Source organism: Actinophytocola sp. NPDC049390 (genome assembly GCF_044466355.1).
In the GTDB taxonomy this organism is placed as follows: Bacteria; Actinomycetota; Actinomycetes; order Mycobacteriales; family Pseudonocardiaceae; genus Actinophytocola.
The window spans coordinates 85744-143414 of record NZ_JBITMQ010000001.1; the positions used below are offsets into that span (position 1 = coordinate 85744).

Annotated in this window: 50 protein-coding genes (1 of these 50 running past the window's edge); 28 read left to right on the top strand and 22 right to left on the bottom strand. The window is 70.8% G+C overall.

Annotated elements, in window-relative coordinates; all coding sequences use genetic code 11:
* A partial coding sequence (locus ACIBVP_RS00385) for a hypothetical protein (protein ID WP_396103757.1) occupies positions 1–787 on the top strand: 787 nt, incomplete at its 5' end.
* A 162-nt stretch (positions 788–949) separates the two neighbouring features.
* Positions 950–2026: a hypothetical protein gene (locus ACIBVP_RS00390; RefSeq protein ID WP_396103758.1), complete on the top strand. Its 1077-nt coding sequence runs from the start codon at positions 950–952 to the stop codon at positions 2024–2026.
* 387 nt (positions 2027–2413) lie between these two features.
* Here ACIBVP_RS00390 and ACIBVP_RS00395 read toward each other — a convergent pair whose 3' ends face one another.
* Positions 2414–3043, bottom strand: a complete 630-nt coding sequence (locus tag ACIBVP_RS00395; RefSeq protein ID WP_396103759.1) for an NAD(P)-dependent oxidoreductase — start codon at positions 3041–3043, stop codon at positions 2414–2416.
* The gene (locus tag ACIBVP_RS00400; protein ID WP_396103760.1) at positions 3040–3492 is read right to left on the bottom strand and encodes a DUF6640 family protein; all 453 of its coding nucleotides are present in this window, start codon (positions 3490–3492) and stop codon (positions 3040–3042) included. The genes ACIBVP_RS00395 and ACIBVP_RS00400 overlap by 4 nt, the downstream gene beginning before the upstream one ends.
* Before the next feature lie 93 nt (positions 3493–3585).
* Here ACIBVP_RS00400 and ACIBVP_RS00405 point away from each other — a divergent pair, with 93 nt between their 5' ends.
* From ACIBVP_RS00405 to ACIBVP_RS00425, 5 genes are all read left to right on the top strand, one after another.
* Complete coding sequence (locus ACIBVP_RS00405) at positions 3586–4221, top strand: TetR/AcrR family transcriptional regulator (protein ID WP_396103761.1); 636 nt, start codon at positions 3586–3588, stop codon at positions 4219–4221.
* Positions 4222–4677: 456 nt separating this feature from the next.
* Complete coding sequence (locus ACIBVP_RS00410) at positions 4678–5049, top strand: hypothetical protein (protein WP_396103762.1); 372 nt, start codon at positions 4678–4680, stop codon at positions 5047–5049.
* The gene (locus ACIBVP_RS00415; protein WP_396103763.1) at positions 5046–5753 is read left to right on the top strand and encodes a hypothetical protein; all 708 of its coding nucleotides are present in this window, start codon (positions 5046–5048) and stop codon (positions 5751–5753) included. Before ACIBVP_RS00410 ends, ACIBVP_RS00415 begins: the two co-directional genes overlap by 4 nt.
* 7 nt (positions 5754–5760) lie before the next feature.
* A complete protein-coding gene (locus ACIBVP_RS00420; protein ID WP_396103764.1) occupies positions 5761–6114 on the top strand; it encodes a YbaB/EbfC family nucleoid-associated protein in 354 nt (117 codons plus the stop codon).
* A 306-nt stretch (positions 6115–6420) separates the two neighbouring features.
* Positions 6421–6639, top strand: a complete 219-nt coding sequence (locus ACIBVP_RS00425) for a DUF397 domain-containing protein (protein WP_396103765.1) — start codon at positions 6421–6423, stop codon at positions 6637–6639.
* A 103-nt stretch (positions 6640–6742) separates the two neighbouring features.
* Here the strand turns inward: ACIBVP_RS00425 and ACIBVP_RS00430 are convergent, their stop codons facing one another.
* Positions 6743–6961, bottom strand: coding sequence for a hypothetical protein (locus ACIBVP_RS00430; protein WP_396103766.1), 219 nt, complete (start codon positions 6959–6961; stop codon positions 6743–6745).
* A gap of 155 nt (positions 6962–7116) precedes the next feature.
* Between ACIBVP_RS00430 and ACIBVP_RS00435 the strand changes: the two genes are divergently transcribed.
* A complete protein-coding gene (locus ACIBVP_RS00435) occupies positions 7117–8022 on the top strand; it encodes a helix-turn-helix domain-containing protein (RefSeq protein ID WP_396103767.1) in 906 nt (301 codons plus the stop codon).
* A 189-nt stretch (positions 8023–8211) separates the two neighbouring features.
* Positions 8212–9537, top strand: coding sequence for a hypothetical protein (locus ACIBVP_RS00440; protein ID WP_396103768.1), 1326 nt, complete (start codon positions 8212–8214; stop codon positions 9535–9537).
* On the opposite strand, the gene ACIBVP_RS00445 is transcribed toward ACIBVP_RS00440, so the two are convergent.
* A complete protein-coding gene (locus tag ACIBVP_RS00445; protein WP_396103769.1) occupies positions 9523–12144 on the bottom strand; it encodes an ATP-binding protein in 2622 nt (873 codons plus the stop codon). The genes ACIBVP_RS00440 and ACIBVP_RS00445 overlap by 15 nt on opposite strands.
* A gap of 122 nt (positions 12145–12266) precedes the next feature.
* Positions 12267–13250 carry a hypothetical protein gene (locus tag ACIBVP_RS00450; protein ID WP_396103770.1) on the bottom strand — a complete coding sequence of 328 codons (984 nt, stop codon included), beginning with the start codon at positions 13248–13250 and terminating at the stop codon, positions 12267–12269.
* 364 nt (positions 13251–13614) lie between these two features.
* Between ACIBVP_RS00450 and ACIBVP_RS00455 the strand changes: the two genes are divergently transcribed.
* Complete coding sequence (locus tag ACIBVP_RS00455; RefSeq protein WP_396103771.1) at positions 13615–15570, top strand: S8 family peptidase; 1956 nt, start codon at positions 13615–13617, stop codon at positions 15568–15570.
* 77 nt (positions 15571–15647) lie between these two features.
* On the opposite strand, the gene ACIBVP_RS00460 is transcribed toward ACIBVP_RS00455, so the two are convergent.
* The 7 genes from ACIBVP_RS00460 to ACIBVP_RS00490 are packed head-to-tail and all read right to left on the bottom strand — an operon-like array spanning position 15648 to position 21919.
* The gene (locus ACIBVP_RS00460; RefSeq protein ID WP_396104897.1) at positions 15648–16292 is read right to left on the bottom strand and encodes a 3-oxoacid CoA-transferase subunit B; all 645 of its coding nucleotides are present in this window, start codon (positions 16290–16292) and stop codon (positions 15648–15650) included.
* On the bottom strand, positions 16292–16951 hold the full coding sequence (locus tag ACIBVP_RS00465) for a 3-oxoacid CoA-transferase subunit A (RefSeq protein WP_396103772.1): 660 nt from the start codon (positions 16949–16951) through the stop codon (positions 16292–16294). The genes ACIBVP_RS00460 and ACIBVP_RS00465 overlap by 1 nt, the downstream gene beginning before the upstream one ends.
* Positions 16951–18144 carry a thiolase family protein gene (locus tag ACIBVP_RS00470; protein ID WP_396103773.1) on the bottom strand — a complete coding sequence of 398 codons (1194 nt, stop codon included), beginning with the start codon at positions 18142–18144 and terminating at the stop codon, positions 16951–16953. Before ACIBVP_RS00470 ends, ACIBVP_RS00465 begins: the two co-directional genes overlap by 1 nt.
* A gap of 6 nt (positions 18145–18150) precedes the next feature.
* Positions 18151–19023: an LLM class flavin-dependent oxidoreductase gene (locus tag ACIBVP_RS00475; RefSeq protein WP_396103774.1), complete on the bottom strand. Its 873-nt coding sequence runs from the start codon at positions 19021–19023 to the stop codon at positions 18151–18153.
* Entirely contained in the window at positions 19020–20096 is a 1077-nt protein-coding gene (locus ACIBVP_RS00480) for an ABC transporter substrate-binding protein (protein WP_396103775.1), read from the bottom strand. The genes ACIBVP_RS00475 and ACIBVP_RS00480 overlap by 4 nt, the downstream gene beginning before the upstream one ends.
* Before the next feature lie 26 nt (positions 20097–20122).
* Positions 20123–21025, bottom strand: a complete 903-nt coding sequence (locus ACIBVP_RS00485) for a hypothetical protein (RefSeq protein ID WP_396103776.1) — start codon at positions 21023–21025, stop codon at positions 20123–20125.
* A gap of 12 nt (positions 21026–21037) precedes the next feature.
* Positions 21038–21919: a DUF6282 family protein gene (locus tag ACIBVP_RS00490; RefSeq protein WP_396103777.1), complete on the bottom strand. Its 882-nt coding sequence runs from the start codon at positions 21917–21919 to the stop codon at positions 21038–21040.
* Between the two features lie 158 nt (positions 21920–22077).
* Between ACIBVP_RS00490 and ACIBVP_RS00495 the strand changes: the two genes are divergently transcribed.
* From ACIBVP_RS00495 to ACIBVP_RS00520, 6 genes are all read left to right on the top strand, one after another.
* The gene (locus ACIBVP_RS00495; RefSeq protein ID WP_396103778.1) at positions 22078–22875 is read left to right on the top strand and encodes an IclR family transcriptional regulator; all 798 of its coding nucleotides are present in this window, start codon (positions 22078–22080) and stop codon (positions 22873–22875) included.
* Positions 22868–23665: an ABC transporter ATP-binding protein gene (locus ACIBVP_RS00500; protein ID WP_396103779.1), complete on the top strand. Its 798-nt coding sequence runs from the start codon at positions 22868–22870 to the stop codon at positions 23663–23665. The genes ACIBVP_RS00495 and ACIBVP_RS00500 overlap by 8 nt, the downstream gene beginning before the upstream one ends.
* Before the next feature lie 22 nt (positions 23666–23687).
* Positions 23688–24530, top strand: coding sequence for an ABC transporter permease (locus tag ACIBVP_RS00505; protein ID WP_396103780.1), 843 nt, complete (start codon positions 23688–23690; stop codon positions 24528–24530).
* A complete protein-coding gene (locus ACIBVP_RS00510; protein WP_396103781.1) occupies positions 24527–25288 on the top strand; it encodes an HpcH/HpaI aldolase/citrate lyase family protein in 762 nt (253 codons plus the stop codon). The genes ACIBVP_RS00505 and ACIBVP_RS00510 overlap by 4 nt, the downstream gene beginning before the upstream one ends.
* A gap of 106 nt (positions 25289–25394) precedes the next feature.
* Positions 25395–28760 (top strand): CHAT domain-containing protein, encoded by a 3366-nt coding sequence (locus tag ACIBVP_RS00515; protein WP_396103782.1) that lies wholly within the window; start codon positions 25395–25397, stop codon positions 28758–28760.
* Positions 28757–29251, top strand: a complete 495-nt coding sequence (locus tag ACIBVP_RS00520) for a hypothetical protein (RefSeq protein ID WP_396103783.1) — start codon at positions 28757–28759, stop codon at positions 29249–29251. The genes ACIBVP_RS00515 and ACIBVP_RS00520 overlap by 4 nt, the downstream gene beginning before the upstream one ends.
* A 27-nt stretch (positions 29252–29278) precedes the next feature.
* Here the strand turns inward: ACIBVP_RS00520 and ACIBVP_RS00525 are convergent, their stop codons facing one another.
* From ACIBVP_RS00525 to ACIBVP_RS00535, 3 genes are all read right to left on the bottom strand, one after another.
* Entirely contained in the window at positions 29279–29800 is a 522-nt protein-coding gene (locus ACIBVP_RS00525; RefSeq protein ID WP_396103784.1) for a hypothetical protein, read from the bottom strand.
* Between the two features lie 68 nt (positions 29801–29868).
* Positions 29869–32295, bottom strand: coding sequence for a hypothetical protein (locus tag ACIBVP_RS00530; protein ID WP_396103785.1), 2427 nt, complete (start codon positions 32293–32295; stop codon positions 29869–29871).
* Between the two features lie 274 nt (positions 32296–32569).
* Positions 32570–32902, bottom strand: coding sequence for a hypothetical protein (locus ACIBVP_RS00535; protein WP_396103786.1), 333 nt, complete (start codon positions 32900–32902; stop codon positions 32570–32572).
* 763 nt (positions 32903–33665) lie between these two features.
* On the opposite strand from ACIBVP_RS00535, the gene ACIBVP_RS00540 reads away from it, so the two are divergent.
* The gene (locus tag ACIBVP_RS00540; protein ID WP_396103787.1) at positions 33666–36110 is read left to right on the top strand and encodes a PEP/pyruvate-binding domain-containing protein; all 2445 of its coding nucleotides are present in this window, start codon (positions 33666–33668) and stop codon (positions 36108–36110) included.
* Positions 36111–36135: 25 nt separating this feature from the next.
* Entirely contained in the window at positions 36136–37572 is a 1437-nt protein-coding gene (locus tag ACIBVP_RS00545) for an MFS transporter (protein ID WP_396103788.1), read from the top strand.
* A gap of 9 nt (positions 37573–37581) precedes the next feature.
* Here the strand turns inward: ACIBVP_RS00545 and ACIBVP_RS00550 are convergent, their stop codons facing one another.
* Positions 37582–39162, bottom strand: a complete 1581-nt coding sequence (locus ACIBVP_RS00550; protein ID WP_396103790.1) for a class I adenylate-forming enzyme family protein — start codon at positions 39160–39162, stop codon at positions 37582–37584.
* Between the two features lie 359 nt (positions 39163–39521).
* Between ACIBVP_RS00550 and ACIBVP_RS00555 the strand changes: the two genes are divergently transcribed.
* Together ACIBVP_RS00555 and ACIBVP_RS00560 are read left to right on the top strand one after the other, a co-directional pair.
* On the top strand, positions 39522–42230 hold the full coding sequence (locus tag ACIBVP_RS00555; protein WP_396103791.1) for a BTAD domain-containing putative transcriptional regulator: 2709 nt from the start codon (positions 39522–39524) through the stop codon (positions 42228–42230).
* Between the two features lie 37 nt (positions 42231–42267).
* Positions 42268–42807 carry a YceI family protein gene (locus ACIBVP_RS00560; protein ID WP_396103792.1) on the top strand — a complete coding sequence of 180 codons (540 nt, stop codon included), beginning with the start codon at positions 42268–42270 and terminating at the stop codon, positions 42805–42807.
* A 65-nt stretch (positions 42808–42872) separates the two neighbouring features.
* On the opposite strand, the gene idi is transcribed toward ACIBVP_RS00560, so the two are convergent.
* The 6 genes from idi to ACIBVP_RS00590 are packed head-to-tail and all read right to left on the bottom strand — an operon-like array spanning position 42873 to position 48231.
* The gene (gene idi / locus ACIBVP_RS00565; protein WP_396103793.1) at positions 42873–43421 is read right to left on the bottom strand and encodes an isopentenyl-diphosphate Delta-isomerase; all 549 of its coding nucleotides are present in this window, start codon (positions 43419–43421) and stop codon (positions 42873–42875) included.
* A 38-nt stretch (positions 43422–43459) separates the two neighbouring features.
* Positions 43460–44386, bottom strand: a complete 927-nt coding sequence (locus ACIBVP_RS00570; protein ID WP_396103794.1) for an aromatic prenyltransferase — start codon at positions 44384–44386, stop codon at positions 43460–43462.
* A 14-nt stretch (positions 44387–44400) separates the two neighbouring features.
* Positions 44401–45399: a methyltransferase gene (locus ACIBVP_RS00575; protein ID WP_396103795.1), complete on the bottom strand. Its 999-nt coding sequence runs from the start codon at positions 45397–45399 to the stop codon at positions 44401–44403.
* Positions 45396–46544 (bottom strand): DegT/DnrJ/EryC1/StrS family aminotransferase, encoded by a 1149-nt coding sequence (locus ACIBVP_RS00580; protein WP_396104898.1) that lies wholly within the window; start codon positions 46542–46544, stop codon positions 45396–45398. Before ACIBVP_RS00580 ends, ACIBVP_RS00575 begins: the two co-directional genes overlap by 4 nt.
* Positions 46545–46579: 35 nt before the next feature.
* A complete protein-coding gene (locus ACIBVP_RS00585) occupies positions 46580–47119 on the bottom strand; it encodes a cupin domain-containing protein (protein ID WP_396103796.1) in 540 nt (179 codons plus the stop codon).
* The gene (locus ACIBVP_RS00590) at positions 47107–48231 is read right to left on the bottom strand and encodes a type III polyketide synthase (RefSeq protein ID WP_396103797.1); all 1125 of its coding nucleotides are present in this window, start codon (positions 48229–48231) and stop codon (positions 47107–47109) included. Before ACIBVP_RS00590 ends, ACIBVP_RS00585 begins: the two co-directional genes overlap by 13 nt.
* Positions 48232–48659: 428 nt before the next feature.
* Here ACIBVP_RS00590 and ACIBVP_RS00595 point away from each other — a divergent pair, with 428 nt between their 5' ends.
* From ACIBVP_RS00595 to ACIBVP_RS00630, 8 genes are all read left to right on the top strand, one after another.
* A complete protein-coding gene (locus ACIBVP_RS00595) occupies positions 48660–49766 on the top strand; it encodes a polyprenyl synthetase family protein (RefSeq protein ID WP_396103798.1) in 1107 nt (368 codons plus the stop codon).
* Between the two features lie 77 nt (positions 49767–49843).
* Positions 49844–50878: a mevalonate kinase gene (gene mvk / locus ACIBVP_RS00600; protein WP_396103799.1), complete on the top strand. Its 1035-nt coding sequence runs from the start codon at positions 49844–49846 to the stop codon at positions 50876–50878.
* Complete coding sequence (mvaD, locus tag ACIBVP_RS00605) at positions 50868–51914, top strand: diphosphomevalonate decarboxylase (RefSeq protein WP_396103800.1); 1047 nt, start codon at positions 50868–50870, stop codon at positions 51912–51914. The genes mvk and mvaD overlap by 11 nt, the downstream gene beginning before the upstream one ends.
* Entirely contained in the window at positions 51911–53062 is a 1152-nt protein-coding gene (locus ACIBVP_RS00610; protein ID WP_396103802.1) for a phosphomevalonate kinase, read from the top strand. The genes mvaD and ACIBVP_RS00610 overlap by 4 nt, the downstream gene beginning before the upstream one ends.
* The gene (locus ACIBVP_RS00615; protein ID WP_396103803.1) at positions 53052–54152 is read left to right on the top strand and encodes a 3-hydroxy-3-methylglutaryl-CoA reductase; all 1101 of its coding nucleotides are present in this window, start codon (positions 53052–53054) and stop codon (positions 54150–54152) included. The genes ACIBVP_RS00610 and ACIBVP_RS00615 overlap by 11 nt, the downstream gene beginning before the upstream one ends.
* Positions 54153–54154: 2 nt before the next feature.
* Positions 54155–55333 carry a hydroxymethylglutaryl-CoA synthase gene (locus tag ACIBVP_RS00620; protein ID WP_396103804.1) on the top strand — a complete coding sequence of 393 codons (1179 nt, stop codon included), beginning with the start codon at positions 54155–54157 and terminating at the stop codon, positions 55331–55333.
* A 61-nt stretch (positions 55334–55394) separates the two neighbouring features.
* Complete coding sequence (locus tag ACIBVP_RS00625) at positions 55395–56054, top strand: DUF7019 family protein (RefSeq protein WP_396103805.1); 660 nt, start codon at positions 55395–55397, stop codon at positions 56052–56054.
* On the top strand, positions 56055–57671 hold the 5' portion of the coding sequence (locus tag ACIBVP_RS00630) for a protein kinase (RefSeq protein WP_396103806.1). The gene runs 1590 nt beyond the window's last position; only the first 1617 of its 3207 coding nucleotides appear in the window; the start codon lies at positions 56055–56057; its stop codon lies beyond the right edge, outside the window.

Consider the following 57671-nt stretch of genomic DNA (forward strand, 5'->3'; position numbering starts at 1 on the left):
CGGTTCGGATTCGGGGTGGGTCGAGTTCAGGGACTGGTTCTATTCGGCGACTGATTCGCAGGCTCCGGAGATGTACGCGCTGGCCTACGAGCGCCTCGATCCGCTAAACGGCCTCGGCGTTGGCGAGCGGATTGTTCAGCTGCGTGAACTTGGTTTCGACGTGAGTGGTGCCGGGGAGGACGGTGCCGGTTCGGACGGTGAGCCGGGGGATGTGTTGTGGGCGGCGGCGGTTGAGCGGTTTGGTTCGGCCTGGGTGTCGTGGGACGGTTCGGATTCGGGGTGGGTCGAGTTCAGGGACTGGTTCTATTCGGCGACTGATTCGCAGGCTCCGGAGATGTACGCGCTGGCCTACGAGCGCCTGGACCCGCTCAACGGCCTCGGCGTTGGCGAGCGGATCGTTCAGCTGCGTGAGCTCGGCTTCGACGTTTCGGGTGCCGAGGTTCCCGAACCCTCCATCGACCCGTTCGACGAAGAGGCGGCGGCCGAACTGAGTCAGGACCTCGAGCAGGCGATGGCGGCTCTCACCGAAGAAGAGTTGGCGACGCTGGAGGAACTCCGGCCGGCGGCCACGCAGAAGCTGATCGACATTCTCGGTGAGAAGCTGCCGAAGGAACTCGCGGACCAGATTGACGTCGAGGAATACGCCAACCAGGTTTTCGAGGACGTTCCAGGCCTTGCCGTCGCCACCGAGGAAGAGCTCGCGGAATTCGTCACCAGTGCCCTGGCCGACGTCGCCCAGGCCGAGGCCGTCGCGGTGGCGGGTGCGGGCGACGGCGAGGCTGTCTGATCGTCGGATGCGACTTCGACGCGACTCTCCCCGGGGCACGTTCACCCGGCCGTTCGGTGCGGAAGGAATGTCATCATGAACCCAAGAAATATGGCCGGTCGAGGACTGAGGTTCGTGCTCGGCCCTTCCATGCGGATGGCTCGCGTCAATTTCGTTAGGCGGGTGAGTAATTTCAACCCCGGCGACGAACACGTCTTCGAGTCCAGGAACCCGCGCACCGCGTTGGGGCATCTCGCCAACGAAGACGTCGATGGGCTTATCAGAAAATTCGACAAGCCTCGGAGTGTGGCCGCGTCTCCGGAGTCGAAGAGGGCCATCGAAGTCAAGATGGCCGGGTCGGGAGACAGCGTGGACAGGCGGACCATGGAAGGCAGGGGAGATCCGGACCTCGTACTGAAACGAGGAGACAACCCTGAATACCCGTTCAGTATCTCGCACTACGTGGCTGAGGCGCAGGATGGGACGCAGCACCTCGTTACCTCCGGGCCCGGGGCGCCCGGTACCAAGGACGGCGCGGACGTCTTGGGGGGCGCCAGTGACAGCGGATCGAACAGCATCAAGAACCTCGTGGAACAGACACCTGGCCTGATCAAGGAGACGGCCGACAAGCTGCGTGACGCTGACAATCCCTTCGTCAACCTCGGTATCGAGAGCCACAGCCGGGGAAGTGTGGCGTCTTCGCAGGTCGCCAATCGCCACAAGACGGATAATCCTGCCGACAAGGTGAACCTCGTGATGTTCGACCCGGTCCCCGGGCCCTTGCACAAAGGTGAGGACGTCAGTGTGAACATTTCCGGGCTGGACGAGTCCACGGTCGTCTACTCCGTCGCGTCCGGGTACATGATGGGGTTCACGCCGCAGATCGTCCGTGGTGCCAAGAGGATCATCATCACCAAGAGGAAACACGAGGCCGGCTTTGTCGACGGATTCGTCTACGAAGGTGCGCGACTTGTCGGTGGCGCTCTGAACCGGCTGCCGGATGGTGTTTACGCCCACGCGGACGGCGACCAGCTCGTGCCGGTCGCCTCCATCGACGAGGTGCACGCGGCGTGGGCCGAAGCCTTCGCGAAAGGCGAGGCGCGGGTCCGTGATGTCGGGCTGTCGGGGCGGGATCGGGAGAAGATCGTCGTTGGCGCGATGGCCACCTGGTTCCGGGACAGAGCGGAAGCCATACTTGGCGAGGTCAAGATCGGCGCGATATCCGACGTGACGCTGTTGGAGATCGACGAGGTGGATTAGCGGCGTCATGCCCTGTCCCACGGCTGCACGTCCGCCCCGTCGAAAGCCGAAACGGCTCACGGGGCGGACGTCGACGGCGGCGCCGTCGTTGTCGACCAGCACTTCGGTGACCACTCGGTCGGCCACGAACACCTGGAGTTCGACCAGCCCGCGCCCGTCGCACGACCACGGTCGGATCGACGGAGAGACCGACCACCTCGCGCATCAAGACCAGCAGAAACCCCGGCAACGCGAGCAGGAACGCCGCCGCGGCCGCCATCCAGGTGGCACGGAGCCGTCACCGCACGGTTTCCTGCCGCTTCCGGGCATCCGCCTCAATGGCTGCCAGCAGGTCCGGTTTGTCCGTCACCGCCGCTTGCGGCAGCGAATACGGGATTTCGCAAGGTATCAGCGGGAGATTTCGATCGTGGTCCGCCAGGTCGCTCGATCATCGAGGTGGTTGAGCAGGAAGTGCGCGAGGTCGGCGCGTGCCAGCGAACGCATGTGGGGCAGGTGCTGGTTGGCGGCGGCGCGGTACGTGCCGGTGAACGCGTCGTTGGTGAGCCGTGGTGGTCGGATTATCGTCCAGTCCAGATCGCTGTCCGCGACGATGCGCTCCATCCTGGTCATGTCGGCATAGACGTGCCGATACAGCGGCCGGACCACGCAGCAGACCAACAGCCGGTGGGACAGTGGCGCGGTCGGCGACAGGGCGAGGCTCGCGGAGGTGACGCAGGCCAGCCGACGCACTCCGCCGCGCCGCATGGCCGTGATGATGCCTGTCATGCCTTGTGAGTAGACGGCCGTGCGACGTCGGTCAGCGCTTCCCAGGCAGGACACGACGGCGTCGTGCGCCGTGAGCGCCTCGTGCCAGTCACCGGGCTCCAGTACGTTGCCCCGCAGGATCGTCAGATGGGCATGCTCCGGGAGCGTTTCGGGCACGCGAGCGAGGGCGGTGACCCGATGACCCGCGTCGAGGGCCTGAGCGACCACGTGGGTGCCGGTGCCACCGGTTGCCCCGAGGACGAACAGTCTCATGACGTGGTCCGTTGGCGGTCGGTGGCCGCGAGGAACGTCGCGATGGCGAGGATCAGCAGTGTGACCACGGACATGAACATCTGACCGTGCAGGCCGAGGGCGAACGTCGTTTCGTCGGTGAACTCGGGGTCGTAGGTGGCCGTGTCCGGAAACAGCAGTGCGGCGAACATGCCGGCCCAGGGCACGGCGAGAACGCCTGCGGCGCACAGCAGTCGGGATCGCGTGTCGCCGTGCCGGCGGGCGAGCAAAGCCAGCGAGAGCAGTCCAAGACCCAGCGACATCACGATGTACTGCGCGTCGTGGAACTTGGCGTGCGGCGGCCACGCCGGGTTGTGGATGTGCTGGCGGGCGGTGTTGTCGAGGATCAGGTCGAACAGCAGGGCGCCGAGCGCGGTCTCCACCGCCACCGCGGCGACAAGACCTCTCGCGAGGGACCAGTGTCGTGTCATGCCCATGACTGTAGTGACTACATAAATAGTGTCGACATATGAGTGTAGTCACACCAAAAATGTAGCCGGCCATGCCGTCCATACGCTGGGCACATGGACGTGACGAGTCGGCGGAGCCGGAAGAAGCAGCAGACCCGGGGTGTCATCGGGGAGGCGGCGATACGACTGTTCCTCACGCGTGGCTTCGACGCGGTCACCGTCGCCGACATCGCCCGCGAGGCCGACGTCGCCGTCCAGACCGTCTTCAACCACTTCCCCACGAAGGAGGACCTGTTCTTCCAGGAGCGCGAGAGCTACGTGACCTTGCCGGGGCAGGCCGTCCGGAACCGCCGCGAAGGCGACTCCGTCGCCCAAGCCCTGGCCAGGGGCTATCTCCGCCTCCTCGAGGACTACGACGACGCCAGCCTGCTCACGCGAAGCATCGAGTACCAGCGGACCCTGGACGCCAGCCCCACGTTGCGAAACAGGGAGCTGGAACTGCGCCGCGAACGCGAGGACCTGCTCGCTGCCGCCCTGGCCGACGAGGACCCACCGCTGAGCGACGGCCTGCGCCCCACACTCCTGGCGGCGTTCGCATCCGCCGTCGACCGGGTGCTCGACACGGAAGTCCGCCGCCGACTCCTCGCCGGAGAACCGATCAACCACATCACGGTGGCATTGGAACCCCTGACCCGAGAACTGTTCGACACCGCCGAGAACGCATGCCGACAGACGAGAAGCGAACCTTGACCGGCCGGGAACGCCCGCCGACGCGTGATGCCCAAGGGCTGGAACACGTCGTCCCGGTCACCCGGTCCTCGACGGCGATATTCAGCACCTGTCCAGCTCTCCGCGTCGGCCGGCCAGCTCGGCGAGGAGGTCGACGGTGCGGTTTTGTTCGTCGGCGGTTCCGTAGGGCGGCCGCGGCGGATGCCGTGATCGCCGAGGCCGAAGCCGGGGCGTACCTGGAGGAGATCGCCCGCCGCGCGCCGACCCGCCACAACGCGCCGACGCGCTGATGGCTCTCGCCGCCGACGGACTGCCGCGCCGCAGACAAGTGATCGCCCAGCGCCCTTCGCTGACAACCGACGCGCCGAGAAGTCGCCAGTCCAGGGCGAACCCTGCCAGTCCGGGGACGCCGAGGTGGCCGGTTGTGGGTCGTTCGGACGACATCACGGCGGCCGTTTGGTCGGTACAACCATGGCCATGGGGTACACGACCGATGCGAACTACCTGCTTCAGGCGGGTGAGGACATCGCGAACCTGGCGGAGCTGACCGGGTCGCGCACCGCGCTGTTCGAGAGCGAGACCGTCGTCGAATGGCACGCCTGGGGCACGGTGAACGCGCAGCTGGGCGCGGCCTACCACGACCTCCGCCAGGAGATGATCGAGATCCTGCTCGGCTCGGCCGTCGTGATGACCGCGCACTCGGTCGCCCTGACCGCGACGGGCGAGGAGTACCGGGCGCGTGAGGAGATGGTCGAGGAAGCGATGCGCGCCATCGGCGAACTCGCGCACCGGGCCGAGAACACGATTGACGTGGACCGGGCCGAGAGCAGGATGGACGTGGACCGATGACCGTTCTGGCGGACAAGGTGCCCGCGGGGTTCTGGCCGGCCATCGACAAGCTCGACGAGGTGCTGCCGCACCTGGGCCACCCGGAGATCCGGCCGTTGCTGGAGAAGATCGCGCTGCTCGACCCGGACGCGATCCGCCGGGTGCTGCCGGCGTGGGGGCCGGACGGATTGGCGCACACGGTGTCCGAGGACCTGCCTCTCAAGCTCGACCGCGTGGTCCAGAAAGTGGGCGACCGTTGGGAAGGGGCCGCGGCCGAGCAGTTCACGAAGCACATGAACCAGGTCATCGAGGTGTTCCAGGCCTGGGACAACCCCGCGGGCGAGGTCGCCGCCCACATCGAGAGCTTCCTCGACTCCCTCGAACTGTCCTTTTTGGACATGGCAGGGAAGGTCGCGGGGTGGTTGGGGTTGATCGTCGGGGTCGTCGGCCTGATCGTCGCCGCGATCGGCACCGGCACCGCGGCCACCGGAGCCGGTGTCGTCCTCGCGGCCATCGGCTGGGTGATGACGATCGCCGGGATGATCCTGGGCATCGCGGGTATCGCGATCAGCGACGCGCAGTACCTGGAGGGGCAGTTGAGCGTGAGTCTCGCGGGGGCGCGGGAGTTCCGCGAGGAGGTGGCGCGGCTCGAGGCGATGCGGCCGGGTGGCCTCGTCACCCCAGGTGGGGAGTGGAAGCCGATCACGCCGGAACCGGAGAACTGAGGTGGGTATGGACAGCACGGATCTGGCCGTGCACCTGGGGGACAAGCTGCGGCGTGCGGCGCGGGACGCCGGGATGAGCCCCACGGAGTTCCTCGACGGTGGCGTGTCCGGGACGTCCACGGACGGCACGGTGACCGTGTGGGTGGACGGGATCGGGCGGATCACCCGTGTGCGGATCGCGCCGGGCTCGGTGAGCGAACGCGACGAGGAGCGACTGGCGAAGGCCGTCACGCAGGCGAGCCAGGCGGCGGTCGCGGCCGTCACCGACCTGTTCGCCCTGGAGCCGTCCGCGCCACCGCGCCCGACCCGCTCGGCCCGCCCGGCCGAGGACGACGACATGGTGCCCGTCATCTACGACTGACACCGCGAGAACGTATTGGTCGATGGAATTCAGTGTTCTGCCGCTTGCTCCGAATGCGGGCGAACGCTGCGATGACGCGGGTAGCCGCAAAGATCCATACGCCCGGCGACTGGGTGATCGGACTCCTCCTGTCGGCGGTAGTGCGCCGGTCAATTGCCAAATACCGTGGGCTCTGGGGTCTGCATCGTCCAGGAAGGGACACCCCGCGCTGCGGGGCGACGAACCTGCTCATCCTCTTCTCTCCTGGGCAAGGGCGTTCACGCCAGGCCGAGACCCGGTCAGGTCAGCCGAGCGGAGGAGGGCGCCGTGGGTGAGCGGAAGTCGGCAACCGTCGTCGAGGTCGATCAAGCCGGATTCACCTGGCGGAAGAGCAGTGCGAGTGCGAGCGGCAACGGCGGCTGTGTCGAATTCGCGCAGTCGAGTACAGCGGTTCTCATCCGCAACTCGCGCAATCGGCACGGCACACGGATCGTCGTCGCCGACTCGGCGTGGCGGCTGCTCGTGCGGACCGCGTCCCGGCACTGACGGAGAGCGGACGTGTGCCCACGCCGATGCACACGTCTTCCGCGATCGCACACCTTCGAGACAGTTGGAACGCCCACCGCTGTCGTCACCGCTTCAGGTACTTTCACCAGTGACGCACGCAGCCTGCCGCACGTGACATCCGCCTGATGAGTTGCGGGTGAATCCACATCTCGCGGCGGCAATCCATCCGATTCTGTCCGGTGATACCGGATTTTGTCGTCGTTTCATCGGCGCTGCTGCCGTGCTGCGCCACTTTTGTGACCGCAGCTATCGGCACCTGGCGTGATGACATGCGAACAGCTGCATGCTTGCGCGCTGTCATGCCCTGCCGTGTCACCTCGCACCGCGTTCGAGTGTCACGCGATTGTGCGACTGACAGTTTTGCGACTTTACAGAACGACATGGTAGTTATGCCACCTGTCAGGTAGTACATTGACAGGTGGCAGAACGCCACCTTCGCATCCATGAGGAGCAGGTATGGCGCAGGTCGAGACGCCGATCACCCAGCAACGGCGCCTTCGCGCCGCGTTGAAGCGGGCTCGGGAACAGAGCGGCATGACCCAGAAAGACGTAGCCGTCCTGCTCGACTGGTCCCCGTCGAAGGTCATTCGCATTGAGACCGGCGCGGCGATCATCTCGACATCCGACCTCCAGGCGCTCCTGCCGCATTACGGCATCACCGATCGCGAACGCATCAACGAACTGGTCGAGGTCGCACGCGCGAGTCGCAAGCAGGCCTGGTGGGACGAGTACCGCGGGGTCTACGACCAGCAGTTCCTGACCTTCCTCGGGTACGAGGCATCGACGATCCGATTGCGGTCCTACCAGGCGCTGCTCATCCCGGGCCTGTTGCAGACTCCCGGCTACACCAGCGCGATCCTGCGTGCCTACACCGACGACGAGGAGTCCATGGTGCGCGACGCGCAGGTTCGCGCCAGGCGGCAACGGGTGCTCGAACAAGGCGCGGGACCCGAGATGTTCTTCGTGCTCGACGAGGCCGCACTGCACCGCTGGGTCGGCGGCGCGAGCGTCATGCGCGAGCAGTTGTTGTGGTTGGTGGAGCTGGGCAAGCGGCCGAATATCGAGATCCAGGTCGTCCCGTTCAGCGCCGGCGCACACCCGGGCATGCGCGGTGCGTTCACGATCTTCGAGTTCCCGTTCGAGGACGAGGACTTCGCGCTGCTGCTCGAACACCCGGACGGCGACGTGCTCATCCAGAACAAGCCGGACATCGCCAGCACCTACGTCGAGACCTTCTTCGATCTGGAAGCCGTCGCGGCCCCGAAGGGCGACCTCGAAGAGGTGATCCACCGGATTCTCGAAACGTTCCCCGGGCCGAAGACCGCGCGGGCCGACAAGGTATCCGCAAAAGCGCAGGACTGATGACCGTGAACCACGACCGAGGGGAGGCTGGTATGACCGCGACGACGCGGGCGTGTCCGCGTTGACCGGCCGGACCTCTGTCCGCGCATAGGCACGGGCGGCCCTGTTGCACCAGGAACCGCCCGCAAGAGCACTCAGCATCCCTCTAGGCGAAGAAGGGCCAGTGCCGTGCCCAGAGTACAACGACCAGTGAGATCACATCGACAGCGGGCGACCGCCCAGAACGGGGAGTCACCGGGTCTGCCCAGGTACAACCCCATCCCCATGGCCAACGGCCTGCGGCGGAACTTGCGCAAACGGGTGAAGAACAGCAAGCCCGAGGATGACAGCAACTGGGCGACGTTCCCCACAAAACGCCGGGTGGTGATCGCCGTCCACACCGTCGCCGCGGCCATGCGGCTCAAGGACCTCGTCGGGTTGCTCGACGAGGACCCCGAGATCGGCCTCGTGTACACGGCGGTGCCCGACCGCCTCGGCGACGGGGTGGTCGAACTCCTGCGCAAGTGGGAGGTCAAGCGGATGCGGTGGGCCGAGGCCGCCGACGGCGACTACGACCTCGCCATCGGCGCCAGCCTCCACCGGATCGGTGAGCTCGGCGCCAAGCGGACCTTCGCGATCGCCCACGGCTCCGGCTACAACAAGCGCTGGCCGAGCTGGGCGTGGCCGCGCTCCGACGAGAAACGGCCGACCTACGGCCTCGACCGGGAGTCGTTGCTCGACCGGTCCGGCCGGCCCGTGGTGGACGCGTTGAACCTGTCGCACATCGACCAGTGGGAGACGCTGAAACGCCAGTGCCCGGAGGCCACCACCGCGGCGATGGTCGGCGGCGACCCCTCGTTCGACCGCCTGAAGGTCAGCCTGCCCTCCCGCCAGTACTACCGGGACGCGCTGAACGTGCGCAACGGGCAGGTGCTGGTCGCGGTCACCTCGACCTGGGGGCAACAGTCACTGCTGAGCAGGCACCCCGGCCTGCTGGCCAGACTGCTCACGGAGCTACCCGCCAACCACAAGGTCATCCTCACCACCCACCCCGCCGTGTGGTTCGAGCACGGCCCGCAGCGGATACGGACCCTGCTGCGTGACGTGTGCAGCGCGGGGCTCGACGTGGTCGAGGCCGGTGAACCGTGGCAGGGCCTGCTGGCGGCGGCCGACTACCTCATCGGCGACCACACCTCGGTGAGCGTCTACGGCGCCGCCAGCGGCCTGCCTCTGCTGCTGAGCCACTTCGCCGAGGACGACATCGACGGCCAGTCGGTCATGGCGGAACTGGCCCACCTGAGCCCGCACCTCGACGACGAGGTACCGCTGGTCGAGCAACTGGGCATGGCGACAGCCGCGCAACCGGACCAGCAGGAGGTCGCCGGCGCGCGCGTGTCGTCCATCCCTGGCGGATCGGCGCGGGCGCTGCGCAGGAAGTTCTACGAACTGCTGGAACTGGACGAACCGGAGGTCGATCCGAGAGTGGAGCGGGTGGCTCCGCCGAGGTTGATGAAGAACGAGTCATTCGGCTGGTGAGGAAGGCGGCGACCCGAGGTTGCGCACCCGTTCCAGGATCTGCGCGGCCGCGGGGTTGCCGAGCTCGGCGTAGCGGACGGCGGCGCGCTCGTAGTGGTCACGGGCGTCGCCGAGCCTGCCGGACCGCTCGTCCAGTTCGCCGAGCGCCCGGAGCGCGTCCGCTTCGCCGAGGGTGGCGTTGACCGACCGCATGGCGGCGAGCGCGGACTCGAGGTGGGTGCGCGCGCTGTCCGCCCGGTCCAGGTCGGTCTCCGCGCGGCCCAGGAACAGGAACGAACGGGCGGTGTTGTACGGATCCGGTGTGGACAGCGAGCCGAGCTCGCTGGTGGCCGCCACCAGGACCGCCACCGCCTCCTCCGGTCTGCCGGCCGTGGTCAGCGCTCGGCCGAGGCTGATCAGGGCCAGCCCGACGTTGCGTTGCTCGCCGATCCGCCGGTACTCCTCGAGCGCCTGGGTGAAGCGGTCGATCGCCGTCTCCGTCTCGCCCTGGTCGAGGTACACGAAGCCGAACCGTTCCAGCGAACTCGCCATCCGCAGCCGGTCGTCGAGCCGGCGCCACAGCTCCGCCGCGCGGCTCATGCGCTCGAGCGCCTCGTCGTTGCGCCCCAGTGCGTGGAACAGCAGCCCGAGTCGGTCCTGGGTCTCGGCCTCCATGAACCTGTCGGCGCACGACCGGGCCGCCTGCTCGGCGATCAGGTCGAACTGGAGCCAGTCGTGGTAGTGCGTGCGGTGCAGGAACAACCCCCACATCGCGTCGGCCATCCGCCACGCGAGATCGTGCAGGCCGGTGTCGTTGGCGAACCTGGCCGCGGCCAGGAGGTTGATCCGCTCCTGGTCGAGCCAGTCGAGTGCCGAGCTCCGGTCCGCGAACGACATCGACGGCGGGATCACCCGCACCGTGTCCCCGTGCCGGCTCGCCCGGTGCGGGGTGATGGACGCGCTCGCGTCCGACGCGGACTGCAGGTACCAGTCGAGCATCCTGCGCACGGCCGCCTCACGGCGCTGCACCGGTTCCTCGTCCTGCGCTTTGTCCCGCGCGTGCAGTCGGATCAGGTCGTGGAAGCGGCAGCGGCCGGCCCTCGATTCGTCCAGCATGTTCGCGTTGAGGAGTTCCTCGACCAGCGCCTCGGCCTCCAGCACGGGGGTCTCCATGACCGCGGCGACCACGTCGAGGCCGAAGTCGGGTCCCGGGTGCAGCCCCAACAGCCGGTAGAGCCTCGCCGCCTCGTCGGAAAGTGCCTGGTATGACATGTCGAACACCGCCTGTACCGATAGTTCGTCGCCGAACGACAACCGTGCGAGCCGCCGCCGTTCGTCCTGGAGATCGGCCACCGCGCGTGCGAGTGTCCACTTCGGACGTGTCGCCAGCCGGGCGCCGGCCACGCACAACGCGATGGGCAGGCCACCGCACAGCTCCACCAGCTTCCGCGCGTGCCCCTGTTCCTCCGCGACCCGTTCCTCCCCGACCGCCTTGGCCAGCAACATGACGCCGTGCCGTTGGCTCAACGGTTCCAGCGTGAGGAACCGCGCGCTGTCGGTCACGAGGCTGCCCAGCCATGACTGCCCGGTCACCAGCGCCACGCTGCCCGTCCGGTCGGGCAGCAGCTGCCGGAGGTCTGCTGCCGACCCGGCGTTGTCGAGCAGCACGAGCAGCCGCCGCCGGGCGGTCAGCTGCCGGTAGAGCTCCGCCTGCTCGCCCGCCTCCACCGGTATCTGCCGCGCCGCGACACCGAGCGCTGCGAGGAACCCGGCGAACACCTGCTCGACCGGCACCTTGTTGCGGGAGCCGCCGAGGTCGGCGTACAGCTGCCCGTCCGGGTAGCGTTCGCGGGCACCGTGCGCCCACCGCAACGCGAGTGCGGTCTTGCCGACCCCGGGCGGCCCGACGAGCACGAGCAGCCCGCTCGTCTCGTGGTCGTTCAGGGTGCTGAGCTCGTTCTCCCGGTCCACGAAGGTGTTCGCGGGCGCGAGGATCTGGTGCGGCACCTCGTCCGGCCCGGCCGGTGCCGGTTCGATGACCGGTGGCTGCGACATTCCGGGCAGGTGAATCCACGCGCGCAGCCGGGTCTTCTTCACCTGGGTCGAGATCGGGTGGTAGTGCGCCGGGTCGATGGACCGGTAGCCGTGCCGCACGATGCCGTCGTACACGCCATCGGACACGATGACCGCGAGGTTGCCGGACGCGTGCCGCAGCGCCGTGCGCAGCTCGGTCGCGTCCAGCATGCGGCAGGCGCGGACCAGGTCGGCGCCGTACAGCCCGTTGTCGTCGATCCTCACCTCCCCCGCGTCCAGTGCGAGCCGCAGCCGGAACCGGTGCGCCAGCGGCACGGTGCGATTGTGTTCCGCCAGCCCCGCCGACAAGCAGCCGACGAGCGGGTCCAGCAGCAGCACCTTCGACACCTCGGGCGGGACCAGCACGATCATCCCGTCGCCGCTGTCGGAGTGGACACAGTCGTCCCACCGCACCCCCGACGCCTCGATCGCCTCCGCCACCAGCCGGTAGAGAACGGCGCGGACCGCGAACTGGGCACCGTCGTCCCGGTGTGGATCACCGAACCCCTCGACGTCGATCGCCAGGATCGAGTGGTGTGTCGGGTACTGGCTCACTCGTCACCGCCGTCGGTCCGTGACAGGTCAGGCTAATCGTCCCCGAATCCCGATTCCGTGCCATATGGCACACAGGCGCGGCCGGACCGATCCCGCGTGGCGTCAGCGGTCTGGCGAAGTGGCTACCCGCAGCGCCATACCGTCGGCACCAGCGTGCCGGCACTGGTCCTGGTCTGGCCGCCGACGGTGGTGCCGTCCGCGCTGAGCGCGCCGACGGCCGTGATCGTGGACCCCGTCGGCGGTGTCAGGTCGACACGTGTGTCGCCCCGGAACAGGGCGTACCCACCCGCTCCGTCCGCGAGGATCGTGCCGTTCTTCAGGAAGAAGGCGCGGTAGCCGGTGCTCCCGGGAACGGCCGTGACGTCTCCGGACACGATGTCGATCAGGGCGATGTCGTCGTGGACGGTGCGGTTGACCAGCACCGTGCCCGCGTCGATGTCCCGGGGGGCGAGTTCGTCGGCGGGACCGAGGTCCTGCGGCGCGCCGCTCGTCCCGCCACGCCACACCGCCGCGGTGGGGACACCGTCCCGGTCGTAGTCGCTGCGTCCCAGCACGTTGCGGTTGTCGTCGACGGCGACCGCGGCGACCGGTACGTCGAGCGAGGACTCCAGGACGTAGCCGGACCACGTGTCGGCGCTACCGGCGAACGCGATGCTGAAGTAGTACGGCCAGTTCCCGACCGTGCCGCGCCCGACGTACGTGCCCGCGTCGTTGATCTCGTACACGCTGTCCTGTGCCGAGCCGATGTCCTCGGGCTGCTCGCCGGGCCGCTGCCCGACCGGGTAGGACCAGCCGGTGTCGGTGGCGTACCGGTACCCGATGAGCACGCCGGAGGCGTTGGCGTCGGTGGGACTGAACGCGAGCGTGTCCGTGATCTCCCCGCCCTGCCACACCACGCCCGAACCGGTGTCGGCTCCCGGTGAGACGGAACCGTAGAACGTCGTGGTTCCCGCCATCGCGGTCACCGTCGCGGTCCCGTCGGCGGGGTTGGGCAGGGTGGACACCGCGCACCCGGACGCGGCGGTCTCGGCGGCCGCGGATCCCGTCGCCGGCAGCCCGAGGGCCACGACGGTGGCGGACAACAGGACGGCGCTCGTTCTTCTCACAGCGGCTCCCAGTGGCAGGTCGTGACGAATGGCGTCGATCCGTCACACTCTAGGTGCCCACGCTCAAAGCGCCGTCGCGGTGCGCGCAGGTCGTGGTTTCGCAAGGCGACGCACACGTGCCGTCCCATACGAACTCGGCCAATTCGCAATAATGGGAAACTGTCATGGATTCGACAGATTTCTTTCTCGATAATGTACACCCTTCGGCTCAGTGGTCTGACGCCGAATTGGCTAATATTGTATTTTGGTGACCGTTTCCCTAAGATTCTGTTCACGTTCGCGCGGACGTTCCCAACCCTGCAGTCCGGTCGATCCGGTGTGTCCGGTCGGCCGGTGAACCCTTTGTTCGAGGGAGAACCCTGTCATGGGAATAATCCGCAGATCCTGGTCCCAGCGGATCGTCGGGCTAGGCACAGCGGTCGCGACCGCGAGCGCGCTGGTGCTGACCGCGAACAGCGGCGCGGCGGCGGACGAGGGCACCATTCTCGGCGCCGGCAACCCGACCGCCATCAAGGACAGCTACATCGTCGTGTTCGACCGCGGGGCCGCGGCGACGCGCGGTGGCGTGCGCACGATGGCCACCGACCTCGCCCGCGAACACGGCGCCTCGATCGAGTACACCTACCAGCACGCACTGCACGGCTTCGCGGGCGAGCTCAGCGAGCGGGCCGCCAAGCGGCTGGCCGCCGCGCCGGGCGTCGCCTACGTGGAGCAGAACGCCACGGTGTCGACAGCGGACACACAGCCGAACCCGCCGAGCTGGGGCCTGGACCGGATCGACCAGCGCGACCTGCCGCTGGACTCCGGCTACACCTACCCCAACTCCGGAGCCGGCGTCACCGCATACGTGATCGACACCGGCATCCGCACCACCCACAGTGACTTCGGTGGCCGCGCTTCCTGGGGCACCAACACCACCGGGGACGGCAACAACACCGACTGCAACGGGCACGGCACGCACGTCGCCGGCACGATCGGCGGCGGCCAGTACGGCGTTGCCAAGGGTGTCACGCTCATCGCCGTCAAAGTGCTGGACTGCAACGGTTCCGGCTCGTTCGCAGGGGTCGCCGCCGGTATCGACTGGGTCACGGGCCACCACACCTCCGGCCCGGCCGTGGCGAACATGAGCCTGGGCGCCCAGGGCTCCGACACCGCCACGGAGAACGCGGTCCGCAACTCCATCGCGGACGGCGTCACCTACGGCATCGCGTCCGGCAACTCCAACGCGGACGCCTGCAACTTCACCCCGGCCCGCGTCGCCGAGGCGATCACCGTCAACGCGAGCACCAACACCGACGCGCGTGCCTCGTTCTCGAACTACGGCACCTGCACCGACATCTTCGCGCCCGGCCAGAACATCACCTCGGCGTGGAACACCAGCGACTCCGCCACGAACACCATCAGCGGCACGTCGATGGCCACCCCGCACGTCGTGGGCGGCGCGGCGCTGATCCTCGGCGCGACCCCGGCCGCGACCCCGGCGCAGGTCGCCAGCACGATGATCGGCAACGCCACGACCGGCAAGATCACCAACCCCGGCAGCGGCTCACCGAACCGGCTGCTGTTCGTCAACACGGGCGACGGCACGCCGGGTTCCCCGATGGTGTCCAACCCGGGCAGCCAGACCGGCACCGTCGGCACCCCGGACAGCGTGACGGTCTCCGCCACCGGCGGCACGCCGCCGTACACGTGGTCGGCGACCGGACTTCCCTCGGGCATCGCCATCAACTCGGGCACCGGCCAGATGTCGGGCACACCGACGACCGCGGGCACGTACACGGTGACCGTGACCGTGACCGACAGCGCGAGCCGCACGGGCAGCGCGACGTTCACGTGGACGATCAGCCCTGAGGGTGGCTCGTGCTCCAGCCCTGGCCAGAAGCTGACCAACGGCGGGTTCGAGAGCGGCAGCACGGGCTGGTCGAACGCGACGTGGACGATCTACCGGTGGACCGGGGTCGGCGCCCCGCGCACCGGCTCGTACTCGTCGTGGATCAGCGGCTACGGCTCCACCAACACCGAGACGCTGACGCGGACGGTCGCCATCCCGGCGGGCTGCACCAACTCGGTGCTGTCGCTGTACCTGAAGATCGACACCGACGAGTACGAGGGCGCGGCGTTCGACTTCTTCACGATCGCCGCGGGCGCCAAGACCCTGGCGAGGTACTCGAACCTGGACGCGTCCTCGGGCTACGTCCTGCGCCAGTTCGACGTCGGCGCGTTCGCGGGCCAGACCGTGACGATCAGCTTCACCGGAGATGAGGACTGGTCGCTGCAGACGTCGTTCGTGCTGGACGACGTGTCGTTGATCGCGGGCTGACCCCGGCGGCCGGCTGGTGGGCCGGCCACGGAATCGACACGGTCCGGCGGGCGGATGTCCGCCGGACCGTGTTCCGATCAGGTCGTGTCCAGGGGCACGTCGAGGCGGGTGCGCAGCTCGTCGAGCGTGATGCCGTACGTCTCGGCCACGTGTACCCGGCCGCCGTCGAGGTGGAAGACGGCGCGGTCGGTGTAGACCCGGCGCACGCAGCGCAGGCCGGTGACGGGGTAGGTGCACTCGCGGACGAGCTTCGGCCTCCCGGTCTTGTCGAACAGCGTCATCATCACGAACACGGACCTGGCGCCGACCGCGAGGTCCATGGCACCGCCGACCGCGGGGATCGCGCCGGGGGCGCCGGTGTGCCAGTTGGCGAGCGTACCGTCGGCGGCGACCTGGAACGCGCCGAGGACGCACACGTCGAGGTGGCCGCCGCGCATCATGGCGAAGGACTGGGCGTGGTCGAAGTAGGACGCGCCGGGCAGCTCGGTGACCGGGATCTTGCCCGCGTTGAGCAGGTCCGGGTCGACGTCGTCGCCGTGGGCGTGGGGGCCCATGCCGAGCATGCCGTTCTCGGTGTGGAGCACGACGCCGCTCGCCGGGTCGAGGTGGTCGGCGACGGCGGTGGGCTGCCCGATGCCGAGGTTCACGTACGCGCCCGGCGGGATGTCCCTGGCGACCAGGGCGGCCAGCTCCGCGCGGCCGAGCGGGGCGGGGTGCTCGATCACGCCGTCACCACCACCCGGTCCACGTAGATCCCCGGCGTGACGACGGCCTCCGGGTCGAGCGCACCCGCGGGGACGACCCGGGTCACCTCGGCGATGGTGACGCGGGCGGCGGTCGCCATGATGGGCCCGAAGTTGCGGCCCGTCCTGCGGTACACGAGGTTGCCCGCCTCGTCCGCGGTGTGTGCGCGGATCAGTGCCACGTCGGCGTGGATCGGGTACTCGAGCACGTGTTCGCGGCCCGCGATGACGCGGGACTCCTTGCCCTCGGCGAGCATCGTGCCCGCGCCGGTCGGTGTGTAGAACGCGCCGATCCCGGCGCCCGCCGCCCGGATCCGTTCCGCGAGGTTGCCCTGTGGCGCCACTTCCAGCTCGATCCTGCCCTCGGCGTACAGCCGTTCGAACACGTACGAGTCGACCTGCCGGGGGAACGAGCAGATGATCTTGCGGACCTGACCGGTGGCGAGGAGCGCGGCGAGCCCGGTGTCGCCGTTGCCCGCGTTGTTGTTCACCACCGTCAGTTCCCCGGCCCCGCGGCGGCGTAGCGCGTCGATGAGCGCGTAGGGCTGTCCGGCCGGGCCGAACCCGCCGATCAGCACGGTCGACCCGGGTTCGATCCCGCGGACCGCCGTGTCCGTGTCGGGGGCGATCTCGACCATCAGGCCACGTTCTCGATGACGACCGCGAGGCCCTGGCCGACGCCGATGCAGATGGCGGCGACGCCCCACCGCGCGCGGCGTTCGCGCAGCACCGCGGCGAGCGTGCCGAGGATCCGCCCACCGGACGCGCCGAGCGGGTGGCCGACCGCGATCGCGCCGCCCTTCGTGTTGACGATCTCCGGGTCGATCGGCCACGCTCCGACACAGGCGAGCGACTGCGCGGCGAACGCCTCGTTCAGCTCCACCGCACCCACGTCGGACCACGTGATCCCGGCCGCCGCCAGCGCCCGCTCCGCCGCGGCGACGGGTGCGTAGCCGAACTCCTGCGGCACGGAACCCACCGCGCCGCGACCGGCGATCCGCGCGACCGGGTCGGTGCCGATGACCCGCGCGGCGTCCGCCGAGCCGATCAGGACCGCGGACGCACCGTCGGACAGCGGCGACGCGTTGCCCGCGGTGATCCGCCCGTCCGGCCGGAACGACGGCTTGAGCGAGGCGAGCTTCTCGAGCGAGGAGTCGGCGCGGATGCCCTCGTCCCGCTTGAGGTCCACGCCGGGCACACCCACGACGAGGTCGTCGTAGAACCCGTCCGACCACGCCCGGTCGGCGAGCCGGTGCGACCGCAGCGCGAACGCGTCCTGCTGCTCGCGGGTGACGCCGAACCGGTCCGCCAGCGCCTCGTTGGCCTCCCCGTTCGACACGGTCCACGCAGGATTCATGCGCGGGTTCACCAGCCGCCAGCCCAGCGCGGTCGACACGAGCGTCGCGTCCCCGGCCGGGAAACCCTTGACCGGCTTGGGCAGCACCCACGGCGAGCGGCTCATCGACTCGACCCCGCCCGCCACCACGATCTCGGCGTCGCCGGTCTCCACCGCCCGCGACGCGACCATCGCCGCGTCCAGGCTGGAGCCGCACAGCCGGTTCACGGTCGTGGCGGGCACGGTGACCGGGAGCCCGGCCAGCAGCACGGCCATGCGGCCTACGTTGCGGTTGTCCTCGCCGGCGCCGTTGGCGTTGCCGTACACGACGTCGTCGATCCGCGCCGGGTCCAGGTCCGGTGTCCGCGTGAGCAGCTCGGACAGGACGGTGGCGGCGAGGTCGTCGGTCCGCACTCCGGACAGGGCGCCGCCGTAGCGGCCGAACGGGGTGCGTACCGCGGTGTAGACGAAAGAGGTTGGCAGTACGGATGACACGGGCCCTCACTTCCAGGATGCGGCCAGTTCGATGGTGCGACGCGCGACGTCGCACGGCGTGCCGTGCGGCGCGACGCGCAGGTTGACCGCGGTGACACCGGCGTCGGCGTACCGGTGCAGCGCGGTGGCCACGTCGGCGGGTGTCCCGACGAGCGCGGACACACCGGGTGCCGGGTCGTCCGGGGTGGACTTCCACAGCCCGCGGCCGGAGTAGTAGTCGAGGACGGGGGAGAGGTACCGCGCGGCGAGCGCGCGGGCCGTGGCCCCGTCCTCGTGGATAAGGCACAGCCGGTTGGCCACCACGTCACCGGTCGCGCCGTGGTCCCGGTACGCCGCGGCCTGGTGTGCCAGCAGCCGGTCGGAGTAGTTCGTCGCCGCGTAGTAGCCGTCGGCCAGTTCGGCGGCGCGCCGCGCGGACGCGGCCGTCCCGCCACCGACCAGCAACCGCGGCGTGCTCACCGGTCCCGGTACGGCACCGCCGTCCCAGGCCGACCGCAGCGCGCGCAGCGCGGCGGTCATCGTCGTGCCGCCGCCGAACCGCTCGCCCAGCTCGGCGGGGCCGAGGCCGAGGCCGACCGACAGCCGCCCGCCGCTGAGCTGGTCCACCAGCGCGGTCTCGTAGCCGAGCCGCACCGGGTCGTACGCACGCAGGAGCAGCACCCCGGTGCCGAGCCGGAGCGTGGTGTGCGCCGAAAGGTGGGCGAGCACGATCAGTGCGGCGGGCAGGTGGAACGGCTGCGGTGCCCGGTGGTAGCTCTCGCCGACCCACACGGTGTCCACACCGGACTCTTCCGCGGCCCGCAACAACGGCAGCGCACCGGCGACCTGGTCGGCGACCGGTGCCGCCGAGCCGAGGTCCAGTGCCAGTCCGAGCCTCACTTCTTCGCCGACGCCTTCTCCAGCACCTCGTCCCGGGAGAAGTCGTTGATCTTCGGGAGGAGGCTGGTGTCGAGGATCTGGTCGACCTCGACCGGTTTGTCGATCAGACCCGCCTTCTGGGCGAAGTCGATCGAGCGCCTGACCCGTTCCGGATCGATGGTGCCCCAGTCCTTCTCGCCCTCCGGCACACCGAGCCCGGCGAGCCGGACCTGCAGCACCTTCACCTGCTGGGCGAGTCCCTCGGCCTGGGACGTGCCGCCCGCGGGACGCGTGTCGGGCTGGGACTTCCACATCGCCTGGATGGCGGCCTCCGGGTTGGCCTGTGCGTACACGACACCCTTCGCGAACGCGCGGCCGAACTTGACGAACGCGTCGGAGTCGGCCTCGAGCCTGCTCTTGCGAGCCACGAACCCGCCGCCGAACATCCCGGTCATCTCCTCGACCGGCAGGTCGGTGATGGTGATCCCCGCGTTCTTCACGATCTGGTACTGCGTGTCCCACAACGCGAGCGCGTCGACCTGCCCGTCCTTGATGGCGCTGATCTGCTGCGCGCCGACACCGATCGGGACGAGCGTCGCGTCGTTCTCGCCCAACCCGGCCAGCTGCAGGGCGACCCGCGCGAACGTGGCGCCGGAGCTGCTGACGTTGGTCACGCCGATGCGCTTGCCCTTGAGGTCGGCGACGTCGGTGATCCCGGAGCCGTCGACCGCGGCGAGCCCGTAGATCCAGTCGCCGTAGTAGGACGCGAAGTAGGTGAGGTCGGTGCCCTTGGTCGCGCCGATGACCACCGGCTCCGGGGTGACGAGGGCGATGTCGGCGCCGCCCGCGATCACCTGCTGGGCGGCCTGCGTGCCCGAGGGCGGGAGCGTGAACTCCACGTCGATGCCCTCGTCGGCGAAGTAGCCCTCGGCCTGGGAGAGCAGGAACGTGGCGAAGCCCGCGTTCCAGGTCGGGGTGGTGACGGCGATCTTCAGTGTCGAGGAGTCGCCGCCGCCCGCGGCGCCGCCGCAGGCCGTCAGCGTGGTCACGAGCACTGCGGCGAGGAGTCCGGAAAGGATTCTGGGGGTGGGCATGTGTTCCTCCTTGAACGCCCAGGGGCTCACGGCGCCGGGTATTCCCCGGCGTTGAGTACCCAGCCTGGCTTGGCGGAGAAGTCCGCGCGCGGTGGGCAGAAGATGTCGATGAGCTGGTTGGTCCCCTGACCGGTTGCCTGTGTCGTGTGGACGGTCGGTGGCGGGATCACCGCGACCGAAGGGCTGCCGCACGCGTGGTGCACGTCCGCGCGCCAGTCGTCGAGGTTGGTCGTCCACGGCGTGCGGATGTGGTGGACGAACTCCCCGCGTACGGCCAGGGAGCACTGTTCGAAGTCGTCGTGGTGGTGCGGGGAAAGCTTCGTGGTGTCCCTCGGACCCTCGTGGGGGAACAGGAAGTTCACCATGAACGTGCTGCACCGGAAGATCCGCCCGAACCGGTCCGGCGACCGTTCGAGGTGCCCGACCGGGTACACGCGGACCCGGAACCCGTCGACCGGATCCGGCCACGCGGCCAACGGCGCCACGTGCGGGTGATCCTCCACATAGGATGCGGCGTTGCCTGCCAGCGCCGCGAGGTCGGTGGACCGCGTGGTGAACAGGCGAACCACGTCGCAGTCGGCGGTCACGGTGACCGTGCTGTCCCCGGGCGGCACGACCACGATCGCGCGGCCGGTGACCGTCTCCTGCTGCTCACCCGCGACGACCTCGACGCTCGAGTCGTCGTGGGGGAGCACCACCACGTACTCGTCGGGCTGGCCCTCCCGGCTGAACACCTCGCCGCTTCGGCCCGAGGTGTAGGCGAGCACGAAGTTCTGCCCGCGCCCCCACCAGGTCCTGCTGCCCGAGGCCGTGGTCTCGTGCGGCTCCTGCTTGTCGAAGTCGAGCAGCTCCGGCGCGGCGACCCGTCCCCGCGGGGCCGGGCCCGGCGCGGTGGCGAGGCTCGCGCGTGCGTCGCTCTTGTCGTACATGGATCCGCCTTTCTAGTCGTCCAGGCCGAGCAGGAACGAGGGGTTGTCGCGGACCATCCGCTGCAGGTCGCGTTCGGGCAACCCGAGGTCGAGCAGCGCGGCGGCGACGCGGAGCAGCGCGTCGACCGGCCTCGGCCGCCCGGCCTGTCCGAGGTCGGAGGCGAGCACGGTGTGCTCGGGACCGATCCGCTCGATCCAGTCCATGAGCTGCTTCGGGTCCCACTTGCGGTAGCCCTCTGGGTCGTACATGCCCCACTCGTGCTCCACGTAGGCGCCGAGGCCCACCAGTTCGAGGCACTGCTCCGGTTCGGCCCCGATCACGAAGTTCGGGTGGTTGATCACCATCCGGCGCACCCCGCGCTCCCTGGCCGCGGTGAACAGTTGCGTGATCAGCTCCGGGGTGTTGTGCCCGCCGGAGAGCAGCGCACCGGCCTCGATGACGTAGTCGAGGACCTCGTAGACCTCGGGGATCAGCTCGCCGGCGTCGTCGGTGAAGTCGACCTGCGTGGACGGCACCGGCACCGCGGTGGTGGGGAAGCCGTCGCCCTCCGGGTGGCAGGCGATGTGCCTGCCGGAGGAGAACGTCGGGAACCACACCGCCCGGCCACCCATCCGCAGCGCCATCGCGACCGCGTACGGGTTGATGCCGCCGACCTGGCTGTTGAGCGCGATCCCGCCGAAGGCCCTGGTGCCGACCTTGGCGAGACCGTCCCGCATCGCGAGCAGGTCCATGACCGTGATGTGGTGGTGCGACTTGACCAGGATCGCCCGCATCTCGAGGCGGTCGCCGTCCTCGGCGGCCTCCACGTGGGTCAGTTCGCGGGGAAACGGACTGGGGCCGGAGTGGCAGTGCAGGTCGACGGCACCGCGGAGGACGCGGACCAGGGCAGTCATACGATGAACCCCCTTCGTTGTGTTCGCTATGCACACTCCATGTTCACGATGAGAGATGTCAAGACCCATATTCACAGATGGGCATTGCCCAAACTGGTGAGATGGCCTAGATTTCCGCACATCATGTTCGACAGGTGAACACGACGGGTGAAGGTGAGATGACGATGGTGTCAGGTGCGCCCGAGGTGGGTGCCACGTCGAACGGCGAGATCCAGGCCGTTTCCCGGACCGCGCAGATTCTGACCCTGTTCGGCCCGGAGACGCCGGAGATCACCGTCGCCGAGGCGGCCGAGCGGCTCGGGCTCAACCGCACCACACTGCACCGGTACTTCCAGTCGCTGGAGGCCGCCGGGCTGTTGGAACGCACCGAGGAACGCAACTCCGTGTTCGCCCCGGGCAGGCTGCTGCTGCAGCTCGGCGCGTTCGCGATCGGCCGCCGCAAGGTCATCCAGCTGGCCACCCCGCACATGCGGGACCTGACGCGGACGACAGGTCTCACGGTGGTGCTGAGCCTGTGGGGCCCGTCCGGGCCGGTGGTGTCCCATGTGGAGGACGACGAGTCGCACGGGACCATAGTGACCGTGCGCGTCGGCTCCCAGCTGCCGTTGAACACCGCGCAGGCGCTGGTCTTCCTCGCGTTCCTGCCCGACCAGCTCACCGCCGACCGGCTGCTCGGCACGCTCCCCGCCGACCAGCGCATGCATGTGCGGGAACAGATCGCGGGCATCCGCGAGCGTGGCCTGACCGAACCCATCCTCAACGCGCGGGGGATCAGCGTGATCGCCGCGCCGGTCTTCGACAAGTCGGCGATCTGCGCCACGCTCGCCTTCGTCGGTACCGCCCACCTGCTGCCCCCGGACCGGAGTGCCAGGGAGTCGACGCTGCTCGCCGAAGCGGCCGCCCGGGTCACCGCGGAGATGGGCGGCGGGGCCACCCAGGAGGAACACCATGGCTGAGACCGTCAGCACGACCGTGGACACGGCCGTCGAGTTGCGGCACGTCTACAAGCGCTACACGACACGGCGGTCGCGGCGGGGCCCGGCCGGCGTGGTCGACGCGCTGCACGACGTCAGCCTGTCGGTCGCGCGGGGCGAGTTCGTCTCGATCGTCGGGCCGAGCGGGTGCGGCAAGAGCACCCTGCTGAAGGTCCTGTTGGGACTGACCAAGCGCACCGCAGGCGAGGTCGACTTCGGTGGCGGCAGCCGGCTGGGCATGGTCTTCCAGCAGCCGCTGCTGCTGCCGTGGCGCACGGTGACGAAGAACCTGTTGATATCGCAGGACATCAACCACCGGCTGTCCGAACAGGAGGCCCGCGACCGGGCCGCGGCGATGCTGTCGATGCTGGGGCTGACGGAGTTCGCCGACCGGTACCCCGGAGAGCTCTCCGGCGGGATGCAGCAGCGGGTCGGCATCGGGCGCGCGCTCATGCACGACCCCGAGATCCTGCTCATGGACGAGCCGTTCGGCGCGCTGGACGCCATGACCCGCGACCAGATGGGCATGGACCTGCTCGACATCTGGGACCGGGACCGCAAGACCGTCCTGTTCGTCACCCACAGCATCCCGGAGTCCGTGCTGTTGTCCGACCGGGTCGTCGTCATGACACCGCGGCCAGGACGGATCGCCGAGGTCATCGACGTCGACCTGCCGCGCCCGCGCGGCCTCGAGAACATCAACACACCCGAGTTCGGCGCGATCGTCCGCCGCATCCGGGTCCTGCTCAACTCCGAGAACAGCGCCCACTAGGCCGCGCCGCTAGGAGGACCCCATGACCCGATCGACAACCACCCTCGAAGCCCCGCCGGCGCCGGAACCGGCGCCCGACCGCGCGCGGCGGCAGGTACCCGGGTTCGTGCTCAGCGGCGTCGTGCTGGTCGTCGTGCTCGTCGTCTGGCAGGTCGTCGTCCGCGCCTTCGACGTGCCCATCGTGCTCGTGCCCGCGCCGACCGACGTGCTGTCGGCACTGGTGGCCGGTCTGGGCGACGGCAGCCTCGTCGAGCACGCGTGGGTCACGCTGCAGGAGATCCTGCTCGGGTTCGTGCTCGCCGTCGCCGCCGCGCTGCTGTGCGCGTTCCTCGTCACGCAGTCCCGCGTGCTCGACAAGGCGCTGTTCCCGCTCGTCGTGATGACCCAGACCATCCCGAAGGTGGCGATGGCACCGCTGCTGGTCATCTGGTTCGGCACCGAGATGACCTCGAAGGTGCTGACGACCGCGCTCATCGCGTTCTTCCCGTTGCTCATCAACGCGATCCTCGGGCTGCGTTCAGCCGACCCCGACCAGATCGACATGCTGCGCTCGTTCGGGGCCAGCCGGGCGCACGTGCTGCGCCACCTGCAGATCCCCTCCGCGCTGCCGCACATCTTCGCGGGGCTCGACGTCGCCGTCGTGCTGTCGGTGACCGGCGCCATCGTCGCCGAGTTCGTCGGCGCCACCGCGGGGCTCGGCTACGTCATCCAGGCCACCAACTTCACCCTCGACGTGTCGCGCACGTTCGCGGTCCTGGTGATCCTGTCGGCGATCGGTCTCGCCCTGCACGCGCTCGTGGTGCTGTGCAACAGGAGGATCGTGTTCTGGTCCGCGGAACACCGGACGATCAGGGAGCAGGCATGATGTTCGACAGGACCGGCGACCTCCCGCCGATCGGCACCTGGCTCAAGATCCCCGCACCGGACACCGCCGAGATCGCGGCCGCCGCCGGGTTCGACTTCGTCGTGGTCGACCTCGAACACACCATGCTGAGCCTGGAGACGGCGTACACGCTCATCGCCATCGCCTCCGCGCACGGGATCGTCCCGCTGGTGCGGGTGCCCGACCACCGCCCGTCGACGATCCAGCGCGTCCTCGACGCGGGCGCCGGGGGTGTGCTCGTGCCCCACGTGGACACCCCGGAACAGGCGGTGGCCGTCGCACGTGCGACCCGCTTCCCGCCGCTCGGCACCCGCGGCTCCGGCGCCACCAGCCGCGCGGGCCGGTGGGGGCGGCTCGCCCGCGCGGACTACCTGGCCTTCGGGAACACGCGGGCGCTCTGCCTGCCACAGCTGGAAAGCGCGGCGGCGATGCGCGACGCCGACCGGATCCTCGCGGTCGACGGCGTGGACGGTGTCCTCATCGGCGCGGCCGACCTGTCCATGGAGATGGGCCTGACCGCGACCGACCCGCAGGTGACCGGCCTGATCGACGACGTGCTCGCCACCGCGTCGAAGACAGGTAAACCGTGCGGGTTCGCACTCGGCGCCGACCCCGGCCGGGCACGTGAGCTCGCCGCGCGCGGGTTCGGCTTCCTGGTGCTGGGCAACGACACCTCGATGCTCGCGTCCGCCGCCACCACGCTGGTCACCGACACCCGGGCACCGTCGGGCACCACCTGACCGGGGAGGGTTCGGCACAATCGGCATCATGGCGAGATGCGAGTGCGGGGCGCCTGCACCGGCGCTGGAGGGACAGGGTGAGTGGCGAATCGCCAGGGATCTCGATGTGCCGCGAGTCGTCGACCTGTTGACCGGCGAACTCGACTACGCACGTTGCGACGCCGGCTGCCGGTTGAACGTCCGGGCCAGCGTCGTGTTCCAGGACATGGAAGCGGGTCGCGTGTACGTGGCGCCGGGTGATCTCGTCAGTTCCGCTGACATGGCCGCTGGTATACCGGCAGAGGCGTCGGACAGTATCGAGGTCGTCGCGGATGTCGAGGAGCTCCGGCGCGTTGTCGGCGAGCTGGTCGACCGGCGGCTGAGGGTCTTTCTCCCGGTGTTGACCGGTGGGCCGGAGAACATCGGTGACGTGAACTACCTGGGCGAGAACTGGCGGTCGTTCACCGCGCCGGTGATGGCCGCCGTCGGGGTGTCGTTGACTGGTCGAGTGCCGGCGATCAGGTTCGTCGTGGACGGCGCGGGCCGGGAACACTTCGAGGACTTCGTGGCGTCGCGGCAGTCGGGCATCTGGCTCTCGATGCTCATCGACTGGACGAACGGCGAGGGGGTCGGATCGTTTGAGGAAGATCTGGCCGAGTACGTGGACCGCACGACCTACGTCGGTGATCCGCTCCTGTTCGCCGCGCGCCTGGACGAGCTGGAGCACCCGGCGGACGAGGTGCTCAGGAGCATGGACGCGTACCGCCGGGAGGCGTTGCGGGCCAGCCTTCACGCGTTGGTCGGCCAACCGAACCCGCTGGCGGACCGTTGGGCGTACGTCTGGCTCATGTGGGAGCTGGACCTGCGGCTCTCGGGTGGTGGCGGCGTGGCCGAGGTGCCCGGACTGGCGGTGTCGGCGGAGCGACTGCGCAGGACCGTGCCACCGGACAGCGCTCGGTTCGCTGGCGCGATGCTGTTGAACCAGGCGCTGGCGGCCGGCAGGGACGATTCGGTGGCCGGTCCGGACGTCGGGTCGTTCATGACGTGTCTGCAGCAGGCGTTCCACGACGCCGGCTTCGACGAGCAACTCGGGTCGATCTTCGAGGGCACGAGGCTTCTCGACGTACCGATCGAGCAGGTCGCCGACCGCGTCATCGAGGTTGTCGGGATCGAGGTCCCGGACAGGGCAGTCTCCCTCACGACTGCGATGGCGATGGCGGGGGCGCTGGTCGAGGCGGGCCGTGCCGACGATCTGAAGAGGGTCGCGGACGCCATGCGCGTGGCCGTCCCGACGACCGAGGTCGCGGGCGTGTCCCTGTGGTATTACCGGCAGCTCCTCGCCATGCGCAAGCCGACGCGGCTGCTTGAGGAGGTTGGCGAGACGTCGGCACCGGGCGAGGCCGTCCTTCCGCTCCCCGCGCAGGCCGACATGCTCCAGTTGCGCGTCATGGCACTGCGCATGCTCGGCAGGCAGGCTGACGCGCTCACATTGCTGGACTCGGCGCCGCAGGACGTGTTGGACGAGCCGGGCGGCAAGCAGTCCCTGGGCATCGCGCGTGCGCGGTTGGAACGCGAACTCGGCTCCCCCGCAGCGGCGCTGACGCGGCTGGAGGCTCTGCTCGCCGAGGACGACGACCCGCAACCGCCGCTGCACGAGTCGCTCATGGCGACGCTGCTGCGGTTCGGCAGGTACGAGGAGGCCGCCGATCATGGGCGCGCCGCGTACGCCCGTGCCTTGCGGGACAGGATGAGTTGGCCGGCCGGGCGGTACGCGGCGCAGGCGATGTGGTGCCAGGCGCTCGGCGGCAGCGAACCGGACACCGATCTGGTCGATGGCGCACTGGGCGGGGGACAGCTCGCCGACTCCGAGCGGGACTTGTTCGCGGCGACCGCGTTGCTCACCACAGGAGTGGCCGAGTCCGACCCCGGCCGCCGCGAGTTCCTCGACCGCGTCCGGACCGAGTCGGAGCAGGTGCTTGAGCAGGCGCTGGCTGAGCGCGACGTCGCCACTGCGGCGCGCGCGCTCTACGTGGCCGCGCTGTACGACCAGGTGTACCGGCCGGGCGAGGCACTGAACTCCTGGTACCGCATGGTTTCCGTGATGGCCGAGAAGTTCGACCGCGCGGCCACCGACGGTTATCTCTATTCGGCGGCGAACCTCATCACCGCAGGCGAGCTCGCCATGGCGAGAGTCGTGCTGAAGCGCGAACTGGGCGGCACAGCGTGGCATCTCGGTCACGACAGCGGGCTGCGCGCGGGCGCACTGGCGGGCACGCACACCGCACGGGAGATCAGCCTGGTCACCGCGGCGATGTTCGCTGAACCTGGTGCCACGCAGGCGGATCTGCGGCTGGTCGGCGAACTGCGCCGAGGTCTGGCCAGCCGGGCGGCACGGCGCTCGGACGGGGAGTCCGCGTGGCGGCGGGACGGTCTCGACGACGAGGTGGTGGCCGGGATCGCGCCGAGCCACGGCAGCGCTGGGGTACTGGAGTTCGTGAGCGACGGCGCCGAGGTGCGTGCGCTCGTCACCGTGGTCGACTCCACGGGTTCCGTTGCCAGCACGGCGGTTCCGCTACCGGACATCGACCTCGGGCGGTTGGCGACGCGGATGCGGTCGCGGCTGTCGACCTGGCGAGTCGGGCGGCCCGGCGACCCGTTCGGTGTCGCCGAATGGCAGATCTGCCGGACCTGGCTGGACCGGCTGATCGACGACCACCTCACGCCGAACGATCACCTGGTCGTCATCCCGTTCGCCGACTGGCGCCAACTGCCTTGGCACGTGGCCGCCTTCGATCTGGTGACCTGCTCCTACGAGCCGAGCTGGGTGGCGTTGCTGTCCACGGTGGCTGGCGAGCCGTTGCCGGAACGCCTCAGTGAGGGCGTGGTCGCGATCCCGCGCGTGGGCGATCCAACCGAGATCACCGAGGCGATGGCGCGCTACGTGGCCGCCTGCGGGGACGGGGTACGTGTGCTGGACGGCGTCGCGGCCGACCGGGACGCGGTGACTGACCTGTTGGCGAACGTCGACCTCGCCACGCTGCTCACCCACGGGTACACCAGTGCGGCGGAGACCGAGGTGGCGCTGATGCTCGCGGCGGACGGCTCGCTGCCGCTGGCCCACTCGATCGCCGCGGCCAGCGAGCGCGGACGGGGCCACCGGTTCGGGTGGCGCGAGTACGCCGAGTTGACCGAGGCGCCCCAGGCGATCCTGTCCGCGGCGTGCGGCACAGGAGGCGGACACATTGTCGGCCTCGGCGAGCACCTCGGCATCTACAACGTGCTGCGCCAGGTCGGTCTGCGGACGTACGTCGCGCCGCAGTGGGACATCATGGCGGCCGACGTGCTCCCGATCCTCGGCGACATCCGTGCGCGCCTGCTGATGCGGCAGACTGGGCTCGGCGAATGTGTCCGGCAGGCGGTGCGACAGGCGCTCCGCCGCGGCGTCCCGGCGTGGTCCGCCCACGCCCTCATCCTCGAAGGAGACTGGCGATGACCCCATCGCTCGCCGACGAACTCAACACCCGCGCGGTCGACACCGACGGCGTCCACCAGGCGATCCGCTACTACCTCGCAGAACGGCTCGAGGACCTGCCGCCGGAGGAGATGCTGGAACAGATGCACGAGGCCGCGGGCGAGGACCGGGTCGAGGTGGCCCACGCCGACCTCACACGTGATCCCCAACTGTTGGAGAGCGCCGCCCTGGTCGTGCTGTCAGGGGCGTGGGCCGACGAGTCCGAACACGACCGGCTCCGCGCGGTCCTGACCGAGACCAAGGGCAAGCTGCCCGTGATCGAGGTCGGCATCATCGCGGTCGTGGTCATGTACGGCATGTACCTGCTCGCCACGGGCGGCATCAAGAGGTCGGAGAAGACCACCACGCGCAAGCCTGATGGCACGTTCTCGGAAAGGGAGAAAATCGAGTACGCCGACCCGTCCCGCCCGCTCAGCGCGATCGCCAACATCTTCCGACAGAACAACCCGTGATCTCGGACTGCTGACCTCGGTGTGCGCCTATCGGCTCGGTGGTGGGTCGAGGATGAACACGTTCACGACGAGGCGCCGGTCGCCCAGCGGCTCGGCCAGTTCGATCACCGCGTAGTCCGGACCGGGTCCGCAGTACCCGCCGTAGCCGCTGTCGCCGTTCGCGAAGGTGGTGACCGCGATGCGCGGGCCGGGCGTGGACCGGATCTCGACCTCGACCCGGTTCGCGTCCTCGCCGCGGTGCCACACCTGGTCCTGGAAGCACTCGTCGTCGTGCACCGGTATGTACAGGCTCCGTCCCGCGGTGCGTGACTCGCCGGGCAGAGGACCGTCCACCTGTGCGGACGGCACCCGCGGGTACGGGTCGTCCGGTACCGGTTTCGTGCCGGACGAATACGGCAGGCTCAACCGTGTGGTGGGTGCCGGACCCGCCGCCGGGCCGCCGCCGCGTCCGGTCTCGTCGCCCGCGAACACGAAGATCCCGCCGAGCACCGCACCGACGGCGACAACGACACCCGCGACCGCGACCGGAACACGCACCTTGTCCGCCACGCGGCACATGCTGCCAGACACGACAGCGGCCGGACCCGCCCCTCGCACCTCCCGGCACGCGGCACGCGTCAGACCCGTCCATTTCCTTGCATGCGTATGTGCAGGGACAGACCGGTCTTTCCGGCTCCAGCCGGGTACTCGCCGATCGCCAGTCGCATGTAGCCGTTGTGGTTGGGGTATTCCTCCGGGCCCACCTGGACGGAAGACGCTCCGTCCATCAGGTACACGAGCTTCGAGGTGCCGTGACGGCCTTCCTGCCACACGCGGGCTTCCCGGCCGTCCACCTGAACGTGTCCCGGCGTACGGCCGTCGTCGGAGAGCAACGGGGCGACTCGCCGTACCGTGCCCGCGTAGCCCGGGAGCACCGTGGTCACCAGGACGCCGTCCGGGGTGAGTGTGAACGTCTCCTCCACTGTGTTCACCCCGCCGCCGAACTCGCCCTCGTAGCGGACCATGAACGACACCCTGTGCTCGGTGAGGTGGATGGGATGAACGGTGGCACCCCGGGTGAGGTCCGGTGCCAGCTCACCGAAGTGGCGCCACACCCCTGGGCTGGTCTCCCATGCGACGCCGATCCCCGTGGTCGGTGGGGTGTGACTGCCGGCGGGGACGCGGTAGGCGGGGTCCGAGACCAGCGAGTCACTGGTCCCGAGCTGTGGCGAGTGGCCCGCGAAGTGGGCGCGGACGAACCCGGTGGCGTCGTAGTGGTGGTCGGCGGCTGTGTCCAGCTGCACGTACGTGCCGCCTGCGTTGGCGAAGACCTTGTGCAGCTCCTCGATGTGCAGCACGAACCCGCCGACGTCCGCGGGGCAGGGCTGCTCTTCGACGCTCTCCGTGTGCGCCGCGTGCTCATAGGCGATGGACAGCATCGACATCGGAAGGAGGTTGTACTGGGAGTGACTGGAGTAGCCCTCGTAGGCGAAGTTCTCGGCGGGGTCCATCCAGTGCTTGACGATCTGCATTTCGCCGCTGGGACGCACCCACCGGAACATCGACTTGCACGCCAGGTGGGCCGCGCGCTTGAAGTAGGCGGCCAGGTCGACGTCACCGTCAGCCATCGCCCGGGCGGCGAAGACCTCGTACGTCACGCACTGCTGCGCCTCGTTCCACTGGTGGTGCGCCGAACGGCCCCCTGCGGGCAGCTCCCCGGTCGGAGACTGCATGAACAGGCTGACCAGCGAACCCCGGCGCAGCGTCTCGGTGATCTCGTCCTGGTAGGCGCCGGAGTAGCCCCGCGCGATCAGGTCGGCGAGCCAGAGCCGGGGGAAGTGGTCGTAGGCCATGGGGCCTTCGAGGTACAGACCGTACGGGGTGTCGAAGTGCCTGCCCTGGGCGGCGAAACTCGCCTCGACGAAACGGTGGTTCGCAGCGCGCAGCCCCTGCATCTGGAACATCGCCTCACCGCTGGCGGCAACGATGTTCCAGTTGTTCGCACCCATACCCGCGCGGTAGGTCTGAAACGGCTCGAACCGGCCGATGTCGTCGGCCCACCCCTGGGACCGCGTGGCCGGCACGAACGGGGTCAGCAGCCGGATGGAGTGGGCGATCATGGGCGCGAAGAAGTCCTCGTGTGCGCTCGCGGCCCGTCGCTCCGCCAACGTCCACGCCGACCAGTCCAACGCCGATGCCGCCGCTTCCACCAGGTCCGAGCGACCGGAGTAGGCAACCAGTGTCGCCGCGGCATGCGCGAACGCCGGGGTGCTGTACTGGAACTCGCGGTTGAGGTACGGGTCGATGATGGCGCCGGTGGAGTTCTGCCTGCTCTTCCAGAAGTCGACCTCGCCGGCGATGATCCGCAGGTAGTCCGCGCGCTGTACCCCGGTGGCGGTGATGGCGGCGTTCGCGGCACGCGTCCGGTGTCCGGCGAGGAGCGCGGCGGTCGGATCGGGTGAGGTCAGGATCGGCCCCCAGGTGCTGGTTATGGGCGCGTTCACGTACGTGACCCGGGTCGGTTCCGCCGCTGCGGCAGGCGCGAGGGCAACCGCGTTGACCACCCAGTTGTCGACCGGCGAGTCGAACGACAGGTCCAACGACGTCGAGCTGGAAGCAACCACAAGCGTGGCGGTGAGTGTGGCGAACTGCGCCACCGAGGGCCGCAGCACCGGTAACGGGTCCGTGGCGTCCAGTCCCGGCGCCCGCACCCGGATGACGTGGTCGCCGTACGTGAGGTCGCCCGCCAGGACCGTCAACCGGTAGCGCCCGGGAGAGAGGTTTCCGATCCGGAAGACGCGGCCTGCTCGTCCGAAGACGAAGTCCCGCTCGGGCGCCTGCCCGCCCCGGTCGCGCGTGGCGAGCCCAACGGCCGACAGCCAGCCGTGACCGCGCTCGGCCGTGTAGACCTGGATGCCGGCCCGCACGTAGCCTGCCGCCGGGGGAGTGTCTCCGCCGAAGTCGATCCGAACCGAGTCGATGGCCGCCTGTGCTCGCGCAGGTGCCTGCGCCATCCACCCCACGACTGCTCCCGCCATGCCACCCAGTACTGCGCGTCGTCGCATCGGCATACCGTGGATTCCTTCCCGCGGGCCTGGCGGGCCAAGCCGGTTGGTTGTGCTGGTCACGCTGTGATGGCGACGCTAGTATCAAGACAGGCTGGAGGAAAGCGTTTTCCCGCCCCGTGAAACAGGCATCGCCGTGGGGCTGTGCCAGGTACCCGCGTGCCTGCGGTGGGGTGGGCGTCCCCTCAGGCCCTTCGGTTCATCGTGACTTCCGTCGGCAGCCGCTGGGCGTCGGCGATCAGTCGTTCCACGTCGCTGTCCATGGAGACCCACCTCAGTAGGTGGAGCCGGGGTGTCGGTAACCGTGCACGTCACCGCCGGGGCCCTCCGGGAGGATCATCTGCTCGAGCGGAGAACTCGGTTCGGAGTTCGCGGCGTCGGACAGGGCGAGGCGTCCACCGTGGAGTGCGGTCTTGGTGCCGGTGATGATCTGAGGTGCCGCCACCACCGCGCGGGCTCCGAGCGTGACCACTGTGTCGATGATGAAATTGAGTAACGTGTTGACGATGTGATAGGCGTCGTAGACCTGTTCGGCGGCCTGCTTGTAGAGCGGGTAGAGAAAGCCCCGGTAGTACAGTGCTTCCATCTCCACGCCCTGCTTGAACAACTCGAAGTAGACAGACGCGGCGTCGGCGGCGTTACCCGTCCAGTAGTGCTCGGGGGCTGAGCCAGCTTGAGACGTAGTTGACCCACCACTCGACCTCGTGCAGTTTCGGTTCGAGGTCGTCCACGTCGGTGCCGACCTTGTGCACCTCGGTGTCGACCTGGACGGAGTCGCGGAAGATCTCGCCCGGGGTACCGTTCAGAGTGCGTGGGAGGTCGGGACGTTCCCGTCCTGGGTAGGGCGAACCGGAATCCGCCGGTAGGTGGCGTCGAGTTTGGCCTCGTTGGCGTCCTCTGTCTCCTCATGCCTGTCAACACGGTGCGCTCGATGCAACCGGTGTCCGCCCATTGAACCCGCCGTCACACGATCGCTGGTGATGTTTCGGCGCTGGCCGAAAGGTCGGACGGGCAGGCGACGGCGATCGGGGCGCAGAATTCGGTAAGGTCGAGGCGAAACAAACGAAATACCCGCGAATGCCGACCGGTAAATGACCGTGTACGTCATCATAAAAACAGGTGCTCGGCGGTTGCTTGAGGCGCGGTCGTGCGCCGGAAAATGGTGATTTTCGATTGTTGGTGTTCAGGTCCGCGTTGACGATGATTCATCTCCGCTGCTACGATCGGTGGATCGCTGGCAGTGGTGGATTTCGAATTCGCGAAACGTGCGGCCGGTTTCCCTTGTTCTCGGAATGAACTCGCGCTTGCCTCCTCGCGGTCGAGCCACCGCGATGCCCGGCGTGGCAGCTGACGGATCGAGGAGCTTGCGCATGAACCAGATCGCGGGAGCGGTGGTCGTCTCCCTCGACGACGATGCCGCCCTGGACAGGGCTCGGGCCGGCGCGAAGGCCGCCGTGCTCGCGCGGATGCGGCGCGCCGGGTTCCGGGTGCCCGACGGGGTCGTGGTGCTCGCCGACGTACCGCGGAACCGGTTCGGCGGGACGCGGGCCGGGGTGGAACCGCTCGCCGCGGCACTGGACCCCGGGTTGCGGCAGGCCATCGTGAGCGCGGCGGGCACGCTCGCCGGTCCGCTGGCGGTGCGTTCCTCCGGCATCGACGAGGACGGTGCCCAGGCGTCGCACGCGGGTCAGTACGACACGGTGCTCGACGTCCGGGGCGACGACGAGCTGGCGGACGCCGTGTGCGCCTGCTGGGCGTCCGGGTCGTCGGCCGCGGTGCGCGGCTACCGGACCAGTGTGGGTCGCGACGGTGACGCGCCGCTGGCGGTACTGGTGCAGAGCATGGTGCCCGCCGACGCCGCGGGCGTCGCCTTCACCGCGAACCCGATCACCGGGGCGCGGGACGAGATCCTGGTCAGCGCGGTACCCGGGCTCGGCGAGAAGCTGGTGGCCGGCGAGGTGACGCCGGACGAATGGGTGATCCGCGGCGAGCGGGTCGCCAACACCGCCGACCATCACGGCGCGTTGACCGTCGACCAGGTCCGGCGGGTCGCCGTGCTCGCGGAACAGGTCGCCGCCGAGTTCGGTGGGCCCAGCGACCTGGAGTGGGCCATCGCCGACGACGAACTGTTCCTGTTGCAGGTGCGGCCGATCACCGCGCTCGCGGAGCCGGCGCCCGAGCCGGTGCCGCTCCCGGCCGACCCGCCGCCGGGGTTCTGGGTCAAGGAGGCCACCCACGCGCCCACTCCGCTGCTGCCGATGACCCGTGAGCTGGCGGGCGACAACAACGACGCCCTGCGGGCCGTCTTCGCCGAGTTCGGGATACTGCTGGACGGGCTGCGCCTGGAGATCATCGGGGGGTGGCAGTACCGGGGCATCGTGCCGCTGGGCGGGCCGGACCTGCCGGCCCAGATGCGGTCGCGGATCGAGCGCTGCGTCGGCGCCGCACGTGCCGACCACGTCAGCGCCGTGCTCGCGCAGTGGCACGACGAGCAGCGCGACGCGTTCCTCGAACGTGTCGAGCGCCTGCGGTCCGTCGACCTGCCCCGTCTGTCCACAGAGGAGTTGGCGGCTCACCTCACCACGACGAGGGAACTGCACCGGGACGCCAGCCTGGTGCACTTCCGGCTCGTCGGCGCGGTGTCGATCGCGCTCGGTGAGCTGGCGCTGCTGCTCACCGGGGAGCTGGGGTGGCGCGACGACCAGGTCCTCGAGCTGTTCGCCGGGCTGTCCCCGGAAAGCACGAAACCGGCCGAGCAGGTGCGCCACCTCGCGGACCTCGCCGCAGGCCTGGTCGGCGACGCCCGCGACCTCACCTCGCTGCGGGCCCTGCGCGAGTCGAACGCCGCGTTCGCCGCGGCGTTCGAGGACTACCGGCGGGAGTACGGGTGCCGGGCGCTGCACTACGAGCTGTCCGCACCCGCTCTGGGTGAACGGCCCGACCTCATCCTCTCCCTGGTGCGCGACCAGCTCGCGCGCGCCGCGGCGCCCGCACCCGCGGGGTCCGACCCGGCGGCGACCCGCGCGGCCGCCGCCGAGCGGGCGCGGGCGGCCGTCGACCCGGCGACCGCACCGCGGTTCGAGCACCTGCTCGCCCGCGCACAGCGGGCCTACCCGGTGCGGGAGGACAACGAGTACCCGACGGTGAGCGCGCCCTACGCACTGCTGCGCTGGGCCGCGCTGGAGGCGGGCGAGCGCCTGGTCGGGCTGGGCCGCCTCGCCGAGCCGGACCACGTGTTCTTCGCCGAGGTCGGCGAGGTGCGCGCGGCGCTCGTGGACGGCGCCGACCTGCGTGGCCTGGTCGAGCGCCGCCGCGGGGAGCACCGGTGGGCGTTGGGGAACCCGGGACCACCGAGCTACGGGCAGCCGCCGGGGCCACCTCCCTCGCTCGCGGAGCTGCCTGTCGAGGTGCGGGGCGTCATGGGCGCGTTCCAGTGGTCGATGGCGAACGTGTCGGGCGCCCCGGTGGGGGGCAACGAGGCGGGGACGTCCACCCTGCGTGGGTTGCCCGGCGCGCCGGGCACCTACACCGGCACGGCCCGGGTGGTGCGCGACGAGCAGGAGTTCGACAAGATCCAGGCCGGTGACGTGCTCGTCTGCCCGTCGACGTCCCCGGTCTGGTCCGTGGTCTTCCCCAGGGTCGGGGCCTTGGTCACCGACACCGGCGGCGCGCTGTCGCACGCCGCGATCATCGCCAGGGAGTACGGCATCCCGGCGACGCTGGCGACCGGGAACGGCACCGCGACCCTCGTCGACGGGACGACCGTGACCGTGAACGGCACCGCGGGCACCGTCGAGATCCACGCGGAGCCGTGACCGTGGCGTCGAGCCGGGACGTGCGATGACAGCGGACGTCCACGTCCCGCGGGCCGCCCGCAACCGCCGGCGGTGGGGGCTGGTCACGCTGGCCACGGCGCAGCTGATGGCGACGCTGGACTCGACGATCATGGTGATCGCGCTGCCGTCCGCGCAGCGGGACGTCGGGCTCGGCGACGCGAGCAGGCACTGGGTCCTCACCGCCTACGCCCTGACGCTCGGCGGGTTGCTGCTGCTCGGCGGGCGGCTCGGGGACCTGGTCGGCAGGCGCCGGACGCTCCTGGTCGGCGTCGCCGGGTTCGCCGCCGCGTCGGCGCTCGGCGGCGCGGCGCCCAACGCGGCCGTGCTGATCACCGCGCGGGCGCTCCAGGGCGCGTTCGCGGCCGTCCTCGCACCGTCCACGCTGTCGCTGGTCAGCACGATGTTCGTGGAGCCGAGGGCGCGGGCCCGCGCGTTCGCGGTGTTCAGCGTCGTCCTGGTCGCAGGCGGGGCGGTCGGCCTGATCCTCGGCGGCTTCCTGACCAGTCAACTGAGTTGGCGCTGGTGCCTCTACATCAACGTGCCGATCGCGTGCGCGGTCGTCGCCGCGGCCCGGATCGTCGTGCCGCCCACCCCGCCCGCCCGTGGCGTACGTCTGGACCTGGCGGGCACGGTCCTGATCGCGGCCGGCCTGACCGCACTCGTCTACGCACTCGGTGAAGCGGAGCGGCACGGCTGGGACTCCCCGCTCATCCTCGCGCTGCTGGCGGCCGCCGCGGTTCTGCTGGGGGCGTTCGCGTTCCGGCAGACGAGAACACCCCACCCGCTGCTGCCGCCGCGGCTGCTGGCCGACCCGGTGCGCGCCGGGGCCAACCTGGCCGTCGTGGTGTCGCAGTTCGCCATGCTCGGCATGTTCCTGTTCATGACCTACCAGCTGCAGACGGTCCTGCGGTACCCGGCACTCGAGACCGGGTTGGCGTTCCTGCCGTTCGTCGTCGTGAGCTTCCTGGTCTCCACCCAGCTCACCGCCAGGCTGCTGCCCCGCGTGGCACCGCGGTTGTTGATCGCGGGCGGTCTGCTGATGATCGGCGCGGCGCAGCTGCTGCTCACCCGGCTGACCGTCGACAGCTCCTACCTCGGCCTGCTGCTGCCCGTCCTGCTGGTGTTCGGCGCGGGGAGCGGCCTGCTGATGGCTCCGGTGATGAGCAGCGGCACCCGGGTGGCGAACCCGGCCGACGCGGGCGCCGCGTCCGCCCTGATCCGCACCACCCAGCAGGTCGGCGGTGCGGCGGGCGCGGCGCTGCTGAACACCGTCGCGGTCGACCACGCCGCCGCGCACCGGTGGGAGGGCACCCGTGCCGCCGCCGTGCACGGCTACACCGCGGCCAGCGTGCTGGCCGCGGTCGTGGTGCTCGCCGGCGCGGTGTGCGTCGTGCTGCTCCGCCGGACGCGGAGCAGCACGCGGGAGGAGCCGGTCCGGTAGCGCCGGGCGCTACTGTTCCGCCATGCGCTGCCGGAGCCGGCGGGACAGCTCGACCCGTTGCACCTTCAGGGTGGCGGTCCTCGGCAGTTCCGCTCGCGGGATCTGGATCGGGTCGGCCAGCCGGGGGAACTGGGCGACGGCGGAGCGCCAGCGCTCCCGGTCGAGCGGCTGGTCCCCTTCGGTGCAGATCACCGGGACCGGTTCGGCGTCCGGGCCGAGCACCAGCACGAGTTCGACCAACTCGGCCAGCTTGCTCAGCACCACGTCCTCGATCTCGAGGCTGCTGTGCACCCCGCTGATCATGTCCACCTCGCGGTCGAGCATGTGCAGGCAGCCCAACCTCGTGCGGTAGCCGACGTCCCCGGTACGCCACCAGCCGTCGTGCATGTTGGCGTCGTACCGCTCCTGTTCTGCGTGGTAGGCCTTCGCCAGGCCGTCCCACCGGACCTCGATGAACCCGGGATTGGTCTCCGACGGCCGTTTCCCGTCCCGGCTCACCACACGTACCTTCGCGCAGCCCGGCAGGGAGTAGCCGACGCAGCGGCCGTCCGAGCGGTGCGCGGACCTCAGCAGGTACGGCCGTCCGACCGCGGGCCCGACCTCGCTCTGCCCGTAGATCTGGAAGAACAGCGGCGCGCGCCGTCGCGACGACCGGAGCAGCCTGCTGATGGTTCTGGGGTGGATCGCGTCGAACGTGCTGCTGAAGTACTTCACCGACGCGAACGGCAGCCTCGGGTCGTCGGTGAGCCCCTCCCATGCCATGAACGAGTTGGGCAGCGCCTCGATCAGTCCCGGCCGGTGCTGGAGGAAGAAGTCGGCGACGTCGCCGGGATCGGGCTTGTTGACGAGCAGCACCGGCATCCCCTTGGACAGTGCCAGGGCCATCGCCGCGAACATCCGCGAGTGCACGAAGGAGATGTGGATCGCGACGGTCTCCCGGTTCCTGACCAGCGCGAGGAGCCATCGCTGCGGCCGCAGCCGCACGCGCATCGTGCGCGGCGTGTGCACGACGAGCTTGGGCAGTCCGGTGGTGCCGGACGTGTGCGTGATCATCGCGGGCTCGTCCAGCCCGCGGAACACCGGCTCGACCCGGGGACTGCCCGCGAGCCCGGCGAGCGATGTCGTGTCCGGCCGGTCGCCGGACACGAGGATCACCCGCGCGGTGAGCATCCTCAACGGCACGTCCGCCAGCGCGTCGAGCTTCGCCAGGTCGGTCAGCAGGTGTGGCCTGTCCAGCCGGCCGAGCAGGGCGCCGACGGTCGCGCCGTCCAGTGCGGGCGACAGCAGCACCGGGATCGCGCCGATGCGCTCGGCCGCGGACGCGAGCACCCAGACGTCGAAGTTGGCGGTCTTGTGGATCGCGATGTGCTCGCCGGGCCGGACGCCGGCCGCCCACAACCTGCCCGCGAGGCCGGCCACGTGGCCGGCGAGTTCGGCCACGGTCATCCGCCTGCCCGCGCCGGGAAGGGTGTCCAGGTCGTGGTCGAAGACGAGTGGCGTCGCCCCGTTCCTGGCCGTGGCCAGTTCCGGCACCATGCCGAGATAAAGACCGTGCTTCGGGACCGAATTTCGACGGAATATCCCTTTCATTCAAACCAGCTCCTTCATGAGACAGGGAAATTGTGTCCGGATGCCGACGCGGCGTCGTGGTTCAAATCTATCGGCAATTCCTCGAGGGCGGGTCGCGAGTCTCCCGCCGACCGGGACTCGAGTCCCGGTCGGGTCGACCCGAATCGGAAAATGTGCGTTGCCAACAGCGGATGTCCGGTCCGTAGCCGCCCTTGAACTGTCCTCGACCCCGCGTTGCTAGGTTCGGCACCACGAATCCAGAGATTCTCCTCCACGTCGAATTGTTCTCGGATATCGAAAATTGCCGCACAACCCCGCCCGGCAGGACGTGGACGCGCGCGGCGCACCGTTGCTGCTGTTGGAGTCGGAGGAACCGAGAGATGACTCAAGCGCCGGTCCTCGGGGTCGTATCCCGCCCGTCCACGAGCACGATCGCGAGTACCGGGGTCGGTTCGCCGGGGGCGGCGGCCGCGGGTGGGCTCATGGTGGAGTTCCACGCGCTGGGTCCGATGGAGGCGGTGGTCGGCGACAGGCTGGTGGAGTTGGGCGCGCCCAAGCAGCGCGCACTGCTCGCGTTGCTGGTGAGCCGGGCGGGGCAGCCGGTGCCGGTCGACGTGCTGCTGGAAGCGTTGTGGGCCGGGCATCCGCCGCCGTCGGCGGTCACCTCGCTGCAGGCGTACGTGGCCAACCTGCGGCGTGTGCTGGAACCAGGACGGGCGCCGAGGAAACCGGCGACCGTGCTGCGCACCTGTCCCGGGGGCTACCTGCTGGACAGCCGGGTGGTGGACGTCGACGCCTGCCGGTTCGGCGAGCACGCGACGGCGGGATGGCAGGCCGCGGAGCGGGGCGATCCGCGGCGGGCGCTGAGCGAGTTCGAGGCGGCGTTGGCGTTGTGGCGGGGACCCGCCTACGCGGAGGTCGCGGACGCCCCGTGTGTCGCGCCCGAGGTGGCGCGGCTCGACGAGCTCCGATTATCCGTGGTCGAGGCCCGCTGCGGAGCACTGCTGGCCGTGGGTGCCCACGGGGTGGCGGTGGGCGAGCTGGAGGCCTTCATCCAGGCCAACCCGCTGCGTGAGTCCGGCTACGAGCTGCTGGGCCGGGCGCTGTACCAGTCCGGAAGACAGGCCGACGCGCTCGGTGTGCTGCGCACGATCAGGAAGCGGCTGGCCGACGAGTTGGGCATCGACCCGAAGCCGGCACTGCAACACCTCGAGCGCGAGATCCTGAACCAGGCGCCCGCCCTGGACTGGCACCCGGCCCCCGCCGTGCCCGCGCCCACCGAACCCACCGCACGGCCCGCCCCCGAGCCCGCGCTCCCGCCCGCCGCGGAGGTCTTCGTCGGTCGCGAGCAGGCGCTGCGGCAGCTGTCCGACGCGCTGGCCTCCGCGGCTGCCGGTCGGGGGCGGGTGGTGACGGTGTCCGGGGAGCCGGGGATCGGCAAGACAAGCCTGCTGCGGCGCTTCGCCACGCTGGTGGACGCCCCGGTGCTCTGGGGCACCTGCCCCGAGCACGTCTCCCCGTCCCCGATGTGGCTCTGGGAACAAGTGCTGCGCGCCGCGGGCCGGTGCTTCCCGCGGTGCCCGGTGCCCGCGCAGGTGGCCGAACTGCTCGCCGGGGGCGGTCGGGGGCTGGTGGACGGTGTGGACACCCCCGGTGCCACCCTCCGGCAGTTCGAGGCGATCGTCCGGTACCTGGCCGAAGTGTCGCCCGGCACGCCGCTGGTGGTGCTGCTCGACCACGTGCACCGGGCGGATCCGACCTCGCTGCGACTGCTGGCGCACCTGGCCGAGTGGGTGCCGGCGAGCAGGCTGCTGCTCGCCGTGTCCTACCGCTGCGGTGAGGAGCAGGGCCTGGCCGAGACACTGGCCGCCCTGGCCCGCGCCGGGATGACGCGGATCGAGCTGAACGGGCTGAACCTCCGGGAGACCCGGGCGCTGGCCGGTGCGCTCCTGCGCACGGAGGTCACCGAGAGCGCCGCGGAGGGCCTGCGGCGCCGCACCGACGGCAACACGTTCTTCCTGTGCGAGCTGGTCAAAGTGCTGACCTGTGAACAGCACCTCGCGCGACCCGACACCGCGCCGGTGCCGGTGCCGGTGCGCGACGTGGTGCTGCGACGGGTCGCCCGGCTACCCCGGACCGCGGCCGAGGTGCTGACGGTGGCCGCCGTCGCGGGCAGGCACTTCGCCATCGACGTCGTCGCCGAGGTCGCCGACGTCGACGGCGAGGCCGCGCTGGAGGTCATCGACAGCGCGATCGCGGCCGGCGTGGTGGTCGAGGACGAGCAGCGGCTGGGCTGGTTCCGCTTCGCCCACGCCCTGATCGCCGAGGTGTTGTACGAGAACACCGGGCGGCTGCGGCGGGTCCGCCTGCACCGGCGGATCGGTGCGGCGGCGGCCCGGGCGTGGGCGGGGAACGCGGACCTCGCCGCCGAGATCGCCCGGCACTGGTCGTTGGCCGCCGAACTCGACCCCACCGCCGCCGTCCACGCCGCGACGGCCGCCGCCGCCGCGGCCCGGGCCGCCGACGCCCGGCTCGCCCACGAGGACGCCGCCGCGCTGTGGCGGCAGGCCCTCGCGGCCGCCGAGCTGACCGGCGAGGACGCACTCGACCGCCACCCGCTGCTGGTCGGCCTGGCCACCTCACTGCGCCGCGCGGCCAGCCACCGGGAGGGGCGCCCCGTCCCCGACCAGGCGCCCGAGGAGACCCGCTCGTCGGCCGCCGTCGACGTCGGCCGGCGCTCGCCTGGCCGGCGCCGCGGGCACGGCCCTCGGCCGGCGGACCCGGTGCCCCGCCAGCCGGAGCGCGAACGGCACCCGGCTCGCCGGGGTCCCGCCGCTTGGGCTGCCCGGGGGGATCGAACCGGCGCGGCCGCGGACCCCGTCGTGGGCGGCGGTCGCCCGCCGCCGCGGGGCTGCCCTGGTGCGCAGGGCCGCGCCGCCCGGAGCCCGGCCGACGCCGCCGTCCGCCCACGGGCCTCGGTCCGCCCCGACCACAGCCACCGCGACCAGTACCCGCCGCCCGCCGCGGCCCGCGACGGCCCGCCCCGCCCTGTCCTGGACGCGCCGTCCAGGCCGCCACTCCACGGCTGAACCTCTGGTACCAACTCATGAAAGGGAGCAACCCCACATGTCCATGTCCACGGAGATCAACATCCCGGGTTACGCCCCGGGCACCTGGGTGATCGACACCGCCGACTCCGAGGTGTCCTTCCAGACCCGCCAGTTCGGCGTCGCCACGGCCCGCGGCACCTTCGACGAGTTCACCGGGACGATCGTGACCGCGGCGAACCCTCTCGACTCCTCGGTGACCGCGGTCGTCAGGACCGCGTCCGTGAACACCGCCAACGACCGCCGGGACAAGCACCTCCGCTCGGACGACTTCCTGGCCGTCGAGCGGTTTCCCACGATGACCTTCGTCTCGACGGGGGTGCGGGCGGACGGGGACACGTTCCTCGTCGAAGGTGACCTGACCATCCGCACCGTCACGAAGCGGGTGACGCTCACGGTGGTGCCCAACGGCTTCGACAGCCACGGGCGGGTGGCCGGGTTCACCGCGTACACCGAGATCAACCGCAAGGACTTCGGCGTGACCGGTGGGGCGTCGGGGTTCGTGGTCGGCAGCCGGATCAGGATCGCGCTCGAGATCACGGCGGGCAGGCAGGACTGACCGTGCACGTGTGAAGGGGAGGGGACCCGGCCGGGTCCCCTCCCCTTCACACGTGCACGGGTCCGTCAGCCGCCCGTGGCGATGGCCCCCGAGGCCGCCGCCAGCACCCCGCCCAACCAGGGGGAGTAGCGCTCCGGGCGCTCGATGACGTCCATGCGCAGCTCGTCCGCCGCGACCCAGCGGACGTCGGCCACCTCGGCCGGGTCCAGGCGCAGGCGTGCGTTCGTCGGCATCCGCCCGACCAGGACGTGGTCGTACTCGTGCTCGACGCGGGCGGTCCGCGGATCCTCGGCCCGGTACAGGTACGTGCCCGCCTCGTGCAGCGACACCCCCCGCACCCCGATCTCCTCGACCAGCCGCCCCGCCGCGGCGGCGAACACGGTCTGCCCGGGGGCGGGATGACCGCAGCACGCGTTGGCCCAGCGCAACGCGAACCGCGTCTTCACCGCGGCCCGCTGCTGGACCAGGATCCGGTCCTGGTCGTCCAGCAGCATCACCGAGAACGCCCGGTGCAGCCGGCCCGGCGCGGTGTGTGCCTCGGCGACCGTGCAGGAACCGGTCGCGACGCCGTCCGCGTCGACGAGTTCCACAAGCTGTGACTCCCGTGACTCCATGACGGGATCACCGTCCTTTCCCTGACAGTTCGGGATTTCTAGACGAGTTCCGCGGCCGCGTTGGCGAGCCGCATCCGGTCCAGGATGCGGGGCCGCCACTGGTAGTACGACTGGAGCTTGTAGTACTCCCCGTCGGGTGCCGACGAGACGGCGTAGACGAACTTGCGTTCGGTCGCGGCGGCCGTGCCCGCCGCGTACGGCGCGTGCCGCACGAACTTCTCGATCCTCGGGTCGAGCCGGACGGGAAGCGTCGCCGGGTCCGGGGTCATCACCGCGAAGGTGAGCCGTTCGATCTTCGCCGAGTCCCAGCTCAGGGTGGCGTAGACGCCGAACGCGCGCTCGCTGAGCCGCAACATCTGGTCGCTCGGCGGCGCCATCCCGATGTCGCGGAGCATCGCCGTGACCGCCTCCGTCGTCAGGCTCTCGGCAGGCGGCTCGCCGACGTAGACGTTCACCGTCCGGTGGCGGTAGTCGATGCCCACCAGGTTCGCCCGGTCGTCCAGGCCGTGACGGCGGAAGAAACCGGCGTTCTCGGCCAGGCCGCGCGGCATCGACGGGACGTCGGCGAGCGTGGACAGGTGTTGGAGTTCGTCCGGCGGGAAGAACACCCAGATCTTCTTGAACCCGCCGACGACGCCGAAGTCGATGCCGTAGGAGTCGACCGGGCAGCGCCCGCCGATCTCCGTGAGCAGGGCACCAACGGGGTGGTCGGTCGCGGCGGTGAAACCCTTCGACAGCGCCAGCGCGTAGGGGTCGACGTCCGGCCGCGTGGTGAAGCGGCAGTCCAGCTCGCCCGTGTGCCGGGAGCCGGTCGCCACCCGGAACGCGACCACGGCGTGCCCGATCGAGTCCCTGTAGGCGCTCAGGATGGGCCAGACCTTCTCGCGCGAGCAGGGCGCGTCCAGCAGTCGTGCCGACTCCTCGATGGCCGAGTAGAGATTTGTCAGATCAGCGTTCTCGGACATTCGTCCTCCTGGAGTTACCGGGCGAAGACCAGCGTGGCGGGCGATGGCGTGGACTGGAACGTGACGTCGGTGAAGCCGGCCTTGGTGAGCCAGCTCTGGTAGTCGGCGCGCCGCCAGGTGCCGCCGTGCCTGCTCTTGAGCAGCATCTCCGCGCCGAAGACCAGCGCGAAGGGCGGGCCGCCTCGGTCGTCGGTGACGACGTAGTCGTTGAGGACCAGCGTGCCGCCGGGCTTGAGGGCGTCACGCAGCCTGGCGAAGATCTCGATGTTGTCCTCCGGGCTCTCCTGGTGGGCGATGTGCGAGTACACCGCGACGTCGTAGGCGGCGGTGCCGAAGTCGGTGGTGTGGAAGTCGCCGTCGATACAGGTGAACCGGTCGGCCACGCCCTGGTCGGCCAGTCGCCGGGCGGCGATCGCGTTGATCGGCCGCCAGTCGAGCTGGGTCGCGCGGGCGGCGGGGTTGAGCTTGAGCCAGGTCGCCGAGTAGACGCCGGAGCCGCCGCCCACGTCGAGGATCGAGATCTCGCCCGCGTCCGCCAGCCGCAGCGTCTCGGCGGCGATGGCGGCCACCGGTGCCGACTGCGCGGCGATGGCCGTGACGAGCCGCTCCCAGTGGGGGTTGTCGGCCACCTCCACCACCGCGTTCGTCAGCGGCTCCCCGGCGCGCACCACGTCGGGCAGGTCCGACAGCGCGCCCATGTGGCCCATCTTGAGCCGCGCGAAGTCGCTCAGGCACTCGGGCCTGCCGTCGACGAGGTACGTGGCCGCGTCGGGGCTGTTGCGGTATCGGCCGTCGTGCGCCTCGACCAGGCCGAGGCTGACGAGCCCGTCGAGCAGGGTTCGCGCGCCCCGCTCGGAGATCCCCGCCCGGGCGGCCAGCAGGACTGCGGTGTCCGCGCCCGCCTCGAGATGGGTGAACACCGAGTGGCTCGCCGACGCACCGATGATGCCGGTCGCCCAGTAGCCGTTGATGAGCATCATGATCCGGTCGGACGTCGGTGGGGTCCCGTTCACGCCACACCTCCCGGTGCCTCGACGAGCGACGTGCCCCGCCGCGGTGTCCCCGCGTTGTCGCGCAGGGCCGCGCGCAGGGCGGCCACGACCCGATCGACCTGGTCCTCGCTGAGCTCGGCGTGCATCGGGATCGCGAGCTGACGCCGGAAGAGGTCCGCGGAGACCGGGCAGGTCTGCCGCGCCTCGTACACCGGCTGCACGTGGCACGCCCACGTGCCGTGGCCGCAACCGATGCCCTGTGCCCGCAGGTCCGCGGCGACACCGGCACGGTCCACCTCGGGCGCCAGCTTCACCACGTAGGACTGCCACGCGTGCGTGCGGTCCGCCGGCACGTGCGGCAACGTGAGGAGCTCCTCGCCCGCGAGCAGTTCCGCGTAGCGCGACGCGACCGCGCGCCTGCGGTCCAGCAGCTCGTCGACCCGGCCCAGCTGCACCTGGAGGATCGCGGCGGCGATGTCGGACAGCTTGTAGTTGTAGCCGATCTCGGTGAAGTCGGAGATCGGCAGGCCGACGACGCGCGCCTGGTCGAAGATGCTCTCGATGCCGAAGGACGCCTTCAGCCGCGCGCTCGCGGCGAGCGCCGGGTCGGCGGTGAGCAGCGCGCCGCCCTCCCCGCTGGTGATCCCTTTGCGGCCGTGGAAGGACAGGCACGCCACCGGCGCGAGCGCACCGGCCGGGCGGCCCCGGTAGGTCGCGCCGAGCGCACAGGCGGCGTCCTCGACGAGGAACAGCCCGTGGCGCTCGGTGATCGACGTCAGGTCCGCGTAGTCGGCGGGCAGCCCGACCGTGTCGACGGCGATCACCCCGACCGTGCGCGGACCGACGAGGTCCGCGACCGCCTCCGGGTCCACGGTGCCCGTGTCGGCGCGCACGTCGGCGAACACCGGGGTCGCGCCGACGTAGCGCACCGCGTGCGCGGGCGCCGGGAACGTGTAGTCGGCGACGATCACCTCGTCGCCCGGTCCGACGCCGAGCGCGAGCAGGGCCAGGTGCAGCGCGGCCCCGCAGTTGCTCAGCGCGACCGCGCCACCGGCGCCGTACCTGGCCGCCAGCTCCGCCTCGAGTGCCTTGCCGCGCGGGCCCTGTCCGGCGGGCCAGCCGGAGGCGAACACCTCCGCGACGGCTGCCAGCTCCTGGGTGCCCATGCTCGCGCGCACCAGGGGAATCGTGTCCACTGTGGTCACCTCCGGCTCGGCTGGAGTGGTGCCGGCCCGTAGCGGAGCGGCGTGATCTGGTTGACGTCGTAGCGGTCGCGCAGCCGCTGCACGGCCTCGGGGTCCACCGTCCCGCCGGCCGAGAAGATCTCGCACAGTTCGTCGAAGTACCGTTCGTGGTCGGGCGCGGGGGTGCTCTGGAACAGCATCCGCGTCGGCCGGTCGGTGGGGTTCGCGAACCCGTGCGGACAGCCGGGGGGCACGAACATGCAGCTGCCCGCGCCGGCCCGGACCGCCCGGTCACCACGCGGGGACTCCCAGTCCTGCCAGCGTTCTCCGGACCGGTCGGTGGGTTCGAACGCCAGGACCTCCAGCTCGCCGTCCAGTACGTAGAAGAACTCCTCGGAACGCGAGTGGGTGTGCGCGCCGACGTCGAACCCGGGCGGCACGATCACCTCGAAGCAGGAGGTCGAGGAGCCGTTGGCCCCCATGACCTTGAACGTGACCTCCTGCGCCTTGGTGATCAGCTTTCGGCCCTGTCCGGGCGGGACGATCACGCCGTCCATGTGGTTCCTCCCGTGGTGGCTCGTGCGAGGTCGCGCTGGAGGGCGGGTGTGGACGCGGCCTGCCCGACCCGGGTCCCGTTCCTCGCGGTGCCGCAGGTCCAGCTGCCCAGCGCCATCTCCGCGGTGATGCCAGGGCCGAAGCCGGCGATCACGCCGCTGGCACCCGGCGCGGGCATGCCTTCCTCGAAGAGCCTGCGCAGCGCGTCGAGCACGACCGCGCTGGCGATGTTGCCGTACTCGGCCAGCGTGGCTCTGCTGTGCCGGAACGCGTGCTGGTCGACGTCGAGGAACTTGCTCAGGTCGTCGAGGATCCGCGGCCCGCCCGCGTGGATGATGTAGAAGTCGAGGTTGCCGATGTCCCAGCCGTGGCGGGTGGCGAGGTCGCGCAGCACGGGGGCGAGCGGTTCCATGGTGCCGGGCACGCGGCGGTCGAGCCGGAAGTGGAAGCCGGTGGCGCGCACGGCGTAGGAGATCCAGTCCTCGGTGTGCGGGATGAGGTGGGAGGCGTTGCGTTCCAGCGCCATGCCGGTGCCGCCGCTGCCCCGGACCACGGCGGCCGCGACGGCGTCGCCGAACAACCCGTCGGACAGGAGCGACCCGACGCTGTCGTCGCCTGGCTGGTAGCACAGTGAGCAGAACTCGCAGGAGACGATCAGGACGTTACTGCCCGGGTAGGCCGTGCAGAAGTCGTGGGCGCGGTTGATCGCCGCACCCCCTGCCGCGCACCCGAGCTGCGCGATGGGAATCTGGCGGGTGTCCGGCCGGAAGCCCATCGTGTTGATCAGCCACGCGGTCGGTGACGGCATCAGGAAGCCGGTGCACGACACGTAGATGACCGCGTCGATGTCCCGCGCGTGGAGTTCGGCGTTCGCCAACGCCTGCTCGATCACGCGGGGGCACAGCTTCTTGGACTCGACCTCGTAGACGCGGTTGCGCTCCTCGAATCCCGGATGGCGCAGCGTCTTCTCCAGCGGTTGGACGACGCGCCGGGTCAACACCCCCGTGTTCTGGATCAGTCGTAGCGCGAGGGCCAGCTGCGGCTTCCCGGCATGGGCTTGTTCGGCGAACTCGAGAGTCTCCTCCATCGTGAGGACGTGCTCTGGGACGTTCACCGCGGGTTTGCATAATATTGGCATCTCTGAAGTCGGCCTTCTCTAGAGTCACCGCTGGTACGCGAAGGAACCCGTACGTCTCCCGTCGGCCAGGTGGCACACGGTGAAGTCCGCTGTGTGTCCGCTGTGTCACCGGTGTGACGCGCTCTGGGGCGGCTGTACGTTCCCAGTACCGTCGCCCACCCGGCTTGGTGCGGGCTTGGGGTCCGCTTGGCGCCCCGCCGCCAAGCCGCGGCACAGTCCCCGCCAAGTCCCGGCGCCGATGCTCGGACGATGACCCCACTCGACGAATGCGACCCCGTCCGTGCCGTGCCGAGGACGTCGTCCGGCAGACCGCACATTCCGGGCAGTGCACCGCCGGACGTGTCGCCCGCTGATCAGACCGATGTGGACGGTGGCCCCACGGGCGAGAGCGTGGGGGGCCACCGATGACGGAGACCGTGGTTCGTGGCTCGGCGCCCGGAGCCGTCACCGACGTCACCGACGCCGTGGACGCGGTGCTCGGGCAGTTCCTCGCCGAGCGCCGGGCGGAGGCCGAGGCGGTCGACGACGGCCTGGCGGCGGCGGTCGCCGACCTGGCGGGTTACGTGGCGCGCGGCGGTAAGCGCGTGCGTCCGTTGTTCGCGTGGCTCGGCTGGCTCGGCGCGGGCGGGGTGGAGTTCGGGCCCGCCGCTCCCGCCGTGGTGCGCACCTGCGCGGCACTGGAGCTGCTGCACGCGTCGGCGCTGATCCACGACGACATCATCGATGAGGCGCCCACGCGCCGCGGCCTGCCTGCCGCGCACGTGCAGTTCGCCGACCGGCACCGGGCGCGGCGGTGGTGCGGTGCGCCGGCGACCTTCGGGCAGGGCATGGCGATCCTGGTCGGCGACCTGGCGCTGGCGTGGGCCGACGACATGGTCCGCACGTCCGGTCTCCCCGCGGACGCGCAGGCCAGGCTCGAGCCGGTGTGGTCGGCGGTGCGCACGGAGGTGCTGTACGGGCAGCTGCTCGACCTGACCGCGCAGGCCGCCGGGACCGAGGACGTCGACGCCGCGCTGCGGGTCGACCGGTACAAGACCGCCTCGTACACCGTGGAACGGCCGTTGCACCTCGGCGCCGCGATCGCGGACGCCGACGCGGCGACGGTCGCGGCCTACCGGGCGTTCGGCACCGACGTCGGGATCGCCTTCCAGCTGCGGGACGACCTGCTCGACGTGTTCGGCGATCCGCTGGTGACCGGCAAGCCGTCCGGGGACGACATCCGGGAGGGCAAGCGCACCGTGCTGCTCGCGACGGCGCTCGACCTGGCCGCCGACGACGACCCCGCCGCCGCGCGGTTCCTGCGGTCGGTGATCGGCACCGACCTCTCCGCCGACCAGCTCGACCGGGTGCGCGCGATCCTCACCGCGACCGGCGCCGTGGACCGGGTGGAGCGGGACATCGTGTGCCGCACGGCCCGCGCGGTCGCCGCGCTCGAGGAAAGCGGCGTCACGGCCCCGGTCCGGGACCGGCTGACCGCGATGGCGGTCGCGGCGACCCAGCGGTCCAGGTGAGCGCGGACGCCGACTACGGGCGCCGACGCCGGCTGGACGACCAGCTGACATCCAGACGACCTTCAGGAGTTGGACCAATGACCCTGCCCCCCTCGGCCCACAGTGCGCCGATCCGGCGTGCCCGGCTCGCGCGGCCGCGCACCACCGACCGGACGGTCGGGATCGGGAGTGCCCACGGCAAGGCGATTCTGCTGGGTGAGCACGCCGTGGTGTACGGGGCGCCCGCGCTGGCCATCCCGGTACCCCAGTTGACGGCCACGGCGAGCGCGTCGCTGCTCGACCACCCGCCGTCGGACGTGGACGAGGTCGCGTTCACGTTGACCGGCCCCGGCTCGGCGCCGGTGGTGACACAGGCGACGGAGAGCCTGCGACGGCTGGTGGCCGGGTTCAAGGAGCTGACCGGTGTCACCGGCCGCCCCGCGATCGACCTGCTCGTCGACTGCGCGATCCCCGCGGGCCGCGGTCTCGGCTCCAGCGCGGCGTGCGCCAGGGCCGTCGTGCTCGCCCTCGCGAGCCTGTTCGACCGCCGGCTCGACGCCGGGATGGTGTACGACCTCGTGCAGACCTCCGAGGAGGTGGCACACGGCAGGGCGAGCGGGGTGGACGCCGCCGCCACGGGCGTGCCCCACTCCATCGTGTTCCAGGCCGGTTCGGCCCGGCCGCTGCGCATCTGCTTCGACGGTCTGTTCGTGATCGCGGACAGCGGTGTCGCCGGGCGCACCAAGGACGCCGTGGCGTCCCTGCGCAGGCGGTTCGAGCAGCGCCCCGGCACGCGGGAGGACTTCGTGAACCGGGTCTCGGCGCTGGCGGACGCCGCGGTCCGCGACCTCGGGAACAGCCGGATCAGCGACTTCGGCGCGCGGCTGACCGCCAACCACGAGTTGCTCGCCGACGCGGGACTGAGCACCGACCTGATCGACAACCTGGTCGAGACCGCGCTCGTCGCGGGCGGGCTCGGCGCCAAGATCAGCGGCGGCGGACTCGGTGGCTGCATGATCACGCTCGTGCGCGAGCCGCACCGCGCCCGGATCGTGGAGCAGCGGCTGCGTGCGGCGGGCGCGGTCGACACCTGGGTGGTGCCGGTGGGGAAGTTCGCCGACCATGGCCGGTGAGCACTCCGCGGAGCCGGTCGGGCTGCGCGAGCGGGACCGCAGGGGTCGCGCCGCGACCGCCGTCGCGCACCCCAACATCGCGCTGGTGAAGTACTGGGGCAAGCGCGACGCACGGCTCGTCCTGCCCCGCACCAGCAGCCTGTCCATGACGCTGGACATCGTCCCGACGACGACCACCGTCGCGCTGGCCCCGGGCATGGACGCCGACGTCGTCACGCTCGGCGGGGAGCCGCTGACCGGCGAACCCCTCCGGCGCGTCGTCGCGTTCCTCGACCTGGTGCGCGTCCTGGCCGGGCGCCGCGAGAGCGCGGTCGTGGACACCCGCAACGCCGTTCCCACCGGCGCGGGCCTCGCGTCCTCCGCGAGCGGGTTCGCCGCGCTGGCCGCCGCGAGCGCCGCGGCCTACGGCCTCGAACTCGACGCCACCGCGTTGTCCCGGCTGGCCCGCCGTGGGTCCGGGTCGGCCGCGCGGTCGGTCTTCGGCGGCTTCGCCGTGTGGCACGCGGGCGAGGGCGGCGGAGCCGAGGGAGACCGCACCTCGTACGCCGAACCGGCGGGAGCGCCGGACTTCGATCCCGCCCTGGTGCTCGCCGTGATCGACGCCGGACCGAAAGCCGTGTCCAGCCGGATCGCCATGCGGCACACCGTGGACACGTCACCGCTCTACCCGGCGTGGGCGGAGTCGAGCGCGGCCGACCTCGCCGGCATGCTGGCCGCCCTGCGCCGGGGCGACCTGACCGCGGTCGGGGAGATCGCGGAGCGCAACGCCTTCGGCATGCACGCGACGATGCTGGCGGCCCGGCCGGCGGTGCGGTACCTGGCGCCCGCGACGCTACAGGTGCTCGACGGCGTGCGCGCGCTGCGCGATGACGGCGTGCCCGCCTTCGCGACCATGGACGCCGGGCCGAACGTCAAGGTGCTCTGCCACCGCACGGACGCCGACCGGGTCGCGGAGGCGGTACGCGCCGCGGGCGGGTGCCCGGCCCTGGTCGCCGGGCCGGGGCCCGGTGTCCGCGTGACCGGGGGCGAGCCGTGACGCCGGCGAGGGCACCGGCGGACACCGGGACGGTCACCCGGCACGCGCCGGGCAAGCTGTTCGTGGCGGGCGAGTACGCGGTGGTCGAGCCGGGCAGGCCCGCGATCCTCGTGGCGGTCGACCGGACGGTGAGCGTCACGGTGGCGGCCACGACGGAGGACGCCGACGTCGTCGTGGTCTCCGACCTGTGCGCCGGCGGCGCGCGGCTGCGCCACCACGACGGCGCGCTGGCCGGCTGCGATCCCGCCAGCGAGCGCCTCGCCCGCGGCGGCCTGGCCCACGTCGTGTCGGCGCTCGAGGTGCTGACCCGGCTGTCGGCCGAGCGGCGCCTCGCCGTCCCCGCCATGCGGGTCTCGGTCACCAGCCGTCTCCACGAGGACGGCACCAAGCTGGGGCTCGGTTCCAGCGGCGCGGTCACCGTGGCCACGGTGACCGCGGTCGCCGCGTGGCTCCACCTTGGACTGTCCACTGAGGAACGATTCCGGCTCGGCATGCTGGCGACCGCGCGGCTCGACCCGAACGCGTCCGGCGGCGACCTCGCCGCGGGCACGTGGGGTGGCTGGCTCGCCTACCAGGCCCCTGACCGCGCGGCGGTGCTGGACCTGGCGCGCAGGCGCGGCGTCGGCGCGGCCCTCCGCGCACCGTGGCCGGGGTTCCGCGTGCGGCGGCTGCCCGAGCCCAGCGGCCTGGTGCTCGCGGTCGGCTGGACCGGAACCCCCGCCGCCACCGGCTCGCTGGTGTCCGGATTGGACAGGTGGCGGGGTGGCGCCGCGCACCGGGAGTTCCTCGACCGGTCCGGCGAGTGCGTGCGCGCCTTCGCGGACGCACTCGAGCGGGGCGACCACCACGAGCTGCCGCGGCACGTCCGCACCGCGCGGCGGCTGCTCACCGACCTGGACCGCGAGGCGCGGCTCGGGATCTTCACCGACCGGCTCACCGCGCTGTGCGACGCCGCCGAGGCCGTCGGTGGCGCGGCCAAACCGTCCGGCGCCGGCGGCGGTGACTGCGGCATCGCGCTGCTCGACGCCACGGCGGCGGCCCGGCTCGGTGAGCTGCGGGCACGGTGGGCCGCCGCCGGGGTGCGGCCGCTGTCGCTGAGCGTCGCGACGGCAGGGCACGGACGAAAGGAAGCAGGAGATGATCACTGACCGCCAGGACGACCACGTCCGGCCCTCCGCGGCCGGGGAGCACGCGGTCGCCGGGGTGCCGATGAGGTGGGTGGGACCGCTGCGCATCTCGGGGAACACCGCGACGTGCGAGACCCAGGTGCCGCTCGCCACCTACGAGACACCGCTGTGGCCGTCGGTGGGCCGGGGCGCGAAACTGTCGACGCTGACCGAGAACGGCATCGTGGCCACCCTCGTGGACGAGCGGATGACCCGCTCGGTGCTCGTCGAGGCGGCGGACGCGTCCACCGCGTACATGGCCGCGCTCCAGGTGGACGCGCGGTTCGCCGAGCTGCGGGAGGTCGTGCGCGGCTGCAGCAGGTTCGCCGAGCTGGTCGGTTTCCGGCACGAGATCGTGGCCAACCTGCTGTACCTCCGCTTCGAGTTCACCACCGGCGACGCGTCCGGGCACAACATGGCGACGCTCGCGGCCGACGCGCTGCTGCGGCACATCATCGCCACCATCCCGGGGACCTCGTACGGGTCGATCTCCGGCAACTACTGCACGGACAAGAAGGCCACCGCCGTCAACGGCATCCTCGGCCGGGGCAAGAACGTGGTGACCGAACTGCTGGTGCCCGCGGCCGTGGTCGCCGACCGGTTGCACACCACGGCCGCGAAGATCGCGGAGCTGAACGTGCGCAAGAACATGCTCGGCACCCTGCTGGCCGGCGGCATCCGCTCTGCCAACGCGCACTACGCGAACATGCTGCTGGCCTTCTACCTGGCGACCGGCCAGGACGCGGCCAACATCGTCGAGGGATCGCAGGGCGTGACCGTCGCCGAGGACCGCGACGGCGACCTCTACTTCTCCTGCACGCTGCCCAACCTGATCGTCGGCACGGTCGGCAACGGCAAGGGCCTCGGCTTCGTCGAGACCAACCTGGCGCGGCTGGGCTGCCGGGACGAACGGGAACCGGGCGCCAACGCCCGCAGGCTCGCCGTGATCGCCGCGGCGACCGTGTTGTGCGGCGAGCTGTCGCTGCTCGCCGCGCAGACCAACCCGGGCGAGCTCATGCGCGCCCACGTGAACCTGGAACGCAACAACGAGACCAAGAAGATCGGGGTGTAGCCATGTCCGCGGAGCTCGCCATCGGCATCCACGACCTGTCGTTCGCCACGACGGAGTTCGTACTGCCGCACACGACACTGGCAGCGCACAACGGTACCGAGATCGGCAAGTACCACGTGGGCATCGGCCTTCGCTCGATGAGCGTGCCCGCCGCCGACGAGGACATCGTCACGATGGGTGCCGCCGCCGCGAAGCCCGTCGTCGCCCGGCACGGCGGTGACCGGATCCGAACCGTGGTGCTGGCCACGGAGTCGTCCGTCGACCAGTCGAAGGCGGCGGGCATCTACGTCCACTCGCTGCTCGGGCTGCCGTCGTCGACCAGGGTCGTCGAGCTGAAGCAGGCCTGCTACGGCGGCACGGCCGCACTCCAGTTCGCCGTCGGCCTCGTCCGGCGGGACCCGTCGCAACGCGTCCTCGTGATCGCGAGCGACGTGTCGAAGTACGAGCTGGACAGCCCGGGCGAGCCGACCCAGGGCGCGGCGGCGGTGGCCATGCTCGTCGGCGCGGACCCCGCACTGCTGCGCATCGAGGAGCCGTCCGGCCTGTTCACCGCGGACATCATGGACTTCTGGCGGCCGAACTACCTGTCCACCGCGCTGGTCGACGGGCAGGACTCGGTCGCGGCGTACCTGCACGCGCTGGATGGCGCCTGGAAGGACTACACCGAGCAGGGCGGCCGCCGCCTCGACGAGTTCCGCGCGTTCTGCTACCACCAGCCCTTCCCGAAGATGGCCTACAAGGCGCACCGCCAGCTGCTGCGCAACGCGGGGCTGGACAGCGACGAGAGCCTTGTGGCCCACCACATCGGTGACACGACCGGCTACAACAGCGTCGTCGGCAACAGCTACACCGCGTCGATGTACCTCGGCCTGGCGTCGTTGCTGGAGAACGCGCAGGACGACCTGTCCGACCGGACCATCGGGCTGTTCAGCTACGGCTCGGGCAGCGTGGCGGAGTTCTACGCGGGGACGGTCGTGCCCGGCTACCGCGCCCACCTGCGCGTGCGGGAACACGACGAGGCGGTGACCCGCCGCCGCCCGATCGACTACGCGGGCTACCGCGCACTCCACCAGCTGTCCCTCCCCGAGGACGGCGGGGAACACGCGGTGGCCGCGCAGACCGGTGGCCCGTACCGGCTGGCCGCGCTGTCCGGCCACAAGCGCATCTACCGGCCGCGATAGCGCGCGGTGTCGGAATGGCCGGGCCCCGGCGCCGGTATGATCCGACCAGCGTCGTCGGGGGATGGGGAGGCCGTTGTCGTTCCAGTACTACCTGTACGTCAGTGACAGCAAGGTCGACATGCTGCTCGCGCAGATGGACCCGGCCTTCACGCGCCGGCGCACCACCGAGGTGAGCCTGAACCTGAAGCTGTTCGGCGGCAAGCGGGCCACGGAGGCACCCGCGGGCGGCGAGCGCACGGCGAAGCTGCGGCGGGTGGTCCGCTACCTGGAAGAGCACGGCGATCTCGGCACGGTCGACGAGCCCGGCCAGTTCTTCTGGGGCCTGCTGCCGATGTGCTGGGGACCGTTCCCCGCCGAGCCGACGCTCGCGTACTTCGGTGGCAGCACCGGGCGGACCGTCGTCGGGCTCGGCGGGTCCGGGCACCACATCCTCGGCGGTGGCCCCGCGCCCGTCGGCCAGACGCGGTCGGTGCTGCCGTCGATGCTGGCCGGCCTGCGCGCGGACCCGGAGATCGGCGCGCTGACCGAGGCGATCAAGCACGAGGACGACGGGGCGCACAAGGGTGCGCTGGCCGCGGTGCAGCGGGCCACCGAAGCCATGCCGGGACCGGAGCAGAACCTCGAGTTCGTCGCCAAGCGGCTGCTGGACGGGCCCAGCCCCACGGCCGATGGCGGGCACGTCGTGCTCGGCACCCCGCTGTACGTGGCCCTGGTCGACTAGATGTGGTCCCCGGGGGACGTCGTGCTCGGGGTGTACGAGGTCCGTGACGTCGTCACCACCGGCGGCATGGGCCTGGTGTACCGCGTGTGGCACCGCCAGTGGGGCATGGAGCTCGCGGTCAAGACGCCGCGCCAGGAACTGGTCGCGTCCGCGGCCGACGCCGAACGGTTCGAAGCCGAGGCGGAAACCTGGGTCGGGCTCGGCGCGCACCCGCACGTCGTCAGCTGCGCCTACGTCCGCCGCGTCGACGGCACGCCCCGGGTGTTCGCCGAATGGGTCGGCGGGGGCAGCCTGGCCGAGGCCGTCCGCGACCGCGCGCTCTACGCAGGCGGTCACCGCCCGGCCCTGCGCCGGATCCTCGACCTGGCGATCCAGACCGCGTGGGGCCTCGGGCACGCGCACCAGCGCGGGGTGGTGCACCAGGACGTCAAGCCCGCCAACGTCATGCTCGAACCCGGCGGCGCGGCGAAGGTGACGGACTTCGGTCTCGCCAACCTCACCGGCGGAGGGGGCCTGACGCCGGAGTACTGCTCGCCCGAACAGGCCCGGGGCGAGCGGCTCGGCCCGGCGACGGACGTCTGGTCGTGGGCGGTGAGCGTGTTCGAGATGTTCGCGGGCGGGCCGCCCGCGATGTTCGGGCACGCGGCGGCGGGCGTGTTCGCCCGGTTCCTCGAAGCCGCGCCCGCCGACCCGGTCCTCCCGCCGGTGCCCGCGGACGTCGCCGACCTGCTGCGACGCTGCTTCGCCGAGGACCCCGCGGCCCGTCCGGCCGGCTTCGACGAGCTCGTCGACGAGCTGGCGGAGCTCTACCGCACCGCGACCTTCGAGCCGTACCCGCGGCAGCGGCCGGACGAAGCGCCGCTGCTCGCCGACGCGCTGTCCAACCGCGCGCTCTCCCTGCTGGACCTCGGGCACCCCGAGCAGGCGGACGACCTCTGGGAAGCGGCGCTGCGCGCCGACCCGCACCACCCGCACGCGACCTACAACCGCGGGCTGCGCCGGTGGCGGGCCGGGGTACAGACCGACCGGCAACTGGTCGCCGAGCTGGACGCGGTGCGGCTGACCGCGGACGGCGACCGGACCGCCGACCACCTGATCGCCGCCGTCCACGTCGAGCGCGGGGACAAGGATGCGGCGCTGCGCCTGCTCGGCGACCTACCGGACGGCCCGGACACCGCGGCCGCCCGCGCCCTGCCGGACCGGCAGGTCACCGAGCGGCCCGGCCCGGTCTACACCGACCGGGCGCACCCGATCGCGCTGAGCGCCGACGGGCGGGTGGCCGCGGTGACGTTCCGAGAACGGCAGACCGAGGTCTGGTCGCTGGCCGACGGGCGGGTGCGGTGCGGCCTGACCGGCCACGAGCACCGCCTGCGTTCGCAATCCCTGAGCACCGACGGCCGCGTGCTTGCCTCCTCCGACCAGAGCGGGCAGGTGCGGGTGTGGGACACGACGACGGGGGAGTGCACCCGCGCCGCGGCGGTTCCGGGTGGGGTGGAGGCCGTCGCGGTCAGCCCCGACGGGACCGTGGTGGCCACCGTCGCCGGCGACGGATCGGTGCGGGTGCTCGGTGACGCCGTGGAGGTGATCCGCGCCGGATCCCCTGAGTCCCAGTACGGC

Bases quoted from the DNA above. Each gene is read 5' to 3' on its own strand.
- ACIBVP_RS00585 (WP_396103796.1), bottom strand. From the start codon at position 47,119: ATGGACGGCGTGATCGTCCCGCCCGGACAGGGCCGAAAGCTGATCACC.
- ACIBVP_RS00420 (WP_396103764.1), top strand. From the start codon at position 5,761: ATGGACAGCACGGATCTGGCCGTGCACCTGGGGGACAAGCTGCGGCGT.
- ACIBVP_RS00520 (WP_396103783.1), top strand. From the start codon at position 28,757: ATGACCCCATCGCTCGCCGACGAACTCAACACCCGCGCGGTCGACACC.
- ACIBVP_RS00465 (WP_396103772.1), bottom strand. From the start codon at position 16,951: ATGGTCGAGATCGCCCCCGACACGGACACGGCGGTCCGCGGGATCGAA.
- ACIBVP_RS00550 (WP_396103790.1), bottom strand. From the start codon at position 39,162: ATGAAAGGGATATTCCGTCGAAATTCGGTCCCGAAGCACGGTCTTTAT.
- mvaD (WP_396103800.1), top strand. From the start codon at position 50,868: ATGGCCGGTGAGCACTCCGCGGAGCCGGTCGGGCTGCGCGAGCGGGAC.
- ACIBVP_RS00500 (WP_396103779.1), top strand. From the start codon at position 22,868: ATGGCTGAGACCGTCAGCACGACCGTGGACACGGCCGTCGAGTTGCGG.
- ACIBVP_RS00415 (WP_396103763.1), top strand. From the start codon at position 5,046: ATGACCGTTCTGGCGGACAAGGTGCCCGCGGGGTTCTGGCCGGCCATC.
- ACIBVP_RS00395 (WP_396103759.1), bottom strand. From the start codon at position 3,043: ATGAGACTGTTCGTCCTCGGGGCAACCGGTGGCACCGGCACCCACGTG.
- ACIBVP_RS00625 (WP_396103805.1), top strand. From the start codon at position 55,395: ATGGGGAGGCCGTTGTCGTTCCAGTACTACCTGTACGTCAGTGACAGC.
- ACIBVP_RS00570 (WP_396103794.1), bottom strand. From the start codon at position 44,386: ATGTCCGAGAACGCTGATCTGACAAATCTCTACTCGGCCATCGAGGAG.
- ACIBVP_RS00490 (WP_396103777.1), bottom strand. From the start codon at position 21,919: ATGACTGCCCTGGTCCGCGTCCTCCGCGGTGCCGTCGACCTGCACTGC.
- ACIBVP_RS00480 (WP_396103775.1), bottom strand. From the start codon at position 20,096: ATGCCCACCCCCAGAATCCTTTCCGGACTCCTCGCCGCAGTGCTCGTG.
- ACIBVP_RS00580 (WP_396104898.1), bottom strand. From the start codon at position 46,544: ATGGGCACCCAGGAGCTGGCAGCCGTCGCGGAGGTGTTCGCCTCCGGC.
- ACIBVP_RS00410 (WP_396103762.1), top strand. From the start codon at position 4,678: ATGGGGTACACGACCGATGCGAACTACCTGCTTCAGGCGGGTGAGGAC.
- ACIBVP_RS00485 (WP_396103776.1), bottom strand. From the start codon at position 21,025: ATGTACGACAAGAGCGACGCACGCGCGAGCCTCGCCACCGCGCCGGGC.
- ACIBVP_RS00455 (WP_396103771.1), top strand. From the start codon at position 13,615: ATGGGAATAATCCGCAGATCCTGGTCCCAGCGGATCGTCGGGCTAGGC.
- ACIBVP_RS00435 (WP_396103767.1), top strand. From the start codon at position 7,117: ATGGCGCAGGTCGAGACGCCGATCACCCAGCAACGGCGCCTTCGCGCC.
- ACIBVP_RS00555 (WP_396103791.1), top strand. From the start codon at position 39,522: ATGACTCAAGCGCCGGTCCTCGGGGTCGTATCCCGCCCGTCCACGAGC.
- ACIBVP_RS00405 (WP_396103761.1), top strand. From the start codon at position 3,586: ATGGACGTGACGAGTCGGCGGAGCCGGAAGAAGCAGCAGACCCGGGGT.
- ACIBVP_RS00615 (WP_396103803.1), top strand. From the start codon at position 53,052: ATGATCACTGACCGCCAGGACGACCACGTCCGGCCCTCCGCGGCCGGG.
- ACIBVP_RS00430 (WP_396103766.1), bottom strand. From the start codon at position 6,961: ATGACAGCGCGCAAGCATGCAGCTGTTCGCATGTCATCACGCCAGGTG.
- ACIBVP_RS00560 (WP_396103792.1), top strand. From the start codon at position 42,268: ATGTCCATGTCCACGGAGATCAACATCCCGGGTTACGCCCCGGGCACC.
- ACIBVP_RS00540 (WP_396103787.1), top strand. From the start codon at position 33,666: ATGAACCAGATCGCGGGAGCGGTGGTCGTCTCCCTCGACGACGATGCC.
- idi (WP_396103793.1), bottom strand. From the start codon at position 43,421: ATGGAGTCACGGGAGTCACAGCTTGTGGAACTCGTCGACGCGGACGGC.
- ACIBVP_RS00495 (WP_396103778.1), top strand. From the start codon at position 22,078: ATGACGATGGTGTCAGGTGCGCCCGAGGTGGGTGCCACGTCGAACGGC.
- ACIBVP_RS00400 (WP_396103760.1), bottom strand. From the start codon at position 3,492: ATGACACGACACTGGTCCCTCGCGAGAGGTCTTGTCGCCGCGGTGGCG.
- ACIBVP_RS00595 (WP_396103798.1), top strand. From the start codon at position 48,660: ATGACGGAGACCGTGGTTCGTGGCTCGGCGCCCGGAGCCGTCACCGAC.
- mvk (WP_396103799.1), top strand. From the start codon at position 49,844: ATGACCCTGCCCCCCTCGGCCCACAGTGCGCCGATCCGGCGTGCCCGG.
- ACIBVP_RS00530 (WP_396103785.1), bottom strand. From the start codon at position 32,295: ATGCGACGACGCGCAGTACTGGGTGGCATGGCGGGAGCAGTCGTGGGG.
- ACIBVP_RS00620 (WP_396103804.1), top strand. From the start codon at position 54,155: ATGTCCGCGGAGCTCGCCATCGGCATCCACGACCTGTCGTTCGCCACG.
- ACIBVP_RS00505 (WP_396103780.1), top strand. From the start codon at position 23,688: ATGACCCGATCGACAACCACCCTCGAAGCCCCGCCGGCGCCGGAACCG.
- ACIBVP_RS00510 (WP_396103781.1), top strand. From the start codon at position 24,527: ATGATGTTCGACAGGACCGGCGACCTCCCGCCGATCGGCACCTGGCTC.
- ACIBVP_RS00545 (WP_396103788.1), top strand. From the start codon at position 36,136: ATGACAGCGGACGTCCACGTCCCGCGGGCCGCCCGCAACCGCCGGCGG.